Genomic DNA, 57,671 nt, shown 5'->3' on the forward strand with positions numbered 1-57,671 from the left:
GTTGGCGTCGAAACGGCCGGAAAACTCCTCGCCCTGATAGCGCAGGTAGCTTTCGACCTGGAACTCGACGCTGTGGAAGTCGTAGTTGAGTTTGTCGCTTTTCAGCTCTCGGCCGAATTTTTCACCCATCGAATCATCGGACAGATAGGTAATGTGGCCGACCATGCGTGCCAGCATCAGGCCGCGCTTGGGGATCACGCCCTGGTCCTGGAACGAGCCTCCATGGAACTCAGGGTCGGTAAGAATGGCCTGACGCGCCACCTCGTTGAAGGCGATGTTCTGCGCCGACAGCTTGGGTGCCGAGGCAATGTCGACGCAGTGGCGTACGCGCTCGGGGTAGGTCATCGTCCATTGCAGCGCCTGCATGCCACCCAGGCTACCGCCGACGATAGCTGCCCACTGCTGGATGCCCAGGCGGTCGGCCAGCCGTGCCTGGCTGTGCACCCAGTCTTCCACGGTCAATACCGGGAACTCGGCGCCATACGGTTTACCGGTGGCTGGGTTGACACTGCTGGGGCCGGTGCTGCCGTTGCAGCCGCCGAGGTTGTTCAGGCTGACCACGAAGAAGCGGTTGGTATCGATCGGTTTTCCGGGGCCGATGCAGCTGTCCCACCAGCCCGGCTTGCGGTCGGTGGCGGCATGGTAGCCAGCGGCATGGTGGTGGCCGGACAGGGCATGGCAGATCAGCACGGCGTTGCTCGCGCTGGCGTTCAGGGTGCCATAGGTCTCGTAGACCAGTTCGTAACTGGCCAGTGAACGGCCACAGGCCAGTGCCAGCGGTTCATCGAACCGGGCGGTTTGCGGTACTACCAGACCGACGGAATCTTCGGGAAAGACAGTTGACATCGACCCTGCTCACGCTTGACGGAGGCGTAAGTCTAAAGAGCGCTACCCCCAGCGGCAAGCAAAGGCTTGCGACGGGGGGCACGCTGGCTCTGGCGAGCCTCAGATCATTCGCCACAGCTCTTGAGGCATGCCCGCGTAGGCGGCCAGCGGAGGCATGACAAACGACTGGATCACCTGGATCGCCAGGAAGGCGAAGATCGGCGAGATGTCCATGCCGCCCAGGTTTGGCACCAGGCGGCGGAACGGTGCCAGCACTGGCTCGCTGATCTGGTAGGCCAGTTCGGCCGCCGGGTTGTGGCTGTTGGGGGCAACCCAGGAAACGATCACCATGATGATCATCGCCACCCAGAAAATCTTCAGGAACAGCGAGGTGATGCCGATGATCGCCCACATCAGCAGGTGCAGGACGTCGCCGAAGGTACCGTAGGTGACCATCAGCACAAAGCCCATCAGCAAGGCCTGGATGACCACCGCCAGCAGTAGCGACGAGGTATCCAGCCCGCCAACGCTAGGGATGATCCGGCGGATCGGCTTGAGCAACGGTTGGGTGGCACGAACGGCGAACTGGCACAGCGGGTTGTAGAAGTTGGCCTTGACCAGTTGCAGCACGAAGCGCAGCAGGACGATGACCAGGTAAAGGCTGACCAGGGTTTGCACCACGAAAATCGCGGCGCCTGACAGTGCATTCATCTAAAGCTCCTTATTTGCCCAGTTGTTCGGCCAGCTCGGCGGAGCGCGTGGCTGCAGCCTGCAGCGCCTGCTCGACGATGGCTTCGAAGCCGCTGGCCTGGAACGACTTGATCGCCGCTTCCGTGGTGCCGGCGGGCGAAGTGACGCGGCGGCGCAGTTCAGCGGCATCGACATCGCTTGCAACTGCCATGCGCGCGGCGCCCAGGGCCGTCTGCAAGGTCAGTTGGGAGGCCGTTTCGCGTGGCAGGCCGAGTTTTTCGCCTGCCGCGGTCATGGCCTCGATCAGCAGGAAGAAGTATGCCGGGCCACTGCCGGACACAGCTGTCACGGCGTCCAGTTGCTGTTCCTGCTCCAGCCACAGGGCGGTGCCCACGGCCGACAGCAGTTGTTCGGCCTGCTGACGCTGTTCGCCGGACACTTCAGCGGTGGCGTACAGGCCGCTCACGCCTTGGCGCAGCAATGCCGGGGTGTTGGGCATGCAGCGCACCACCGGGCGAGCGCCCACCCAGCTTTGCAGGCTGGCGCACGTGATGCCGGCGGCGATTGAAACGATCAGCTGGCCATCCTGCAGGTTGGGTTGCAGTGCCTGACATACGGTTTTCATGACTTGTGGCTTGACCGCCAGCACGATGACGTCAGCGCCATCGATGGCCTGGGCGTTGTCCTCGAAGGCTTCAATGCCGTGCTCGGCCTGGATGCGACTGCGGGTCTCGGCGCCCGGGTCGCTGGCGCGGATCTGCGAGGCGTCCAGGCCCTGGGCACGCAGACCACCGATCAGGCTGGCGGCCATGTTGCCGGCGCCGATAAAGGCAATACGTGTCTTGCTCATGTCAGGTCCTTGTGGAAAAGAGTGAGTGAAGCATGGAATCAGGTGTTGCCGTAGTCGCGGGCGCCGAACAGGGCCGTGCCAATTCGTACCCACGTCGCGCCCTGGGCGATAGCCGCTTCCAGGTCGTGGCTCATGCCCATGGACAGGGTGTCCAGGCCAAACCCCAGGCCTTCCTGCAACTTGCGCAGGCTGGCGAAGGCGGCCTCCTGGGTGGCGCGGTCTTCGGTGGGTTCCGGGATTGCCATCAGCCCGCGCAGGCGCAGGTTGGGCAGTGCGGCTACGGCTTTGGCCAACGCGGGTAGGTCGGCCGGGGTGCAGCCGGATTTACTGTCTTCGCCGCTGACGTTTACCTGCAGGCAGATGTTCAGCGGCGCCAACCCGGCAGGGCGCTGTTCCGACAGGCGTTGGGCAATTTTCAGGCGGTCCACGGAATGCACCCAGTCGAAATGCTCGGCGATGGCTTTGGTCTTGTTCGACTGAATGGGGCCGATGAAGTGCCAGATCAAGGGCAAGTCGCTGAGGGCCTGCTGCTTTGTCAGTGCTTCCTGTAGGTAATTCTCCCCGAAGTCGCGCACACCGGCGGCATGGATCTCGCGGATAGCGCTGGCGGGCTTGGTCTTGCTCACGGCCAGCAACTGGACGCTGGCCGGATCACGCCCGACTGCCTGGGCAGCACTGGCGATACGGGCGGAAATCGCGGAAAGGTTGTCTGCTAGGGTGGACATGGATCGATGCCGGCAGCTGTAGGGTCTGCGGCATTCTACCTGCTTGAAGGCCTTTGGGGAGTCTCATGGATGTGACCGACCTGTTGGCCCGAGCTGTGGATGCGGGGGCTTCAGACCTGCACCTGGCGACGGGTCAGATTCCGATGCTGCGCCTGGATGGCGAGTTGCAGCGTATGGGCTTGCCGCCCTTGAGCCAAGGGGCCTTGATCGAGGGCATGGCGAGCGTGCTGGATGATGACCAGCGCCGGCAGTGGGCCCAAGGCGATGAAATGGACCTTGCGCTGGAATTGCCTGCGCTTGGGCGCTTTCGGCTGAACCTGTTTCGCCAGTTGAATGGCCCGGCGGTTACCTTTCGGTTGATTCCGGGGCGCATTGCGACGGTGAGTGAGCTGGACCTTGCGGATGTGTTTCTAGCTGTTGCGCAATGCCGGGATGGCTTGATCCTCGTGGGCGGGCCGACCGGCAGTGGCAAGTCCAGTACCCTGGCAACGCTGCTCGACCAGCTGAACCGCGAGCGGGCGCTGCACATCATCACCCTGGAAGACCCTGTCGAGGTCATCCATGCCAGCCAGCGCAGCCTGGTCAACCAACGTGAGATGGGGCGCCATAGTCGCGGCTTTGCTCAGGGGCTGCGCAGTGCGCTGCGCCAGGACCCGGACGTGATCATGATCGGCGAGTTGCGCGACCTTGAAACCATTCGCCTGGCCCTGCGCGCGGCCGAAACCGGGCACCTGGTGCTGGCAACCGTGCATGCGCGTTCGGCGACCAGCAGCATCGACAGGTTGGTGGAGGTTTTTGCTGCCGAGGAAAAGCCGTTGGTGCGGGCGATGCTGGCCGAGTCACTGCGCCTGGTGGTCGCGCAGGTGCTGGTCAGGCGCGTGGGGGGCGGGCGGGTGGCTGCGCGGGAAGTGCTGGTGGCGACGCCGGCGGTGCGTAACCTGGTTCGGGAGGGGCGGTTGGCGCAGTTGTCTTCGGTGATGCAGGGCGGGGCGGCGGAGGGGATGCTGACGATGGAGGGGGCGTTGCGGAGGCTGAGGGAGCGAGGGTTGATCAAAGGCTTGTAGTACCTGCAAAGGCCCTTTCGCGGGCGCGNCCCGCGAAGGGGCCGGTACCGGATAGCGCCGATCAGATTAACGCTTGGCCAGACTCAGCTGTTGCTGCTCTTTCGGCAGCACCCGTTTGGCCACCACGTAGTGCTTCTGCCAGTAAGGCTTGCTCAAGGTGTCGATACTCACCCGCTTGCCACGGCGTGGCGCGTGGATGAAGCGGTCGTTACCCAGGTAGATGGCTACGTGATTGACCCGACGGCTCTTGATGTTGAAGAAGATCAGGTCGCCAGGCTTCAGATCACCCTTGGCCACCTTCACCCCATGGCCCTGGGCCATGGCATTGGAGGTGCGCGGCAGGTCGACGTCGGCGACGTCGTTGAAGGCGTATTTGACCAGCCCGCTGCAGTCAAAGCCTTTTTTCGGGCTGCTGCCGCCCCAAACATAAGGGGTACCGAGCACATTTACCGCACGGCTCAGCACATCGCTGCTTTGCTTCGGCGACATGGCGGCGACATTCGCACCGCGGCTGCTGACGGCATTGCTTGGGCGGGCGCGCAGCGCGGTCTGCTTGGCGGGTGCGTGTTTCACCGACGCGTTGGTCGTGTAGCCGGTGAAACCATTGGGAAGACGTTGCTCACGATTGGTGGCGTGGGCGGCCAGGGGCAATAATAGGCAGAGGGTCAGCCATGTCTTGATCAAAGGCGGCATAGATGAAGCTCTTATGAATAGTTATGTGTTGGGCGCGCAACTTTATAACAGCTTTTTGATCAGTTATTGATCCGTTGGTCGATTGCCTAGGCGCCGTATGTCGGGTAGCGACGAGAAAGTCACATTTTTTTTTAGAAAATTTTCGGATAACCCACGGGGGCTATGAATGAACAGTTATCAACAGGGGGTGCCCTTTCACGACACCCACAGCAAAACCATTGGCTACCTGCTGTGGATTTTCGGCTTCACCGGGTCCCATCGTTTCTATTACGGCAGGCCGATTACCGGGACCATCTGGTTCTTCACCTTCGGCTTGCTGGGCATTGGTTGGTTGATCGACCTGTTCCTGATCCCGTCCATGGACCGTGAAGCCGACCTGAGGTTTCAGTCCGGGCGTATCGACTACAACATTGCCTGGATTCTGCTGACCTTCCTGGGGGTGTTTGGCCTGCACCGGCTGTATCAGGGCAAATGGATCACCGCGATCATCTACTTCTTTACCGGCGGGTTGTTCCTGGTGGGGGTGCTGTATGACTTCTGGACGTTGAACAGCCAGGTGTCCGAAAGGAATGCGGGGCGGGGCTGACGGTAGCGGGGCTGCTTTACAGCCCCTTCACGGGCAATGCTGTCCATATAAAGAAGGCCTTGTCGCACCGCTGCGGCAAGGCCTTCTTCGTTACTGGCGGGTCTGCCGCTGTTGCAGCAACAGGTTGCTGAATCCGGCCCCAGCCAGCTGCTTCTGAGCCCCGGTCAGCTGCTCGCGGTTGCTGAACGGCCCGACCAGTACGCGGTACCAGGTTTCATCCTTGACCGTGCCCGACTCCACCTTCACGGACTGGCCCAGCAGGATGATCTGTGCCCGTACCTTGTCGGCATCGGCCTGCTTGCGGAACGAGCCGGCCTGAAGGAAGTACTGCGTGGTCGCCGCCGGCTTGATCACGGGTGGTGGCGGCGGCGGGGTCTGGCCGAGCAGCGCTGCCTGGGCCCTCGCCGTGTCGATTTTCGCCGCTTCTGCTGGTGTCACCGGGGTTACCGGCTGGGCCGGCACCGGTGGCGTTTTCTCCGGTACGGCTTCCGGCGGCACGATCACCTCAGACTCCGGCAGCAGGGTGTAGAAGTCGTACTTCGGCTTCACCGGCTGTTGCGGGGTAGCTTGCGCGGGCTTGCCGGCTTCGGCCGTTTTCGCCGGTTTCTCCTGCTCGGGCTTGGTGCGCTTGATGTCATCGCCACCGGGTTCGAGCTTCATCAGGAACACGATGAACGCGCCTACGGTCAGGCCGACCGCCAGCCATACCCAGCCGGGGATCGGCTGTTTGGCCGGTGCCGTCTGGCGGCTGGCGCCGCGTTTCGGGGCAGGTTTTTTCTTGGCAGCCAACTTACATGCGCTCCAGGGTTTCCAGGCCGAGCAGTTCCAGACCTTGTTTGAGGGTGCGGCCGGTCAGGGCGGCCAGGCGCAGCCGGCTCTGCTGCTGCGAAGGGGTTTCGGCAGCGAGGATCGGGCAGTTCTCGTAGAAGCTCGAGAACAGGCCGGCCAAGTCGTACAGGTAGCTGCACAATACGTGCGGCGTGCCTTTTTCGGCGACGTTGTTGAGGATTTCGCCAAACTGCGCCAGGCGCGCGGCCAAGTCCTGCTCGTGGGCTGCGTGCAGCACGATTTTGCCGTCGACTTCGTCAAAGCCTTTGCCCAGCTTGCGGAACACGCCGGCTACGCGGGTGTAAGCGTACAGCAGGTAAGGGGCGGTGTTGCCTTCGAAGTTGAGCATCAACTCGAAGTTGAAGCTGTAGTCACTGGTGCGGTGCTTGGACAGGTCGGCGTATTTCACCGCGCCAATGCCCACCACCTCGCCGATGTGGCGCAGTTCGTCGTCGGCCAGGCTCGGGTTCTTTTCCTTGACCAGCGCGTAGGCGCGCTCCTTGGCCTCGGTGAGCAGGTCGATCAGCTTCACGGTGCCGCCGTCACGGGTCTTGAACGGGCGGCCGTCGGCGCCGTTCATGGTGCCGAAGCCCATGTGCTCCATTTGCATCGGGTGGCCGACGAAGCCAGCGCGGCGGGCCACTTCGAACACCTGATTGAAGTGCAGGGCCTGGCGCTGGTCGACGAAGTACAGTGCGCGGTCAGCCTTCAACACATTGCTGCGGTAACGCACGGCAGCCAGGTCGGTGGTGGCGTACAGATAGCCGCCGTCAGCCTTCTGCACGATCACCGGCAGCGGGTCGCCTTCGCTGTTCTTGAACTCGTCGAGGAACACGCATTGGGCGCCCTGGTCTTCGACCAGCAGGCCCTTGGCCTTGAGGTCGGCCACCACGTTGGCCAAGTCGTCGTTGTAGGCGCTTTCGCCCATCACGTCGGCCATGGTCAGTTTGACGTTGAGCAGCTCGTAGGTCTTCTGGCAGTGCGACAGCGAGATGTCCTTGAAGCGTGTCCAAAGGGCCAGGCACTCGGGGTCACCGGCTTGCAGCTTGACCACCAGGCCGCGGGCGCGAGTGGCGAACTCCTCCGATTCATCGAAGCGTTTCTTCGCCGCGCGGTAGAAGTTTTCCAGGTCCGACAGCTCGTCGCTGGTGATCGGGTTTTCCTGCAGGTAGGCCATCAGCATGCCGAACTGGGTACCCCAGTCGCCGACGTGGTTCTGGCGGATGACGTTGTCGCCCAGGAACTCCAGCACGCGCGCAACGCTGTCGCCGATGATGGTCGAGCGCAGGTGGCCGACGTGCATTTCCTTGGCCAGGTTGGGCGCCGACATGTCGATCACCACCTTTTGCGCCGGGCCGGCTTTGCGTGCACCCAGGTGGGCGTCGGCCAGAGCGGCATCCAGGCGGTTGGCCAGGGCATCGGTGTTCTGGAAGAAGTTGAGGAAGCCGGGGCCTGCAATCTCGACCTTGCTGATGTCGGCGCTGGCCGGCAGGGCGTTGATCAGTTTTTCGGCGAGGTCGCGCGGCTTCATGCCGGCCGGCTTGGCCAGCATCATGGCGATGTTGCTGGCGAAGTCGCCGTGGGTCTTGTCCCGGGCGTTTTCCACCTGGATCGCCGGCGACAGCCCTTCAGGCAGCACACCGTCGGTGACGAGTTGGGTGAGGGCTTGCTGGATCAGCTGGCGAATGGTGTCTTTCATGGGGATCTCTTTTCGACCGCAAGCGCGGTGAGCGCCTGGATGCGCAGGTGGAAAAACTGGGCATTATCCGTTGCCGGGAGCAGGTTGCCAACCTTTGGGCGGCAAGCTGGGGGCCACAAGCGGCAAGAAAAAGCGGCATCGCACCCGCCCGGCGCTTGCTTGCCGCTGGTCACTCGCAGCTTGAAGCTCAATACAGGTCTACCGGGTCGACATCCAGCGACCAGCGCACCTGGCGCCCGCTCGGCAACTGTTCCAACACTAGCAACCAGGCGCTGATCAGTCGATGCAACGGCGCCCGGGTATTGGCCTGTATCAACAATTGTGCGCGGAATCGTCCGGCGCGGCGCTCCATGGGCGCCGGTACCGGGCCCAGCAGTTCGATGCCCGGCAGGTGCTGTTCGGCCACCAGGCGCTCGGCGGCGGCACAGGCTTCGTCGAGAAAACTTTCGGCCTGCCCCGGCTTGTGTGCTTCGGCACGCAGCAAGGCCAGGTGCGAGTAGGGCGGCAGCCCGGCGGCTCGGCGTTCGTCCAGGGCCTGTTCGGCGAAGGCGAAGTAGCCTTGCTCGGTTAGCTGGACCAACAGTGGGTGGTCGGCCAGGTGGGTCTGGATGATGACCTTGCCGGGTTCTTCGGCCCGCCCGGCCCGCCCGGCCACCTGTACGATAAGTTGTGCCATGCGCTCGCTGGCGCGGAAGTCACCGGAAAACAGCCCACCATCGGCATCAAGGATGGCCACCAGGGTCACCCGCGGGAAGTGGTGGCCCTTGGCGAGCATCTGGGTGCCGACGAGGATGCTTGGCTGGCCGCGCTGGATGGTGCTGAACAGGTTGTGCATGGCGTCCTTGCGCGCCGTGCTGTCGCGGTCCACGCGCAGGATCGGGTAATCCGGGAACAGCACCTTCAGGCGCTCTTCGGCGCGCTCGGTACCGGCACCGACCGGGCGCAGGTCGACGTGGTTGCATTGCGGGCACTGGTGCGGCAGGCGTTCGTCATAGCCACAGTGGTGGCAGCGCAGCACGCCGGAGCGCTGGTGCACGGTCATGCGCGCATCGCAGCGTGGGCATTCGGACAGCCAGCCGCAATCGTGGCACAGCAAGGTTGGGGCAAAGCCGCGGCGGTTGAGGAACACCAGCACTTGTTGGCCAGCTTCCAGGGTCTGTCGGATAGCCTGCTGCAGCGGGCCACTGATGCCGCTGTCCAGTGGCAGGCTCTTCACATCAAGGCGCAGCATGCGCGGCGGGCGGGCCCCCCCGGCGCGTTGGTTCATACGCAGCAGGCGGTAGCGGCCGGTCAGGGCGTTATGCAGGGTTTCCAGCGACGGTGTGGCGGAGCCGAGCAGGATCGGGATGTTCTCCTGGTGAGCGCGTACCAGTGCCAGGTCGCGGGCGTGGTACCGCAGGCCTTCCTGCTGTTTATAGGAGCCGTCGTGCTCTTCGTCGATGATGATCAGGCCGGGGTTTTTCATCGGCGTGAACAATGCCGAGCGGGTGCCGATGATGATATCGGCCTCGCCGTCCCGTGCCGCCAGCCAGGCATCCAGGCGTTCGCGGTCGTTCACCGCAGAGTGCAGCAGGGCAATGCGCGCGTTGAAGCGTTGCTCGAAGCGGGCCAGGGTTTGCGGGCCGAGGTTGATCTCCGGGATCAGCACCAGCGCCTGCTTGCCGGCTTCCAGGGTTTCGCGGATCAGTTGCAGGTAGACCTCGGTCTTGCCACTGCCGGTGACGCCGGCCAGCAAGAACGCGCCGAAACCGCCAAAGCCCTCGCACACGGCGTCGAAGGCATCGCGTTGCTCTTCGTTGAGGGGGAGTTCCGGCTGTGCCAGCCAGTGCTCATGGCGCAGGGCCGGCAAGTGGCGGCGCGTCTCGATCTGCACCAGATCCTTGGCCAGCAGCAGGTCGAGGCTGTCCTTGTTCAGGTTGAGTTTGGCCAGCAGGCTGTGGGCCACGCCGTGCGGGTGCTGGGCCAGGGTCTTGAGGGCGTCGCGCTGGCGCGGCGCGCGGGCGATGCGCGGGTCCTCCAGGCGGGCGCCAGGGGCTATGTGCCAGAAGCGTTCCTGGCGCATTTCGGCAGCTTCGCCCTGGCGCAGTAGCGTGGGCAGCGCCCAGCTCAGGGTATCGCCCAGGCTGTGCTGGTAGTACTGGGCGGTCCACAGGCACAGCTTGAACAGCGACGCGGGGATGGGGGACACCGGGTCGAGCAGGGCAGTGGCCGGCTTCAGTTTGTCGGCGGGCACTTCGCTCTGCGTGCACACCTCTATCAGCACACCGATCATTTCGCGGCGGCCAAAGGGCACGCGGATGCGCATGCCAGGGGTCAAGGTCTGGCGCGCCATGCTCGCCGGCGCCTTGTAGTCGAACAGGCGCCGCAGCGGAGAGGGCAGGGCAAGGCGCAGGATGACGTCGGACACGCGGAAAGTCTCGGAGGGCGTTACAAGGACTGGCGAGCCTAGCAGACGACGGTCGGTGCAAGCGACATCTTGCGCTGACGGTGTGCTCTGGTATTATTCGCCGCCTAATTACGTGCGGTATTCAACAATTGGTGTTGGGTGGCGGCACGCAGCTCGAGGAAGTGACCATGAAAGAAGGTATCCACCCGAACTACGAAGTAGTTGCAGTCACCTGCAGCTGCGGTAACAAGTTCGAAACTCGTTCGACCCTGGGCAACGTCCTGTCGATCGACGTTTGCAACCTGTGCCACCCGTTCTACACCGGTAAGCAGAAAGTTCTGGACACCGGTGGTCGCGTACAGAAGTTCGCCGATCGCTTCGGCATGTTCGGTGCCAAGAAGTAATCATGCGCAGGGCGAATCCTTCGGGCTTCGCATTGTTGCTGAAGAAGGCGTCCCTTGTGGGCGCCTTTTTTGTGGGCGTTATCTGGCATTTCCCGGTCCTGGCGTTCTGCCCACAGCCGGATAAGCCCCAATGGGTAGCGGTACGACAGGTGGTTGATGGCGACACCTTGCGTCTGGTCGATGGCCGCAGTGTGCGGCTGATCGGTATCAATGCCCCGGAAATAGGCCGCAAGGGGCGTACCAGTGAGCCCTATGCCGAAGCTGCCAGACGGCGATTGCAGGCCTTGGTAAAGGCCAATGACGATCGTGTCGGGCTGGTGCCTGGTGTTGAAGGTAAGGACAAGTACGGTCGCACACTGGCGCACATCTACAGCCGCAATGGCGACAATCTGGAAGCACAATTGCTTAGCGAGGGCTTGGGCTACCGCGTGGCCATTGCCCCTAATGTGCGTTTCAGCGATTGCCAGCAGCTTGCCGAACAAGTAGCGCGCCAGGCTGGCGTTGGCCTGTGGCGGCATTCGCCCGTAGTGGCTGCAAGCGATGTCAGGCAGTCAGGTTTCGCTGTTGTGCGTGGTCGTATCGAAGGCATCGAGCGAAATCGTGGTGGGGTCTGGCTTACCCTGGGCGGTACCCTGGTACTGCAGGTTCCCGCTCGTCTGCAGCGCAACTTCCCCGCCAGCTTCTTCGATAATCTCAAGGGACGCCAGGTCGAAGCGCGCGGCTGGGTGCTGGATCGTTCCCGCAGGGGTGGCCTCAAGCCCGGGCAGCGACGTTGGGTGTTGCCATTGACCGATCCAAGCATGTTGGAGCGCATTTCAGGTTAAAAGATGTAGACATTTCGCTACGAGATTGTACACACTGTTGGTTGTATGCCCCCGTGGGTTGTAGCGTAAAGTCGTAGGCTAAAGGCCTTGACACAAGTGACCGGCCAGTCTTGTGGCTCCCCGGCTCTTTGCGTATCCTCGGCGGTCCGTCAGAACAGTAAATAGCGGAATGCCCACCATGTCAGACCTGAAAACCGCCGCTCTCGAATATCACGCTCAACCTCGTCCGGGGAAACTGAGCGTTGAACTCTCCAAGCCCACTGCCACCGCCCGTGACCTCGCCCTGGCCTACAGCCCAGGTGTTGCAGAGCCGGTGCGCGAAATTGGCCGTGATCCAGAGCTGGCTTACAAATACACCGGCAAAGGCAACCTGGTTGCGGTGATTTCCGATGGCACTGCCATCCTCGGTCTGGGTGACCTCGGCCCACTGGCTTCCAAGCCGGTCATGGAAGGCAAGGGTGTTCTGTTCAAGCGTTTCGCCGGTATCGATGTGTTCGACATCGAAGTCGAGTCGGAAAGCCCGCAAGCGTTCATCGACACCGTTCGCCGCATTTCGATCACCTTCGGTGGCATCAACCTTGAAGACATCAAGGCACCTGAGTGCTTTGAAATCGAACGTACCCTGATCGAACAGTGCGACATCCCGGTGTTCCACGATGACCAGCACGGTACTGCCATCGTAACTGCCGCTGGCATGATCAACGCCCTGGAAATCGCCGGCAAGAAACTGGAAGACGCCAAGATCGTCTGCCTGGGCGCCGGCGCTGCTGCCATTTCCTGCATGAAGCTGCTGGTAAGCATGGGTGCGAAGGTCGAGAACATCTTCATGATCGACCGTAGTGGCGTGATCCACGCTGGCCGTGACGACCTGAACCAGTACAAGGCGCAGTTCGCCCACGCGACCGACAAGCGCACCCTGGCCGACGCCCTTGACGGTGCCGACGTGTTCGTAGGTCTGTCTGGCCCGAACCTGCTGAGCCCGGAAGGCCTGAAGTCGATGGCTGCCAACCCGATCGTGTTCGCCTGCTCGAACCCGGACCCGGAAATCTCGCCAGAGCTGGCGCACGCCACTCGCAACGACGTGATCATGGCGACCGGCCGTTCCGACTACCCGAACCAGGTCAACAACGTACTGGGCTTCCCGTTCATCTTCCGTGGTGCTCTGGACGTTCGCGCCAAGCGTATCAACGAAGAGATGAAGATCGCTGCCGCTATCGCCCTGAAAGACCTGGCCAAGCTGCCAGTGCCGAAGGAAGTTTGCGAAGCCTATGGCGTTGAAGGCCTGGAGTTCGGCCGTGAGTACATCATTCCGAAGCCGCTGGATGCACGCTTGATCACCGTCGTTTCCGATGCTGTGGCCAAGGCTGCCATCGAATCCGGCGTGGCTACCCTGCCATATCCGAAGCACTACCCGCTGACCAGCGTGGATGAAGTGTTCAACGGCTGATTGCCGCAAGCGACATAAAAAAGCCCCGGCTCGCATGAGCCGGGGCTTTTTGTTGGGGCTTGAGAATGTGTCAGGGCTGCAAGGTGTTCGTCAGGGCACTTGTGGCGCCTATCAGATCGAGCGCCGCCCGCGCGGCGCATCGCGACGCCGCTCCCGCATTTGTTGCAACGTGGCCATGTCTGTGAGGCCATGGTTGTCAGCCTTGCTGGCATGACTGGATTTGGAGGTGGGCATTGATGCCGCCCCGCCTGTCTTAAGGCATGCACCCAGGCGGGCAACCATGGCCTGGCAGGTTCGGCACGTTGCAGCAGATGTGGGAGCGGCCTTGCGTCGCGATGCGCCGCGCGGGCGGCGCTCGATTCACGCGCCCACGCAAAACCTGAGTCACGCGCCCTGCCTTAGAACAAATCCATCGGCGTCGCTTCATCGGCTGGCAGCGGGCTGCCCGGTGCCGCGCCATTGCCCAGCTCGTCCACCGACGGCGGCGAATCTTCGGCTTTGAACAGCTCGAAGTAGGCATTCGGGGTGCTCGGCGATGCCGCGCGCCCGCTGACCGGGTCGACGCGCAAGCTGAGAATGCCCTCCGGTTCTGCCGGGGCATGCGCAGGCTTGTCCTTGAGCGCCGCGCCCATGAAGTTCATCCAGATCGGCAGTGCCGCAGTCCCGCCATATTCGCGGCGGCCGAGGGTTTCCGGTTGGTCGAAGCCGACCCAAACGGTAGTCACGTAATCGGCGTTGTAACCGGAGAACCAGGCGTCCTTGGATTCGTTGGTCGTACCCGTCTTGCCCGCCAGGTCGGTGCGGCCCAAGGCCAGCGCCCGGCGGCCGGTGCCGCGCTTGATCACGTCCTGCAGCATGCTGGTGAGGATGTAGGTGGTACGCCCGTCGATGATCTGTTCGGCCACTGCCGGCGCTTGCGGTGCCGCGGCCACCTGGCTCAAGGCAGAAGGTGCTTCGCCCGGCATGGCCGCAGTGCTGATTGGCTGCTCGGGTGCGGCCAGGCCCGCCTGGTCTTGGGCACCTTGCGGTACGCGGGCCGGGTTGGCGGTGAAGAGTGTCTCGCCGCTGCGGCTCTCGATGCGCGCGATCAGGTACGGGGTGATCTTGTACCCACCGTTGGCAAAGGTGCTCCAGCCGGTGGCGATTTCCATCGGGGTCAGGGTGGCGGTGCCCAGGGCCAGCGACAGGTTGCGCGGCAGGTCCTGCTTGTTGAAGCCGAACTTGGCGATGTAGTCGATGGTGCGGTCCACGCCCATGGCTTGCAGCAGGCGGATCGACACCAGGTTACGTGACTTGTACAGCGCCTCACGCATGCGGATAGGGCCGAGGAAGGTGTTGGTATCGTTCTTCGGTCGCCACACTTTATCCACCGACTCGTCAACGAACACGATCGGCGCATCGTTGACCAGGCTGGAAGCGGTGTAGCCGCTGTCCAGCGCGGCGCTGTAGATGAAGGGTTTGAAACTCGAGCCCGGTTGGCGCTTGGCCTGCACGGCGCGGTTGTAGTTGCTCTGTTCGAACGAGAAACCGCCGACCAGGGCGCGGATGGCGCCGTTGTTCGGGTCGAGGGTGACCAGGGCACTCTGCGCAACGGGCACCTGGCTGAACTTCAATGTGCCATCGTCAAGGCGTTGCAGGCGCACCAGGTCACCGACCTGGGCCACGTCGGCCGGCGATTGCGGTGAGCGGCCCTGGGCGTTGTTGTTGATGAACGGGCGCGCCCATTTCATGGTGTCCCAGGCAACCTGCGCCTCTTGGCCGTCACGGGTCAGCACCTTGAGGCCGGTGTGTTCCACCTGGGTGACAATGGCTGGCTCCAGGCCGCCAAGGGTGCGTTGCTTGCCCAGCTCCTGCAGCCACGCTGCCTGGGTGCGGCCCGGGAAGCGTGCTTCAGGGCCACGGTAGCCGTGGCGCTCATCGTAATCGGATAGGCCCTTGAGGACGGCCTTGTTGGCCATTTCCTGCATGTCGCTAGGCACGGTGGTCGTGACGCGGAAGCCTTCGGTGTAGGCGTCACTGCCGTAGCGGCCGACCATTTCCGCGCGGGCCATTTCGGCGATGTACGGGGCATTCACCTCAGGCGTCGGCACGTGATAGCTGGCGTTGAGCGGCTCGGCCAGGGCGGCCTCGTAGCTGGCCTGGTCGATCTTGCCCAGCTTGTACATGCGCCCAAGGATCCAGTCGCGGCGCTCTTTGGCGCGCACCGGGTTGGCCAGCGGGTTGAAGCGCGACGGTGCCTTGGGCAGGCCGGCGATCATCGCCATCTGCGCCAGGCTCACGTCACGGATGGACTTGCCGTAATACACCTGTGCTGCTGCATCGATACCGTAGGCGCGGTTGCCCAGGTAGATCTTGTTCACGTACAGCTCAAGGATTTCGTCCTTGGTCAGCTCACGCTCGATCTGCAGGGCCAGCAGGATTTCGTTGGTCTTGCGTGAGAAGCTGCGTTCGCTGGTGAGGAAGAAGTTCTTCGCCACCTGCATGGTAATGGTGCTGCCGCCGGTCTGGATATGCCCGGTTTTCACCAGCTGGGTCGCGGCGCGCATCAGGCTGCTGGGGTCGACACCGTAGTGGTTGAGGAAATTGTCGTCCTCGGCTGACAGCAACGCCTGAATGAATTGTGGGGGAATTTCCGCGAAGCGGATCGGCGAGCGGCGCATTTCGCCGAATTCGGCAATCAGCTTGCCATCGCTGCTGTACACCCTGAGGGGGATCTGCAACTGGATGCTTCTGAGGGACTCGACCGAGGGCAGGCTGGGACTAAGATACAGAAACGCACCGCTCACACCGAGTACGAGCGCGCAGATGACTGCGACGGAAGACCACCAGAAGAACTTCAGCAGACGTATCAAGGCTTTTCGGTGTCCAGGTTGGGAGTGGATTGCACGCAGGTCCGGTGGACCAAAAAACGCTGGGCATTATAAGCATTTTTCGCCTCTCCGGGTGACCGGCCAGGCTACCCGTCGACTCGATGAGTAGCCCCGGCTCAGTGTTGCCGCGGGGTTGCGACAGGTGGCTGCGCTTGGCAGCTGCAACAGACAGCAAAGGAGTCGCGATGTTTGGACGCTTCGGCAAGGATGCCGGTTCACTGGTGGGGGTGGAAATCACGCCCGACGCCGTTCGGATAATGCAACTGCAGCAGCGCAATCGACGCTGGCGTGTGATGGGATCGGCACAAGAGCTGTTTCAGGCGCCGCTGGCCGATGACTGGGCTGAGGCGCCTGGGGAGGTGGTGGCTGCGCTGCAGCGCACTTACCGGCGCAGCGGCCTCAGGCAACGCCGGGTAGCGCTGGCACTGCCGGCCAGTCAGGTTATCTGCAAGTTGTGCCATCTGCCGGTGGAGCAGAGCGGGGCGCAGTTGGAGGCACAACTGCTTGCCGATGCAGAGCGGCTGTTTCCGTTTCCGCTGGAAGACCTGGCCTTGGATTTTCAGGTCATGGGGGCTTCCCATGACCAGCCAGGTTGCTCAGAGGTAATGGTTGCTGCCTGTCGACAGAGTGCGCTGGCGTCACTCGAATCCGTCGTCGAGGAGGCGGGCTTGCAGTTGGAAGCCGTCGAGGTCGACACCATTGCCTTGTGCCGCATGTTGCCACAGGGTGGCCTTGAGGGAGCAGCGCTGCTGCGTGTCGAAACCCGCAGCGTAACGCTTCATGACTGGCAGCCGGGCAGGGTGTACCAGCGCTGTGAACTGCAAACGACTGGCCCGGATATGAACGGGCAATGGCCAGAGCGCCTGCAGGCTTTACTTGCCAGGCAGAGCCTTCCTGCGGGGTTGTGGGTTGCCAGCAGCTCATCGATCAATCCGGGCTGGCTGCAGGGCCTTGGCAGCCGGCTGAATGTGCGGTGCACGTACCTGCCTGGGCTGGCAGGGCTTGAGCATGTTGATGGGGCGATGCTCCTGGCCTGCGCCTTGGCCTTGGGAGGTTTGCGGCCATGATGCGGCTGAACCTTCTGCCCTGGCGCGAACGGCAGCGTCAGGCGGCGCTGCGTCGCTTTCGAGGCCAGCTGGTGGGTGGTGCACTTTTGGCTTTGTGCGCCGTGATGCTGGTCGATCAGCTGGCCCGCCAACGCGGGCATCAGCAGGTGCTGGCCAATACCCAGCGCCAAGCGACCCTTGATGCACAGGATGAGCAGTTGCAGTCGCTGGCCGAAGTGCGTGCACAGCATGAAGCGCTACTTGCCCGTGCGGTGGCCCTGGAAGGCCTGCGCGCCCATCAGGGTGTATTGGCCGGTGTCTTCGCCGACCTTGAAGGGGCGTTGCCTGAAGGTGTGCAGCTACTTGACCTGAGCCTTGATAGTGGCCGCTTGCAGATGACAGGGGTGGCTGCGTCCGGTGCTGTGGTTGCTCAGTTCATGCGCGACTTGAACCGCTCGAGCGTTTTGCTCGATCTGGAACTCAAACGCATCAAGAGCCTGCCGGACGGCGATGAGTTTCTGCTGACCGCTCGCGTTGCGGCGTTCTGGTCGTGAGTACCGCGCAGATGCTCGCTTGGCTGGCAGTGGTCGAGGGCTCAGGCCGCTTCCGACGGCTGGCGCCAGTGCTGGTGGCTGTTGTGTTGTTCAGCCTGGGCTGCGCGATGCGCCTGCCCGCCCTGTTGCAGCAGCAGGCGCGGGAGGATGCCAGGCATGTCGAGTTGAGCCAGCTGCAGGTAGCCAGTGCATCGCAGTTGGCCGAACTGGAGCGGCTGAAGGCTCTAACGGTGATTGCCGAACAGCGGTTGCAAGCGGCGCACTGGTACCTGGCGGCCGGGGAGAGCATGAGCGACCTGCTTGAGCGTCTGGCAGTGTCGGGGCATGCACACGGCTTGCTTGTCGAGCGACTCGATGTAGGTGAGGGCGAGCAACAGGCCGGATTCAGTAAGGTACCGCTGGTGGTGCAAGTGGTAGGGCGTTACTCGGCCTTGCGGCTGTGGCTGGGCGACTGGTTAGGGCAGGCACGGATTCTGCGCAGCGGTGACATGAGCCTGGCAACCGTTGATCGCCAGCCTGGACTGTTGCGCCTGCAGTTGCGGGTTGATGCCTATCACGCGGCTACGCCCCTGAAGGCACCTGCAATGCTGGCGGACCTGCCGGCAAGGGCCGCAATGGCTGCACCTGAAGTGGACCCGTTTGCGCCGGCTGCTGCGCGAGTGGCCAGTGCCGGGCTGGTCGGCGTGCCGTTGGCGCAGCTGGAAATGGTCGGCAGCCTGGCGCGCGGGGCGGCACGCGAGGCACTGCTGAAGGCGGCTGGCAAGCTCTATCGCGTACGCCCGGGCGACCGGGTAGGGCGTGATCAGGGGGTAGTGATGCATATAGACCAACGTCAGGTCGAAGTGCGTGAGCGGCTGTTCATGGCGGGGGTGTGGCACGAGCGCACGGCGTTCATCACCCTCGCCAAGCGCCAGGGCAAGGAGGCCTCGGACCCGAATGAAAACGTGGATGAAATACCTGCTGGCAACCCTGCTGTCGATCCCGCTGGCTTCGGCGACGCCTTACCAGGGTGAACCCCTGTCGCTGAACTTCCAGGATGTAGAGGTGCGTGCGGTGCTGCAGGTGCTGGCTGACTACGCCGGCGTCAACCTGGTTGCCAGTGATGCGGTACAAGGCAGCGTCACTTTGCGTTTGCAGGACGTGCCGTGGGATCAGGCGCTCGACCTGGTGTTGCGCAGCAAGGGCCTGTCCCGGCGCCAGGAGGGCAATGTGCTCTTGGTGGCGCCTGCGGCCGAGTTTGCCGCGCAATCGGCAGACGCCCGGGTGAGCCAAGTGCTGGACGCGCAGCTGCAGCCATTGCGTCGGGAGCTGCTGCCCATTCACCACGCCAAGGCCGCCGATTTGGCGCAGTTGCTGCTGGCAAGTCTGGAGGGTGGCGGCATCCCCACGGGTAGCCTGAGTGTCGATGAACGCACCAATACGCTGGTGGTGTACCTGCCCGCTGACCGCCTGGCCGAGATGCGCCAGTTGGTGGCGCAGTTGGACGTGCCGGTGCGTCAGGTAGCGATCGAGGCGCGTATCGTTGAGGCCAACGTCGATTATGAGAAAAGCCTGGGGGTACGCTGGGGTGGGCCGCTGTACGGCGAGAAACTGCGGCCCGGCAAGGAGCTGTTCGTCGACCTCGGTCTGGAGCGAGCCGGCAGCAGTATCGGCCTGGGTCTGTTGCGCGGTGACGTGCTGCTGGACCTGGAGCTCAGTGCCATGGAAAAAAGCGGCAACGGCGAGATCATTTCGCAGCCCAAGGTGGTCACGGCTGACAAGGAAACGGCGAGGATCCTCAAGGGTACCGAGGTGCCTTACCAGGAAACCAGCCAAAGCGGCGCTACCTCGGTATCGTTTCGCGAAGCCTCGCTGTCGCTCGAAGTAACACCACAGATCACTCCGGACAACAAGGTGATCATGACCGTCAGGGTGACCAAGGACGAGCCGGATTACGTCAATGCGTTGAACAACGTACCGCCGATCCGCAAGAACGAGGTCAATGCCAAGGTTCGTGTGGCTGACGGCGAAACGATCGTGATCGGTGGCGTCTACTCGACTTCGCAAAACAATGTGGTCGACAAGGTGCCATTTTTCGGCGATCTGCCGTATGTTGGGCGGCTGTTTCGACGCGATGCATTACAAGAGAAAAAATCCGAGCTGCTGGTCTTCCTGACTCCGCGTATCATGAGTGACCAGGCGATTGCTGTGAGTCGTTGATTCTGTGCGAAATTTGATACTTGTGGGGCCCATGGGCGCTGGTAAAAGCACCATCGGACGCCTGTTGGCCAAAGAGCTGCGCCTGCTGTTCAAGGATTCCGACAAGGAAATCGAACTGCGATGCGGCGCAAACATCCCGTGGATATTCGACAAGGAAGGCGAACCGGGTTTCCGTGATCGCGAGCAAGCGATGATTGCCGAGTTGTGCGCGCTCGACGGTGTGGTGCTGGCCACCGGCGGTGGCGCGGTGATGCGCGAAGCCAACCGGCAGGCGCTGCATCAGGGTGGCCGGGTGATCTACCTGCATGCTTCGGTCGAGCAGCAAGTCGGTCGCACCGCGCGCGACCGCAATCGCCCGCTGCTGCGCACGGCCAATCCGGAGGCGACCTTGCGCACCTTGCTGGAAACCCGCGACCCGCTCTACCGCGAGATCGCCGACCTGGTGGTTGAAACCGACGAGCGGCCCCCACGCATGGTGGTGATCGATATTCTCGAGCGCTTGCAGCAGTTGCCGCCCCGTTAACCCGGGACTATTCTCGGCCTCCAGCGCCGAGGCGAGGCTCAACGTTACCGCGCAGGTCGCCGGATGGCGCCGCGCCCAAGTACATTGTGGGGATACATGCAGACACTAAAGGTCGACCTGGGCGAGCGTAGCTACCCGATCTACATTGGCGAAGGCCTGCTGGACCAGCCTGAGCTGCTGGCGCCGCACATTGCGGGTCGGCAGGTAGCCATCGTTTCCAACGAGACCGTCGCGCCGCTGTATCTCGAACGCCTGAGCAAGGCCCTTGGAGCCTACTCGGTACTGCCAGTGGTGTTGCCCGATGGGGAAGCCCACAAGAACTGGGAAACATTGCAGCTGATCTTCGATGGCCTGCTGACAGCTCGGCATGATCGCCGTACTACTGTGGTCGCGCTTGGTGGTGGCGTGATTGGTGACATGGCTGGTTTCGCAGCCGCCTGCTACCAGCGCGGCGTCGACTTCATCCAGGTGCCGACTACCCTGTTGTCCCAGGTCGACTCTTCCGTGGGTGGCAAGACCGGCATCAATCATCCGCTGGGCAAGAACATGGTCGGTGCGTTCTATCAGCCCAACGCGGTGCTGATCGATACCACCAGCCTCAAGACCCTGCCAGCGCGCGAGCTGTCCGCAGGTCTGGCCGAGGTGATCAAGTACGGCCTGATTTGCGACAAGCCGTTCCTCGCCTGGCTCGAAGACAATATGCAGGCACTGCGTGCCCTCGATTCGGCAGCCCTGACCGAGGCCATCCGCCGCTCTTGCGCGGCCAAGGCCGCAGTGGTGGGTGCTGACGAGCGCGAGTCGGGCGTACGGGCCACGCTGAACCTGGGGCATACCTTCGGGCATGCTATCGAAACCCACATGGGCTATGGCGTGTGGCTGCACGGCGAGGCTGTCGCGGCGGGCACAGTGATGGCCCTGGAAATGTCCATGCGCCTTGGCTGGATCGACCAGGCTGAGCGCGATCGTGGAATCCGCCTGTTGCAGGACGCAGGTTTGCCGGTGGTGCCACCACAGGAAATGACCCCGGCGCATTTCATGGAGCACATGGCGGTCGACAAGAAGGTGCTCGACGGTCGTTTGCGTTTGGTGCTGCTGCGCCAAATGGGCGAGGCCGTGGTGACCGACGACTATTCGAAAGAGATTCTTCAGGCCACGCTGTCGGCGGATTACCGCGCGATCGTGGCCCAGCTTTGAGGTTGTGACAGCGCAATGACAAGTTTGCATGCCGATGAGGCCTTTCTCGACCATTACCAGTTGAGCCATGATCCGTTCGCGCCCCGCGTACCTGGCTTCAAGTTCTTCCCGGCCCAGCGCAAACCGGTGCTCGGCCAACTGCACCACCTGGCGCGCTATAGCCAGTTGATGCTGGTGGTCAGCGGCCCGTTGGGCAGCGGCAAGTCGCTACTTCGCCAGGCCCTGGTGGCCAGCACCAACAAGCAGACTGTGCAAAGTGTGGTGGTGTCGGCCCGCAGCGCCAGCGACGCCTCCAGTATGCTCGCGCAGGTCGCGCAGGAGCTGGGTGTGGCCCAGCCCGAGGTGCAGGCGATCCTATCGAAGGTGGTGCAGCTGGCACTGACCGGGCAGGAAGTGTATTTGCTGGTGGACGATGCGGAACAACTCGACGAGTCGGCACTCCAAGCGTTGCTGGAGTTGGCGGCGGGGGTTCCTGAAGGGCGTCCGCACGTGTTTCTGTTCGGTGAGCCATCGCTGATTGCCGGGCTGGATGAGCTCAATGTCGAGGAAGAACGTTTTCACATCATCGAGCTTGCGCCCTACAGTGAAGAAGAAACCCGCGAGTACCTGGAACAGCGCCTGGAAGGGGCTGGTCGGGGCATCGAGGTGTTCAGCCGTGAACAGATCGCCGATATCCATGAAAACTCCGACGGCTGGCCTGGCAACATCAATCAGGTCGCCCGTGACACTTTGATCGAAGCCATGATCGCCAGCCGCTCGACGGCCAAGCGACCAACCATGGGGTTCAAGATGCCTAAAAAACATGTGCTCGCACTGTCCGCTGTGGTCGTGGTTGCCGTTGCGGCCGCGGTATTGATGCCCAAGAAAGGCGACAAGGCCCCTGCCGAAGCGCCGGCTGCCCAGGCCCAGTTGCCACTGGGCGACGGCAAGCAGGGTGCTGCCATCGAGTTCTCTGGCTCGTCCCAGCCAATGCCGCTGCCACTGGTTGGCCAGTCGCAGCCGGTGATGCGCGAGCCGCTGGCCCAAGCCGCAGGCATGGGCGAGGGTGAAGAGGGAGGCCCGGCTGTCGACACCGCGCTGCAGCCTGGCAACCCGCCACCTACCGTGACCACCATCGCTCCGCCACAAGGTGTGCCGGCTGGCCCGGCGCCTGCGCCTGCCCAGCCCGTGCAGTCGGTTGCGCCTGCGCCCAAGCCTGTTGCAACCCAGTCCGCCAAGCCGGTTGCGCCGGCCAAGCCAGCACCGGCGCCGACCCAGGTCGCCGTGGCCAAGCCGGCTGCCAAAGCTGCGGAAAAACCAGCCGCCGCTGGCGCTGGCAACAGTGGCTGGTATGCCGGACAGAAGCCGGGCAATTATGTGGTGCAGATCCTTGGTACCAGCTCCGAGGCGTCGGCCCAGGCTTACGTCAAGGCCCAGGGTGGCGACTATCGCTACTTCAAGAAAAACCTACAGGGCAAGCCTCTGTACGTCGTGACTTACGGCAGTTTCGCCAACCGCGACGCAGCGGTTGCGGCAATCAAGAACTTGCCAGCGAAGGTCCAGGCTGGTAAACCTTGGCCACGTACCGTCGGCAGCGTCCAACAAGAGCTGGCCACGGCCCGCTGATACCTTCCGGGCGGCATCACCCCGCCGCCCAGTAGCTAAGCGAATTCTAGCTTTCGACTAGCCTGCTGCGCCCGAGCGCGGCAGGCTTTTCTGTCCCGGACTGCCGGCCACAAGCCCTTAGTTGCAGTCATGGCTGAAACGCTTCAGACTCGAGCCAAGCTGCTATCACGGCGCATGGCGCAAAAACATTCAAAATTGCGACATAAATTTTCAATGACGAGACATGAAAATTTGTGGGCGTCGCTGTCGCTGTGCAACAATGGTTTTCCATGACCACCGCAAAAAAGCTGGCGTTTGATCGGCGTGGATGGTAAGTGGTTGTTAAAAAAGAGATTTACCTCCGTTGAGAGGTGAACCTGGTGAGAATGTGTCTATGAAAACAGGTCTGTACCATCCCGAAGAATTCAAGGACAACTGTGGTTTTGGCCTGATCGCCCATATGACGGGTGAGCCGAGCCACCACCTTCTGCAAACTGCCATGCAGGCGCTGACATGCATGACCCACCGCGGCGGCATCAATGCCGACGGCAAGACCGGTGACGGTTGCGGTCTGCTCATGCAGAAGCCCGATCAATTCCTGCGTGCCATGGCCCAGGAGCACTTCGCTGTCGAGCTGCCCAAGCAGTACGCCGTCGGCATGGTGTTCTTCAACCAGGACCCGGTCAAAGCCGAAGCTGCCCGCGCCAACATGGACCGCGAGATCCTCGCCGCTGGCCTGAAACTGGTCGGCTGGCGCAAGGTGCCGATCGACACCCGCGTACTCGGCCGCCTGGCCCTGGAGCGCCTGCCGCAGATCGAGCAGGTGTTCATTGGCGGTGAAGGCCTGAGCGACCAGGAATTTGCCATCAAGCTGTTCAGTGCCCGTCGTCGTTCGTCGGTGGCCAACGCCCACGACGCCGACCACTACATCTGCAGCTTCTCCCACAAGACCATCATCTACAAAGGCCTGATGATGCCGCGCGATCTCGCGGCGTTTTATCCAGACCTGGGTGACGAGCGCCTGCAAACCGCGATCTGCGTGTTCCACCAGCGCTTCTCCACCAACACCCTGCCGAAATGGCCGCTGGCGCAGCCGTTCCGCTTCCTCGCCCATAACGGCGAGATCAACACCATCACCGGCAATCGTAACTGGGCCGTTGCTCGTCGCACCAAGTTCGCCAATGACCAGATCCCCGACCTCGAAGAGCTCGGCCCGCTGGTCAACCGCGTCGGTTCCGACTCGTCGAGCATGGACAACATGCTGGAACTGATGGTCACCGGTGGCATCGACCTGTTCCGCGGCGTGCGCATGCTGGTACCGCCAGCGTGGCAGAACGTCGAGACCATGGACGCCGACCTGCGCGCCTTCTACGAATACAACTCCATGCACATGGAGCCGTGGGATGGCCCGGCCGGTATCGTCATGACCGAAGGCCGCCACGCGGTGTGCCTGCTTGACCGCAACGGCCTGCGCCCGGCGCGCTGGGTGACCACCACCAATGGTTACATCACCATTGCCTCGGAAATCGGCGTATGGGGCTATCAGCCTGAGGAAGTGCTGGCCAAGGGCCGTGTCGGCCCGGGCCAGATCCTTGCCGTGGACACCGAAACCGGCCAGATCCTCGACACCGACGCCATCGACAACCGCCTGAAGTCGCGGCACCCGTACAAGCGCTGGTTGCGCCAGCACGCTACGCGTATCCAGGCGACGCTGACCGACGACCAGGGTGTGGCCAGCTACGACGCTGACCAGCTCAAGCAATACATGAAGATGTTCCAGGTCACCTTCGAAGAGCGTGACCAGGTACTGCGCCCGTTGGGTGAGCAGGGCCAGGAAGCCGTTGGCTCGATGGGTGACGACACGCCGATGGCCGTGCTGTCGCAGCGCGTGCGCTCGCCGTACGACTTCTTCCGCCAGCAGTTCGCTCAGGTAACCAACCCGCCGATCGACCCGCTGCGCGAAGCGATCGTGATGTCGCTGGAAATCTGCCTGGGTGCTGAGCGCAACATCTTCCAGGAGTCCCCGGAGCACGCTTCGCGGGTCATTCTCAGCTCGCCGGTCATCTCGCCCGCCAAGTGGCGTTCGCTGATGAACCTGGAGCGCGAAGGCTTCGACCGCCAGCTGATCGACCTCAACTATGAGCAGGGCGTTGGCCTGGAAGCGGCCATCCGCAACATTGCCGACCAGGCCGAAGAGGCTGTGCGTGGGGGCAAGACCCAGCTGGTGCTGAGCGATCGTTATATCGCCCCGGGCAAGCTGCCGGTGCATGCTTCGCTGGCCGTTGGTGCAGTGCACCACCGCCTGACCGAACAGGGCCTGCGCTGCGACAGCAACATCCTGGTTGAAACCGCTACCGCCCGTGATCCGCATCATTTCGCCGTGCTGCTGGGCTTCGGTGCCTCGGCCGTTTACCCGTACCTGGCGTATGAAGTACTGGCTGACCTGATCCGTACCGGTGAAGTGCTGGGCGACCTGGACGAAGTGTTCAAGTACTACCGCAAAGGTATCTCCAAGGGCCTGCTGAAGATCCTGTCGAAGATGGGTATCTCCACCATCGCCTCGTACCGCGGTGCACAGCTGTTCGAAGCCATTGGCCTGGCCGAGGAAGTGGTCGGCCTGAGCTTCAAGGGCGTGTCCAGCCGCATCAAGGGTGCGCGCTTCGAAGACCTGGAGAACGACCAGAAGCTGCTGGCGGCCGAAGCCTGGAGCGCGCGTAAGCCGATCCAGCAAGGTGGCCTGCTGAAGTTCGTCCACGGTGGCGAATACCACGCTTACAACCCGGATGTGGTCAACACCCTGCAAGCCGCCGTGCAGCAGGGTGACTACGCCAAGTTCAAGGAATACACCACGCTGGTGGACCAGCGCCCGGTGTCGATGATTCGTGACTTGCTCAAGGTGAAAGTGGCCGACCAGCCGCTGGCGCTGGAGCAGATCGAGCCGCTGGAGGCGATTCTCAAGCGTTTCGACTCGGCGGGTATCTCGCTGGGTGCACTGTCGCCGGAAGCCCACGAAGCGCTGGCCGAGGCCATGAACCGCCTGGGCGCGCGCTCCAACTCGGGTGAAGGCGGCGAAGACCCGTCGCGCTATGGCACCATCAAGAGCTCGAAGATCAAGCAGGTGGCCACCGGCCGTTTTGGTGTGACCCCGGAGTATCTGGTCAACGCCGAAGTGCTGCAGATCAAGGTTGCCCAGGGCGCCAAGCCGGGTGAGGGCGGCCAGTTGCCGGGCGGAAAGGTCAACGGCCTGATCGCCAAGCTGCGTTATGCGGTACCGGGCGTGACCTTGATCTCGCCACCGCCCCACCATGACATCTACTCGATCGAAGATCTGGCGCAGCTGATCTACGACCTCAAGCAGGTCAACCCACAGGCGCTGGTATCGGTCAAGTTGGTAGCCGAAGCGGGCGTGGGCACCATCGCCGCGGGTGTGGCCAAGGCCTATGCCGACCTGATCACCATCTCCGGTTACGACGGTGGTACCGGTGCTTCGCCGCTGACCTCGATCAAATACGCCGGCGCCCCTTGGGAGCTGGGCCTTGCGGAAACCCACCAGACCCTGCGCGGCAACGACCTGCGTGGCAAGGTGCGGGTGCAGACCGACGGCGGCCTGAAAACCGGCCTGGACGTGATCAAGGCGGCCATTCTCGGCGCCGAAAGCTTCGGCTTTGGTACCGCGCCAATGATTGCCCTGGGCTGCAAGTACCTGCGCATCTGCCACCTGAACAACTGCGCCACCGGCGTGGCCACCCAGAACGACAAGCTGCGCAAGGACCACTACATCGGCACCGTCGACATGGTGATCAACTTCTTCACCTTTGTCGCCGAAGAAACCCGCGAGTGGTTGGCCAAGCTGGGTGTGCGCAGCCTTGGCGAGTTGATCGGCCGTACCGACCTGCTCGAAGTGCTGCCAGGTGACACCGAACGCCAGCAGTACCTGGACCTGTCGCCGCTGCTGGGCAGCTCGCACATTCCGGCGGACAAACCGCAGTTCTGCGAAGTCGACAAGAACCCGCCGTTCGACCTGGGCGAGTTGGCCGAGAAGATGGTTGATATGGCCATGCCGGCCATCCGCGACCAGGCGGGTGGCGAGTTCAGCCTCGACATCTGCAACTGCGACCGCTCCATCGGTGCGCGTGTGTCGGGCGAAATCGCCCGCCTGCATGGCAACCAGGGCATGGCCGCGGCGCCGATCACCTTCCGCTTCAAGGGGACTGCGGGCCAGAGCTTTGGCGTGTGGAACGCCGGTGGCCTGAACCTGCACCTGGAAGGCGACGCCAACGATTACGTCGGCAAAGGCATGACCGGTGGCAAGGTCACCATCGTGCCGCCAGCCGGCAGCCCGTTCGAAACCCAGCACAGCGCCATCGTCGGCAACACCTGCCTGTACGGTGCCACTGGCGGCAAGCTGTTTGCCGCAGGTACTGCGGGCGAGCGCTTCGCTGTGCGTAACTCCGGCGCCCATGCTGTTGTCGAGGGCACTGGCGATCACTGCTGTGAATACATGACCGGCGGCTTTGTCTGCGTTCTGGGCAAGACCGGTTACAACTTCGGTTCTGGCATGACTGGCGGCTTTGCCTACGTGCTCGACATGGACAATAGCTTCGTCGACAAGCTCAACCACGAGTTGGTGGAAATCCAGCGTATCAGTGGCGAAGCGATGGAGGCCTACCGTAGCCACCTGGCGCGTGTCCTTGCCGAGTATGTGGATGAGACCGGCAGCGAGTGGGGGCGTGAGCTCTCGGAGAACCTGGACGACTACGTGCGGCGCTTCTGGCTGGTCAAGCCGAAGGCAGCCAACCTGAAGCAGCTGCTGTCCAGCACCCGTGCCAACCCGCAGTAAAAACAGCTGCAAGTGGCAAGCCTCAAGCTGCACGTAATGGCAGTGAGAGGTTTGCCCGGCTTAAGTGATCGTCTTGCGGCTTGCAGCGTGTAGCTTGCAGCTGCTGTAAAGAGGTTTTGAAAAATGGCTGAACGTCTGAACAACGACTTCCAGTTCATCGAAGTGGGCCGAAAGGACCCGAAAAAAAAGCTGCTGCGCCAGCGCAAGAAGGAGTTCGTGGAAATCTACGAACCGTTCAAGCCGCAGCAGTCCGTGGAGCAGGCGCACCGCTGCCTGGGCTGCGGTAACCCGTATTGCGAGTGGAAGTGCCCGGTACACAACTTCATCCCCAACTGGTTGAAGCTGGTCTCCGAAGGCAACATCCTGGCCGCGGCGGAACTGTCGCACCAGACCAACACCCTGCCGGAAGTATGCGGCCGTGTTTGCCCGCAAGACCGCCTGTGCGAGGGTGCCTGCACCCTGAACGACGGTTTCGGCGCGGTGACCATCGGCTCGGTGGAGAAGTACATCACCGACACCGCCTTCGCCATGGGCTGGCGCCCGGACATGTCCAAGGTCAAGCCCACCGGCAAGCGCGTCGCCATCATCGGCGCAGGCCCGGCTGGCCTGGGCTGCGCCGATGTGCTGGTGCGCGCCGGGGTAACCCCGGTGGTGTTCGACAAAAACCCTGAGATCGGTGGCCTGCTGACTTTCGGTATCCCCGAGTTCAAGCTGGAAAAGACCGTGCTCAGCAACCGCCGTGAAGTGTTCACCGGCATGGGCATCGAGTTCCGCCTGAACACCGAGGTGGGCAAGGACGTGACCATGGAACAGCTGCTCGCCGAGTACGACGCGGTGTTCATGGGCATGGGTACCTACACCTACATGAAGGGCGGCTTCCCGGGTGAAGACCTGCCGGGCGTGCATGACGCACTGGACTTCCTGATCGCCAACGTCAACCGCAACCTGGGCTTCGAGAAGTCGCCGGAAGACTTCGTCGACATGCAGGGCAAGAAAGTGGTGGTGCTGGGTGGTGGTGACACCGCGATGGACTGCAACCGTACCTCGATCCGTCAGGGTGCCAAGGCAGTGACCTGTGCTTATCGTCGTGACGAAGCCAACATGCCGGGTTCGCGCAAAGAGGTGAAGAACGCCAAGGAAGAGGGTGTGAAGTTCCTCTACAACCGCCAGCCCATCGCCATTGTGGGTGAGGACAAGGTCGAAGGCGTCAAAGTGGTCGAGACTCGCCTGGGCGAGCCTGATGCCCGTGGGCGCCGCAGCCCTGAGCCAATCCCGGGCTCCGAAGAGATCCTGCCGGCAGACGCCGTGGTAATCGCCTTCGGCTTCCGCCCGAGCCCGGCGCCGTGGTTTGAGCAGCATGGCATTCAGCTGGACAGCCAGGGCCGTGTGGTTGCCCCGGAGAAGGGCAAGTTCAAGCACCAGACCAGCAACCCGAAAGTGTTTGCCGGTGGCGACATGGTGCGCGGTTCGGACTTGGTGGTGACTGCGATCTTCGAAGGGCGTACGGCCGCCGAGGGTATCCTGGACTACCTCGAAGTCTGATTTTCGGCCTGTTCGCGGGCATGCCCGCTCCCACAGGGTTAAGCGTAGNCATGCCCGCGAAGCTTTTGTATACAAAAACGCTTGATCTGTGGCATCCAATAGACAAAACACATGGTCATGGCCGTGCCTTTTGCGCTGGTGTCTGAGAAAATGCCCGCACTATTTTTCCGGATGCCGACATGACTGCCCTGAAGAACGATCGTTTCCTGCGTGCACTGCTCAAGCAACCCGTAGACGTCACCCCGGTGTGGATGATGCGCCAGGCCGGCCGCTACCTGCCGGAGTACCGCGCCAGCCGCGCCAAGGCCGGTGACTTCATGAGCCTGTGCATGAACCCGCAGTTCGCCTGCGAGGTCACCCTGCAGCCGCTGGACCGCTACCCGCTGGACGCAGCGATCCTGTTCTCGGACATCCTTACCATTCCCGATGCCATGGGCCTGGGCCTGTACTTCGAAACCGGCGAAGGCCCGCGTTTCAAGAAGGTCATCAGCACCCCCGCCGACATCGAAGCGCTGCCAGTCCCGGACCCACAGAAAGACCTCGGCTACGTGATGGATGCGGTCAGCACCATTCGCCGTGAGCTCAATGGCCGTGTGCCGTTGATCGGCTTCTCCGGCAGCCCGTGGACCCTGGCCACCTACATGGTCGAAGGCGGCTCGTCGAAGGACTTCCGCAAGACCAAGGCCATGGCCTACGACAATCCGCAAGCCCTGCACCTGCTGCTGGACAAGCTGGCCCAGTCGGTCACCAGCTACCTTAACGGTCAGATCCTGGCCGGCGCCCAGGCCGTGCAGATCTTCGACACCTGGGGCGGCAACCTGTCGGCGGCGGCCTACCAGGAGTTCTCACTGGCCTACATGCGCAAGATCGTCAGCGGCCTGATCCGCGAGCACGAGGGGCGCAAGGTGCCGGTGATCCTGTTCACCAAGAATGGTGGTTTGTGGCTGGAAAGCATCGCCGACGCAGGTGCCGACGCACTGGGCCTGGACTGGACCTGCGAGATTGGCGACGCCCGCCGCCGCGTGGGGGACAAAGTAGCCTTGCAAGGCAACATGGATCCGACCGTGCTTTACGCCAAGCCCGAGGCCATTCGCAAGGAAGTGGCGCGCATCCTGGCCAGCTACGGCCATGGCACCGGTCATGTGTTCAACCTTGGCCACGGCATTACCCCGGAAGTCGACCCGGAGCATGCCGGCGTATTCATCAATGCCGTGCACGAGCTGTCGGCGCAGTATCACCAGTGAGGTGACACGCGGAAACCATAAGCCCGGTCATGTGCCGGGCTTTTATTTTGCATTAAGTTTTAATTCAGCGATCGTCGTTAATCTGGTCCCATCGAAACCGAAACAGGACCCGATCCTCATGAAAATCCGTTATCTTGCCCTCATCCTCGCCCCCTTGTTCAGCGCTGGCGCATTTGCCGCTGGCTACACCGGCCCTGGCGCCCAGTCGGTAACCACGGTTGCCGCCGCGAACGACGCCGCCGATGACACCCCCGTCGTGCTGCAGGGCTTCGTGACCAAGAAGATCAACAACGACGACAAGTACGAGTTCAAGGACAACACTGGCACCATCACTGTCGAGATCGACGATGAGGACCTGCCGCCGACGCCGTTCAACGACAAGACCAAGGTGAAGCTGACCGGTGAGGTGGAAAAGCACCTGATGAGCCGGGAAGTGGATGTGGATATTGTCGAGATCATCAACTGATCTGATGGCCTCTTCATGGGCACGCCCGCTCCCACAGGTTGTGGGTGCAGGCGTGCCCACGAATGCCTCACACCGTTTTGGGTGGTAACTTGCTCAGGTGCAATGCCACCAGCAATGCCACCGCCAGCAAGCTGCCAATGAACAGCCCAATCCCGTTCCAGCCCCACTGGTGCCAGAACACCCCGCCCGCCGTACCGGCCACGCTGGAGCCAGCGTAGTAGCAGAACAGGTACAGCGACGACGCCTGCCCCTTGGCCTTCAGCGCCCGGCGGCCGATCCAGCTGCTGGCCACCGAGTGCGCACCAAAGAAGCCGAAGGTGAACACCAGCATGCCCACGATCACCATCACCAGCGGACTGGCCAATGTCATCAGCAAGCCACCCGCCATTACCACGATACTGGCCCAGAACACCTTGCGCCGGCCCAGTTTGTCCGCCAGCGCGCCGACCTGTGCCGAACTGTAGATACCCGACAGGTAAACCACCGACAGCAAGCCGACCAGCGCCTGGTTCATGTGGTAGGGCTCGGCCAGCAGGCGGTAGCCGATGTAGTTGAACAGGGTGACGAAGGCGCCCATCAGCAAGAAGGCTTCAAGAAACAGCCAGGGCAGGCCTGCATCTTTGAAGTGCATGACAAAACCGTCCAGCAGGCTGCGTGGGTTCATCGTCTGTGCGCGGAAATTGCGTGATTCCGGCAGCACCTTCCAGAACACCAGCGCGGCCACCAGGGCCAGGCCGCCAATGGTCAGCATCGCCGTGTGCCAGCTGACGAAGTCGATCAGTACGCCAGTGATGAGCCGCCCGCTCATGCCGCCAATCGCGTTGCCGCCGATGTACAGGCCCATGGCCAGGCCAATGTGTTGCGGGTGAATCTCTTCGCTCAGGTAGGTCATCGCCACTGCCGCCAGGCCGCTCAGCGACAGGCCGACCAAGGCGCGGGTGGCCAGTACCAGCTCCCAGCTGGGCATCACTGCGCTGGCCAAGGTGGACAGGGCGGCGCAGACCAGCGCGAACACCATAACGGGTTTGCGCCCGATGCGGTCAGAAATGGGGCCGGTGATCAGCAGGCCGAACGCCAGCATGGCGGTGGACACAGACAGTACCAGGCTGCTCTGCGCCGCGTTGATGGAAAACTCGTTGGATAGCAGAGGCATCATTGGCTGTACGCAGTACAGCAAGGCGAAGGTGGCGAAACCGCCGCTGAACAAGGCCAGCACGGTTTTCATGAAAGCGGGTGTGCCTTTTTCGATCCACATTTCGGTCAGGATGGCAGGTTGTGGCTCAAGGAGGAGGGGGGCTACTGCAGTTTTCACGGGCGGTACCTCTGGCGCAATGAAAAAAGCATATAGCTGGCTAACGATTAGATCCAATATATTGTTCGACCTATTTGAGATGTTTGGCGACTTGTTTGGAGCAGATCATGGAATTGCGTCATCTGCGTTACTTCATTGCTGTGGCCGAAGAGCTGCACTTTGGCCGCGCCGCCCAGCAGCTGGGTATTTCCCAGCCGCCCTTGAGTCAGCAGATCCAGGCTCTGGAGCAGGAGTTGGGGGCCCGGTTGTTCGACCGTACCAATCGTCGTGTCGAACTGAGCGAGGCCGGGCGATTGTTCCTCGAGGAAGCGCGCCAGGTATTGGCACAGGTGGAGAAGGCCGCGGATGTAGCTCGGCGTGCGCAGTTGGGCGAGCTGGGCGAGATGAAAATCGGTTTCACCTCCTCGGCCCCATTCACCTCGAAAATCCCCAAGGCCATTCATGCCTTCCGTCAGCGCTTTCCGGCGGTGCACCTGAACCTCAAGGAAATGAGCAGCCGTGATGTTGCCGAAGGGGTATTCGACGAGACCATCGAGGTGGGGTTGATGCGGCCGATGCCGCTGCCGGAGGGGTTGGTGGCCACCGAGTTGTTCCGAGAACCGTTGGTGGCGGTGATCAATGCTTCGCATCCGCTGGCTGAGGGCACTGAGCAAGGCGTCTACATGGCGGCGTTGGCCCCTGAGCCCTTCGTGTTCTTCCCGCGCAGTTATGGCAGCGGCTTGCATGCACAATTGCTGAGCCTGGCACGGCATGCGGGTTTCAGCCCCCATTTTGCGCAAGAGGCAGGGGAAGCGATGACCATCATCGGCCTGGTCTCGGCGGGGCTGGGGGTGTCGGTGCTGCCGGCGTCGTTCCAGCGCATGCGTATAGAAGGTGTGGTGTACCGCACCTTGCTCGATGAAGAGGCGATGTCGGCGGTGTGGCTGGTGCAGCGTGAGCGCGGCCATTCGGTCATGGCCAAGGCATTTGCCGAGTTGTTGACAGGGCAGGTGGTCGGTCAGGCGTGATGCCGGTCAAATGGCACTGGTCATTGCCCCACTGCCGCCACATACTCGGGCATTCGTTGATACACGGAGGTCAATCATGCGGCGCGTGGTGTTCAATCAGAAAGGTGGCGTGGGCAAGTCGAGCATTGCCTGCAACCTGGCGGCGGTCAGTGCCAATGAAGGCTACCGGACCTTGTTGATCGACCTGGATGCCCAGGCGAACTCGACCCAATACCTCACCGGCCTGACCGGCGAGGACATCCCCATGGGCATCGCCGACTTCTTCAAGCAAAGCCTTTCCAGCGGGCCGTTCAGTAAGAAGAACAAGGTCGATATCTACGAAACCCCATTCGACAACCTGCATGTGGTCACCGCCACTGCCGAGCTGGCCGACCTGCAGCCAAAGCTGGAGGCAAAACACAAGATCAACAAGCTGCGCAAGTTGCTCGACGAGCTGGACGAGGATTACGAGCGTATCTACATCGATACCCCGCCGGCGCTTAATTTCTATGCGGTTTCTGCGCTGATCGCTGCCGATCGCGTGCTGATCCCCTTCGACTGCGACAGCTTTTCGCGCCAGGCCCTGTATGGCCTGCTGGCCGAGATCGAAGACCTCAAGGAAGACCACAACGAAGACCTGGTGGTCGAAGGCATTGTGGTCAACCAGTTCCAGTCACGTGCCAGCCTGCCGCAGCAGATGCTCGACGAGCTGCTGGCCGAAGGGTTACCGGTGCTGCCGGTGTACTTGGGCAGTTCGGTGAAAATGCGCGAATCGCACCACGCCAGCCTGCCGCTGATTCACCTGGAGCCGCGGCACAAGCTGACTCTGCAGTTTGTCGAGTTGCATTCGCTGCTTGAGGAGAATGCTTAAACCCCGTGGTTACGCAGCCACTCCAGCAGGGACTGGAGTGGAAACGCCCCGGCCTGGCGGCTGATTTCGCGGCCGTTCTTGAACAGCAGCAGGCTGGGGATCGAGCGTATGCCCAGTTGCCCTGCGAGGTTACGGTTGGCTTCGCTGTCGAGCTTGGCCAGGCGGCAGCGGCCAGCAAGCTTGCGGGAGGCCTCTTCGAAGGTGGGGGCGAATGACTTGCACGGGCCGCACCAGTCGGCCCAGATGTCGACCAGCAGCGGCAGGTCGCCTTTGATCTGGCTGGCATAGCTGGCTTCGGTGAGCTCGAAAGGGGTGCTCAACAGCACGTCCTGTTTGCAGCGACCGCATTTCGGCGCATCGCCCAGGCGCTCGGCGGGCAGGCGGTTGAGGCCGTTGCAGTGGGGGCAGGGGATTACCAGTGGGTCGGTCATTTCATCTCCGGTGTTGGGTTCACGGTTTCCTTGTGGGAGCGGGCGTGCCCGCGAACACCGGCGAAGCCGGTGCAATCCATCACGTTGCCTGCTTCGCGGGCAAGCCCGCTCCCACAGGATTCGGCGCTAATCAGGAAGAGCAGCTGATTTCCAGGTGCTTGCCCCACTCCGGCGGTCGCTCGGCGTAGGCCTGCATCCCGGGCTGTTCCTCGAACGGCCTGGTCAGGACTTGGTGCAGCCGTCGAACTTCACTGTAATCACCCGCCTCGGCCGCTTCGATGGCTTTCTGCGCCAGGTAGTTGCGCAGCACGTACAGCGGGTTCACCGCATGCATCCGCTCACGGCGGCCTTCGGCATTGCCGGGTTCACGCCTACAGCGGGCCAGGTAGTCTGCGCCCCAGGCATCGAAACCGGCCAGGTCGATAAAGTCATCGCGCGCCACCTTCAGCGCCTCAGCCCCCGGCTGCTCACCCAGTTTGCGGAAGAACAGGCTGTAATCCACGCCACCGCGTTGCATGCACTGCAGCAGGCGCTCGACCAGCGCCATGTCATCATCTTCGGCGGTGGTCAGCCCCAGGCGCCGGCGCATCAGGTCCAGGTAATGGGCCTGGTACAGCGGCAGGAACAGGCCCAACGCTTCCTTCAGTGGCTCAACTTCGATCACGGTGGTCAGTGCCTGGGCCAGCGCGCTGAGGTTCCAGTGGGCGATGGGCACTTGGTTGGCGTAGCTGTAGCGGCCTCGATCGTCGGAGTGGTTGCAGATGAAGTTGGCGTCGAAGTCATCCAGGAACGCATAGGGGCCAAAATCGAAGGTGATGCCGAGGATCGACATGTTATCGGTGTTCATCACGCCGTGGCAGAAGCCATACGCCTGCCAGCGGGCGATCAGTTCGGCATTGCGCTCGACGATGGTGCGGAACATGGCCAGGTAAGGCTGCTCGGCGTCACGGCATTCGGGATAGTGCTGTTCCAGCACGTGGTCGATCAACACGCGCTGCTGCTCGGGTTGCTTGGTGTAGTAGAAGTACTCGAAATGACCGAAACGCACGTGGCTCTGCGCCAGGCGCGTCAGCATGGCCGCGCTTTCACGGGTTTCGCGCCACACCGGGGTGCTGGAACCGATCACGCACAGTGCCCGGCTGGTAGCGATACCCAGGGCGTGCAGGGCTTCGGAGGCGAGGAACTCGCGAATCGACGAGCGCAGCACGGCGCGGCCGTCACCCATGCGGGAGTAGGGTGTCTGGCCGGCGCCCTTGAGGTGCAGGTCCCAGTGTTCGCCTACGTCGTTGAGCACTTCGGCCAGTAGCAAGCCACGGCCGTCGCCCAGACGTGGGTTGTACGAGCCGAACTGGTGGCCGGAATAAACCATCGCCCGAGGGTCGGCCTCTTCCCACAGTTTGTGGCCGCTGAACAGTTCGGCGAACACCGGCAGCTCGGCCTGGGCGGGGTCGAGGTCGAGCAAGGCCATGGCCGACTCGCTCGCTACCACCAGGCGCGGGTCTGCAATGGGCTCGGGCAGCACCTGGGTGGAGAACGCATCGCCCAGGCGGGCGAAGCGGTTGTCGAAGGTGAGTTGGTCGAGGGCTTTCACGGGACTGCTCCTTGGAATCGGTGCCAATGGGGCCGCTTGGCGGCCCCTCGCGGGTGAACCCGCCCCCACAGCGGCCAGCGCCCGATGTAGGAGCGGGTTTACCCGCGAACGAGGGCAAAGCCCTCGCAGCCATCTTGCACAGAATAAAGCATTCGAGCCCATTCAGGCCGAAGCAGTGCCATCCAATTTCGGCTGTTCCATCGGAATCAATTGCTGTTTGCTGCCCTTGGCGTCCATCAGGAATACCTCTACCTGGCGTACCGAGATCTTGATGTTGTGGGCCTTGAACTCGCGGTTGATGTAGCGGTTGATCTCGTCCAGCGTCGGGTTGCGGTCGCCCAGGTCGCGCACGTGCATGCGCAGTTCGTGGTCCAGCGAGCTCTCGCCGAAGTTGAGGAAGTACACGATCGGTTCCGGATCCTTGAGCACACGTGGGTTCTCATGCGCGCCCTTGAGCAGCAGGTCGCGCACCAGGTCGAGGTCTGAGCCATAGTCGATGCCCAGCTTCAGCGTCACCCGGGTGACCGTATCGGTCAGCGACCAGTTGATCAGTTGGCCAGTGATGAAGGTCTTGTTGGGGACGATGATGTCCTTGCGGTCGAAGTCGGTGATGGTGGTGGCACGGATGCGGATCTTGCTTACCGTGCCCGACAGGTTGCCGATGGTGATGGTGTCGCCAATCCGTACCGGGCGCTCGAACAGGATCATGATGCCGGAGATGAAGTTGGCGAAGATTTCCTGCATGCCGAAGCCCAGCCCTACTGACAGCGCAGCCACCAGCCATTGCAGCTTGTCCCAGCTCACCCCCAGGGTCGACAGGGTGCTGACGATGCCGATGCCGACGATGGTGTACGACAACAGCGTGGTGGTGGCGTAGGCACTGCCCTGGGCCAGGTTCAGGCGAGACAGCACCAGTACTTCCAGCAAGCCTGGCAAGTTGCCGGCCAGGGCGAAGGTGATGCCGACGATCACCAGCGCGCCGAGCAGGTCGCCGAGGCTGATCGGTACCATGCTGGCGGCGGCGCCGGTGCCGCTGGTGTATTCGTAGAGGACGAAATTGTTGAGGTAGGCGAACACCGAGATCAGGTCGGCCCATACCCAATACAGGCCGGCGATGAAGCCGCCGAGCAGGGCCAGGCGGATCAGGCGCAGCGACTGCTGGTTGACCTGTTCGATATCCAGCGTTGGCTCTTCGGTGATGACTTCGCCATCCAGCCCTTCCTTGGCTGCCGCACGTTTGGTCAACGCACGCTGGTAGGCCAGGCGTCGTGCAGCCACCGACAGGCCGCGCACGAAGGCAGCCTCGATCACCAGCCAGAACAGCAGCAGGTACAGGGTGTAGATGAGTCGGTCGGTAAGCTTCAGTGCCGTGTAGTAGTAGCCGAAGCACACGGCGACGAACAGGGCGATGGGCAGGGCGGTGAACGCTACCCCCACCGCCCTGCGGAACAGCGAGGTGTCACGGTGTGCCGGGCTGCTGAGCAGCAGGCGGCTGAGCAGCCAGGCCATCAGCGCATAGCAGGTCAGCACCACGCCGATGCCCAACACGTCGTCTGCCAATGCCGAAGGCTGGTGCTCGGCCACCGCCACCACGCCGACCAGTGCCAGCACCACGGTGCCCAGGCGGCGAACCCAGCCGCGCAGGAACTCGACCTGCGGTTTGTGCCAGCGGAAGTGGACTTCCGCCACGCCACCGGGTGCGAGGATACGGTAGGCGGTATAGAACACCAGCCAGGCCTGGGCCAGCTGCCAGAGTGCGGCGCCCAGGTTGGCATTCTGCCCGCGGGCGTCGATCTGCAGGGCGTAGCTGCACAGCGCCAGACCAAGGCTGACCGGCATCGCCAGCAGAATGTTGATTAGGATTGCCTGGGGCGTGTGCCATTGGCTGTCACGGCGGAAGTGGCCGATATCCTGGTGCACTTTGCCTAATCGTTGGTAAAGGTATTTGCGCCGCCACAACAGCGCGCCGATCACCAACAGCAGCGGCAGGAACAGCAACGGGCGCTGGCTCAGGCCATCGGCCAGCTCTTTCAGGCTGGAGCCCCACGGCAGGTTGGCGACCTGGTCGGCCAGGCGCTCCGGCACGTATTGCAGCCAGTCCCAATCCAGCGGCTTGTTGCTGGGGATCCAGAACATTTGCTCGTCGAGGGTGGTGCGCAGGCTCTGCGCGGTGCCCAGCAGCTGCTTCTGGTTGAGCTGCAGGGTGATCGATTCGTTGAGCAGCGCCGACAGCTCGCGGTTCAGCCGCTCCAACAGGTCGCTGCGGGTGATGGCCACTTCCAACAGGGCCTTGCGCAGCTGCGGGGTCACATCTTCCTGCGGTTGCGCCGCCAGCAGCTTGTCGACGTAGGTGACCGGGCTGCTCATCTGCTCGCGCTGCTGGTTGACTTCGAACTGGTACAGGCGGGTGTCGGCGATCTGGTCGGCCAGGTCGCGGTCGACCTTCAGGTGCGGCAGGGTCTGTTTCTGCTTGTAGAGAATCTTCGACAGCAGCAGGCTTCCCTTGAGCACGTTGATCTGCTCGTCAAGCGCCTGGTCGGCCTGGGTCAGGCTGTCGAGTTGCTGTTTGGTGCGCAGGTTCTGCTGGGTCAGTTCGTTAAGGCGGTCGGTGCTCTTGAGCAGGTAGTCGGAAAGCTTGAGGTTGATCGCGCTTTCAGTGGCCAGCAGGCTGCTGCCGCCGGCCTTCTGAGCCTCAATCGACTGCTGGGTGACGGCTTCCTGGGACTGGGCCAGGCGTTTGGCGTTGATCAGCGTCTGCAGGTCCTGGATTTCCTGCTCCAGGCGCGCAGCGCGCTCGACCAGCAGGTCGTGACGCGCATTGCCGAGGTCTTGCAGCAGGCTGTTGCCGGCCAGTTCCTGGCGGCGCAGCAGGGTCAGCGCGTTGAGCGAGGCCAACTCGGCGTTGAGCTGGTTGCGCTGGTCGGCATTGATGGCTTTGCCACCGTCCTTGCCGGTTTTGAGGATGTTGTTGATCTGCTGGGTGCGGGTCTGGCTGCTGCTGATCTCGGCCTGGGCGCGCTCGGGGCGGGTTTGCGAGTTGATGATCAGGCTGTTGGCTTCAGACAACGCCTTTTGCAGCTCGCCCTGCAGCGTGTTGCGTTCGCTGAGCATCTGTTCAAGCTGTGGCACGGTGAGGTTGGCGTAGCGCTGTGCCACCGGTTGTGCCTTGGTTTCCTTGAGCCTGGCCAACTCCTTCTGGCTGTCGCTGGTCTCCTTGGGGGCGCTGCTCAGCTGCTGCTTGAGTGCAGCCAGTTTCTTTTCGTTGTCTTCCTTGGCAGCAAGCAGGCTCAACGTTTGTTCAAGCACCTGCTGCAGCGCCTTCTGGTCTGCCTCGGGCAGCTTGCGCTCGGCGATCTTGTCGAGGCTGTTCTGGACACTGGCGGTGGTCGGGGCTTCTGCCGCGCTAGCCGCAAAAGAAAGGGACAGGCACAACCCGAGCAGGGCTGTGCGAAGGTACACGCGCAGGGACATAGGCAGACTACTTGTGGATCCGGCTGAAACGAAGTTTAGAGGAACAATCCTGGTCCGGGTCGCGTTCCTTCGGGGAATCTGACGCCTACTTTCTGGATCTTGTTCCCGTCCATGGTTGCCACGGTCCAGATCGTGCCATGCCATTCGACCTGGTCCCCTACTACTGGAGCGCCTCCGACCTTCTGTCGGATGAACTGCGCCAACGGCATTTTTGCGTCGAGGCCATCGAGCTTCAGGCCATACAACGCTGCCACCGCCCCCAGTTCGGCATCGCCTTCGAGCACGAAGTCGCCGAAGAAACGCAGGTCCAGGCCACGCTGTGGCGCCTGGCTGAACAATTTGCCGAGGGCCGGCAGGTTGTGCTCGTGGCCGATCACGCAGAGCATGTCGCCCACTTCCAGCACGGTGCTGCCCGACGGGTGCAGCAGTTGCTCGCCACGGAACAGCGCGGCAATCCGTGTGCCTTCGGGCATTTTCAGCTCGCGCAGGGCGGCACCAATGCACCACTTTTCGGCGCCCAGGCGGTAGACGAACATCTCCCACTCGCTGGTGATGTGCACCTCAAGGGCGGAGCGGGAAATCGGCGCCGGGTCTGGCGGTACGGTCACTTTCAGCAGTTTGGCCATCCACGGCAGGCTGGTGCCCTGCACCAGCAGTGACACCAGCACGATGAAGAACGCCAGGTTGAAGAACAGCTGGGCGTCTGGCAGGCCCGCCATCAGCGGGAACACCGCCAGAATGATCGGTACCGCGCCGCGCAGGCCGACCCACGAAATGAAGCCCTTTTCGCGGCCGTGAAAAGCCTTGAACGGCAGCAGGGCCGCGACCACCGACAGTGGCCGCGCCACCAGGATCATCCACAGCGCCAGGCCCAGTGCCGGCAGGGCGATAGGCAGCAGGTCGTGCGGCGTGACCAGCAACCCCAGCACCAGGAACATGCCGATCTGCGCCAGCCAGGCCATGCCGTCGAGCATGTGCAGGATGCCGTGGCGGCTGCGGATAGGCTTGTTGCCCAGCACCAGGCCGCACAGGTAAACAGCGAGAAAGCCGCTACCATGCAGGGCGTTGGTCAGCGAGAACATTACCAGGCCGCCGGCCACTACCAGAATGGGGTACAGGCCGCCGGCCAGATTGATACGGTTTACCAGTTGCAACATCAGCCAGCCGCCGCCCAGGCCCAGCAGCGTGCCGATACCGAACTCACGCAGCAAGTGGCCCAGCAGGCTCCAGTGCAGGCCGGTCTCGCCGCTGGCGATCATGTCGATCAAGGTGACAGTGAGGAACACCGCCATCGGGTCGTTGCTGCCCGACTCGATCTCGAGGGTAGCGGAAACCCGCTCGTTCAGGCCTTTGCCGCCGAGCAGCGAGAACACTGCAGCGGCGTCGGTGGAGCCGACAATAGCACCGATCAGCAAGCCCTGAATCAGGCTCAGGTTGAACAGCCAGGCGGCGATCAGGCCGGTGAGGGCGGTGGTGATCATCACCCCGACCGTGGCCAGCGACAGCGCCGGCCACAGCGCCACGCGGAAGCTTGCCACCCGCGTACGCAGGCCACCGTCAAGCAGGATGACGGCCAGTGCCAGGTTGCCCACCAGGTAGGCGGTTGGGTAATTGTTGAAGATGATGCCGCCACCATCGACACCGGCGAGCATGCCGACGGCGAGGATGATGACCAGAATAGGGATGCCCAGGCGCGACGATAGCGAGCTGACCAGGATACTTGCACCCACCAGCAATGCGCCGATCAGGAACAGGCTGTTGATGGTGCTTGCATCCAAAGGCAGGTACTCCGAGACAGCGGGGAAGGGACGTGGTAGCGCATTTTCCAGCAAAAGCTAGCAGGTCGCGTGCCAATCGATTCTAACCTGAGGCCGACGCAGGCTGTAAAGCGATACCGCATCGTCGCTGCGGCTTGCGGCTGTAATGGTTTGCCCACTGTCAGGCAGCCAAGTGACATGAATGTCAAAGAAACCATTTCTCTCGCCCAGGTGGCCCAGCGCCTGCTCGGGCAATTTCCTGATTTGCACAGTTTGGCGCGCCAGGCGGCGGGCCATGTGCTTCGCCGCCAACTGGGGTACTGGCTGGATCCGGACGGCCTTTATTGGCACGAGTTCCAGTCGGCGGCCAGCAGTGCGTTGAGCTTCACCGGCTGGCGCCACAGTGGGCCGCCACGACGCTCTTTGAGCTTTACCGAACTGGTCATCCAGCGATTCAGCCCGCAGCAGCAGGCCAGTGCTGACGAGTTGAGTATTTATGGTGGCTTCTACAGGGTGGATGCCAGCCACGCAGTTTACGACGAACGCAACGAAGTGCGGCTCGACCCTCAGCAAGTACTGACGGCGTTCTGGCGGTTGGACTTTGCAGGGCGCTACACCGAGGCGCTGAGCACGTTTCGGTCACGGCATGGCGAAGACTATTGTGTCCTGGCCCGCGCCCGCTTCATTGCTGCTGTGGGCCAATCTGGGTTGAGCGAACCTGAGCGCCAGGAACTAATGGGGGTGACGCTCGCTGCACCCGCACTGCCGACTACCGTAAAAGCCTTGCGACTGGCCCGGGAAGGGAGTGCTCAATCTGGGTGGAACGCGCTTGTCATCGGCGGTATCAGCGCCAAGCTGATGTTCTTGCGCAAGCTGAAGACTGGCAGGTTGTGCCTCTACCTTGCCGATGTTCAGGCTGTGGTGCAGGTGTTCGACGATCGTCATGCGTTTCAGGAGTGGATGGCTGACCAGGCCGCCACGACGGTGGGGCGAGAGCGGCTGGTCAGGCTGTTCGTCGGGGACGGGGTACTGGCGCAGTCGCTACGCCCGCGACTACGCAATTACTTCAAGTTGCTCGCACAGTCGCGAGGTGACACCGCCATCTTGGGGCAGTCCATTGAAGGGGACCTGTTCGTTCGTCTACGTGATGCGGTGATGGATGATCTGACCCGCGACGCTCACGAACGGCTCACCACCAATGCCCAGCTGCGAAAGGCGGAGTGGCTGGCGGGCGTGCAAGCGGCGAGCTTCGTGCTAGCACCGATGGCGCCGTTTGGCTGGCCAGTGATATTGGCATCGCTCGGTCTGGGCACCGCCAGCCTGGCGCTGCATCTGGACAGGGCAATCAATGGCAAGCAGGCCTGGCGCACGGCGGCATGGTGGTCAGTACTGACGGATATCCTGTTCATCCTGCTTGATATAGCCATGCTGCGAGCCAGCGAGCTGTTTACCGATGGCCACGTCCCCCCGCGGGTGGCTGGCCAGGCGCAAGCCTCTGCCGCCAAGGTCGACTGGGGGCTTTACATGGCCCCGGCGGCGGATGAATTGCTGGCGGTGTCGGATCAGACGCTGGCCCGCCAGCAAGCTCTGTTGGGCGCGGTACCGTGGGCTGATCTCGATGCCTTGGGCCCCAATGGCGAGTATCTGGATGCCTTCAGTGAACCCTACCCCGTCTTTCGCGATGAGCACGGCTTTGGCTCGCCCGCCATTGCCGAGTACACCAGCTCGCCGGAGCGCTACAACAACCTGTGGCGGGGTATGCCGCTAGAGGGCACGCGCGCCGCGCATATCCAGCGCAGCCATGCGCTTGCTCACGCACTTGGGCAAATCGGCGTGACTAATCAAGTGAGGCTGTATCGGGCTGCCTCCAGCCTGCGGGGCACGGGTTTTCAGGCAGTTGGTGAGGGCGCCATTGAAGTGGGTGACGTGCTGGTGACCACCGACTTCACGTCATTCACTGAAAACCCCTATGCCCTCTGGGAGGTTTTCAACGACCCGCAGGCTCAAATCAGTGGCAGGGATGTTTTTGATGAAAACGCGTTGGTTTATGTGTTGGAGCCGGGCGAGGATATGCAGGCGACGCCTATCGGGCCCTTTTCAAGGCGACCGGATGAGGCGGAGTCTTTGATGATGCCCGGGCGCTACCTGCAAGTGGAAAAGGTGACGGCCGTTCAAGGGCACAATTATCGCTTTACCGAGGTGTGCCTGAAGGCACTGGCGCAGGCGCCAAGCGGGAAGGCAGTGCGTGATATGCGCACAGGCACGCTGTTCGATCGCCAGGCACTGGCGATGCGGCTGGGCACGGAGGATGATTCGTTGATGCGCACATTCTTTGCGCTGCCCTCCTGAGCGCACGTGAAAGGGGCCGCTGAGCGGCCCCTGATCAAGGCCTCAGCCCTGCTTCACTTCACGCATCGGCTTGCCTTTCACTGGCGCATCGCCCGCCACGTAGTACTTGGCGGTGCTGCGCGGCAGTGGCTTGCGGCCACGGATCTTGTCCGAAATCTTCTCGGCGATCATGATCGTGGTGGCGTTGAGGTTGCCGGTGATGATCAGCGGCATGATCGAGGCATCGACCACGCGCAGGCCCTTCATGCCGTGCACACGGCCTTCGCCGTCGACCACCGCCATGTCGTCGGTGCCCATCTTGCACGAGCAGGACGGGTGGAAGGCAGTTTCGGCGTGCTCGCGGATGAACTTGTCCAGTTCTTCGTCGGTTTGCACGTGGGCGCCCGGGCTGATTTCGCGGCCACGGTACGGGTCCAGCGCCGGCTGGGCCATGATTTCACGGGTCAGGCGAATGCCGTCACGGAATTCCTGCCAGTCCTGCTCGGTGGACATGTAGTTGAACAGAATGCTCGGGTGCTGGCGCGGGTCTTTCGACTTGGCCTGGATGCGGCCACGGGCAGGCGAGCGCATGGAGCCCATGTGCGCCTGGAAGCCATGTTCCTTCACGCCATTGGAGCCGTTGTAGTTAATCGCAACCGGCAGGAAGTGGTACTGGATGTTCGGCCACTTGAACTCAGGGCGGGTACGAATGAAACCACCGGCCTCGAACTGGTTGCTGGCGCCGATGCCGGTGCCATTGAACAACCACTCGGCACCGATGGCCGGCTGGTTCCACCACAGCAGCGATGGGTACAGCGATACCGGCTGGGTGCAGGCGTACTGCAGGTACAGTTCCAGGTGGTCCTGAAGGTTTTCACCAACGCCCGGAAGGTCGTGCACAACCGGGATGTCGAGGCTTTCCAGCAGGGCGCGCGGGCCGACGCCGGAGCGCTGCAGCAGCTGCGGCGAAGCGATGGCGCCAGAGCTGACGATCACTTCCTTGCGGGCGCGGGCTTCCACGCGTTCTTCGCTGTCGCCGACCAGGTAGGTTACGCCTACGGCGCGCTTGCCGTCGAACAGCACGCGGTCGGTCAGGGCGTGGGTGACGATGGTCAGGTTCGGGCGTTTCTTGGCCTGGTCCAGGTAGCCACGGGCGGTGCTGGAGCGGCGGCCGTTCTTGGTCACCGAACGGTCCATCGGGCCGAAGCCTTCCTGTTGGTAGCCGTTGAGGTCTTCGGTACGCGGGTAACCGGCTTGCACACCCGCTTCAACCATGGCGTGGAACAGCGGGTTGTTGCCAGCCTTTGGCGTGGCGACACTGACCGGGCCGTCACCACCGTGGTAGTCGTTAGGGCCGATATCACGGGTTTCGGCTTTGCGGAAGTACGGCAGGCAGTCGAGGTAGGTCCAGTCTTCCAGGCCTGGCAGTTCTGCCCAGCCGTCGAAGTCCATGGCGTTGCCGCGGATGTAGCACATGCCGTTGATCAGCGACGAGCCACCCAGGCCCTTGCCACGGCCACATTCCATACGGCGGCCGTCCATGTAAGGTTCCGGGTCGGTCTCGTAGGCCCAGTTGTAGCGGCGGCCTTGCAGCGGGAAGGCCAGGGCGGCTGGCATCTGGGTGCGGAAGTCGAAGCGGTAGTCGGGGCCACCGGCTTCCAGCAGCAATACGGTGACGCCGGCGTCTTCGGTCAGGCGGGTCGCCAGGGTGTTACCGGCCGAGCCGGCACCGACGATGATGTAATCGAATTCTTGGGACATGAAAGTGCCCTCGTGTTGGCGGTGATCGGGGAGCGGGTACGCCCGTGCGCGGTGGCACGGGCGAGGCTAGACAGGGTTCAGAAAACCGAGTTGTAGCCGCCCAGCTCGACCTGGACCGACTTGATGCGAGTGTATTGAGCCAGCGAGCTGACGCCGTTTTCACGGCCGACGCCCGACTGCTTGTAGCCACCTACCGGCATTTCGGCCGGCGATTCACCCCAGGCGTTGATCCAGCAGATACCGGCTTCGAGCTTGTGGATGATGCGGTGGGCGCGGGTGATGTCGTTGGTGCAGACGCCGGCGGCCAGGCCGTAGTCGGTGTCGTTGGCACGGCGGATCACTTCTTCTTCGGTTTCGTAGGTGAGGATGCTCATCACCGGGCCGAAGATCTCTTCCTTGACGATGGTCATGTCGTCGGTGCAGTCGGTGAACACGGTCGGCGCAACGAAGGCACCTTTGGCGAAGTCACCGGCAGTCAGGCGCTCGCCACCGCACAGCACGCGGGCACCTTCTTCCTTGCCCTTGGCGATGTAGCCCAGCACGCTTTCCATGTGCTGGAAGCTGACCAGCGGGCCGAAGTTGGTGTTTTCGTCTTCCGGGTTGCCAACGCGGATGCGGGCAACGCGCTCGGCGATCTTGGCTTCGAAGGCCGCCTTCATTTCAGCCGGGATGAACACGCGGGTGCCGTTGGTGCACACCTGGCCCGAGCTGTAGAAGTTGGCCATCATGGCGATATCAGCGGCCTTGTCCAGGTCGGCGTCGGCGCAGATGATCAATGGCGACTTGCCGCCCAGTTCCATGGTCACTTCCTTCAGCGAAGAGCTGGAGGCGCTGGCCATGACTTTCTTGCCGGTGGTGGTACCGCCGGTGAAAGACACTTTTTCGATGCGCGGGTGCTCGGTCAGCCAGGTGCCGACTTCGCGGCCGCTGCCGGTCAGAACGTTGAACACGCCGTTTGGCAGGCCGGCTTCGGTGTAGATCTCGGCCAGTTTCAGGGTGGTCAACGAGGTGACTTCCGACGGTTTGAAGATCATCGCGTTGCCAGCGGCCAGGGCCGGGGCAGATTTCCACAGGGCGATCTGGATCGGGTAGTTCCAGGCACCGATACCCACGGTTACGCCCAGCGGCTCGCGGCGGGTGTAAACGAAGGACGATTCGCGCAGCGGGATCTGCTCGCCTTCGATGGCCGGTACCAGGCCTGCGTAGTACTCCAGCACGTCGGCACCGGTGACGATGTCGACGTAGCGGGTTTCGGAGTACGACTTGCCGGTGTCCAGGGTTTCCAGCATGGCCAGTTCGTCGTTGCGCTCGCGCAGGATGTCGACGGCGCGGCGCAGGATGCGCGAACGCTGCATGGCAGTCATCGCAGCCCAGACTTTCTGGCCACGCTCGGCGCTTTCGACGGCTTTCTCGACGTCAGCCTCGGTAGCACGTTGCACGTGGGCGAGGACTTCGCCGGTAGCCGGGTTGATGGCTTCGAACGTGGCATCGCTGCCAGCGTCGACGTAAGCGCCATCAATGTAGAGTTTTTGCGTTCCGAAACGGGCCATAGTGTCCTCGCAAGTGCAGTGTGTGGTTTGGCTTGCGCGTCACGCTCCTGCCGGGTTGGCAAGTGCCGTGCGCGCTTGTTCAGCGGCCTGGTCGTTGGTGCCCAGGGTGTGCTGCTTAGCCAGTTGTAGATCCATGTATTCGTAAGCAATCCGTATTGCCTGATCGGTGTCGAATGCATCACCCGACAGGGCGCCACGCAGCCACAGACCGTCGATCAGGGCTGCCAGGCCGCGGGCTGCCTTGCGCGCATGGTAGAGCGGCAGGGCGCGGCGGAACTGGCAGCACAGGTTGGAATACAAGCGGTGGTCGTTGATCCGCTGCAACCTGTGCAAATCGGGCTGGTGCATGCTGGAAGCCCAGAAGGCCAACCAGGTTTTCATTGCCGGGCCGTTTACCTGGCTGGCATCGAAGTTGCCCTCGATGATCACTTTCAGGTGGGCGCGCGGGCTGTCGTCTTTCAGGGCCTGGCGACGTGCTCTGACGCCTTCGTTGAGCATGCTCATGATGTAACCCATCGTCGCTGCGATCAGGCCGTTCTTGTCCCGAAAGTAGTGACTGATGATGCCGTTCGACACACCGGCCAAACGGGCAATCAGCGCAATGCTGGCGTCCCCCAGTCCGACCTGATCGACCGCCTGCAATGTGGCTTCGATCAACTGCTGGCGCCGGATGGGTTGCATACCGACCTTGGGCATCTTGCTATCTCCTCAGGCCTGCGAGCAGACGACAGGCGGCTGACTCGGCGAAGGCCAGTCTATTTTGTTTTGATTGAACGTTCAATCAATAAAGAATAAGCTCTGCGACAATTTGTGCCATTGACAGTTTTTCAGGCGGTCGAGACGGCACGGATTGACACCCCAGGAAATCGCGTAACCCCCGGAATACAAGGTGTTGACGGGCATGAGCGATGCGAAATGCAGATTCTGCCGTACGGCCATTGGCCCTGCGACAGGCCCTTGGAGCGGGCGGGGTGATCTGTGACGAATGCGCGCACCTCCGTTGAGGCGTGGCATTTTCAGCAGGCCACCTGTCTGTTTTTGGCAACGTATCGATTCGGGATCACGGTTTCCAGGGTTCTTTTATAACACCTGATGCAGTGGGGATATTCCACCAATTGCTCGGGAAAGACTGATTAGCCTCCACAGCCGCACTGCCCGGAGCATTCGTGCAATGAGTTCTGCCTCACTTACCAAGCCCCCCGCCGAGAGGGTACGGGTCAACCGCGTGGTGTTCTTCACCTCCGCGCTGATGATCCTTGTTCTGACTGCCTTGCTGATCGCTGTACCCGAAACCGCCGGCCAGGTGCTGGGCGTGGCCCAGAAGTGGCTGACGCGCACCTTTGGCTGGTACTACATGCTGGTCATCTGCGGATACCTGCTGTTCGTCGTCTACCTGGCTTTCTCCGACTACGGCAGCCTCAAGCTGGGTGGCAAGGACGACCAGCCTGACTTCAGCTACGGCGCCTGGGCCGGCATGCTGTTCTCGTCCGGTATCGGTATTTCGCTGCTGTACTTCGGCGCCTCCGAGCCCCTGGACCACTACTTCAACCCACCGGAGGGCACCCCGGCCAGCCTCGAGGCCGCGCGCCAGGGTCTGCAGCTGACCTTCCTGCACTGGGGCCTGCACGGCTGGGCGATCTATGCCCTGGTGGGCCTGGCGGTGGGTTACTTTGCCTACCGCCACAACCAGCCGCTGGCACTGCGCTCGGCGCTGTACCCGCTGGTGGGCGAGCGTTGGGTCAAGGGCGCTGCCGGCAACGCTGTCGACATCTTCGGCATGTTCGTCACCCTGCTGGGCCTGGTGACCAACCTGGGCATCGGCGCGATGCAGGTGTCGTCCGGGCTGGAATACCTGTTCGGCATGGACCACAGCAAGACCAACCTGCTGGTGGTGATCCTGGTCATGGCTGGCGTGGCTACCGTGGCAGCGGTATCGGGTGTGGAAAACGGTATTCGCCGCCTGTCCAACCTGAACATCATGCTGTTCAGCGGCCTGTTGATCTTCGTGCTGCTGGGCGGCGAAACCCTGCACCTACTCAACGGCTTCGTGCAGAACGTCGGCGACTACCTGAACGGCATCGTGCTGAAAACCTTCGACCTCTATGTGTATGAAGGCGAAGCCGGCAAGTCGGAGCGCTGGCTGGGCCTGTGGACCGTGTTCTACTGGGCCTGGTGGATCTCCTGGGGCCCATTCGTCGGCATGTTCATTGCGCGTATTTCCAAGGGCCGCACCGTGCGCCAACTGGTGATGGGTGTGCTGCTGATCCCGCTGGGCTTCACCCTGGCCTGGCTGTCGATCTTCGGCAACACCGCACTGGACCTGGTGATCAACCAGGGCGCCGTGGAGCTGGGCAAGACTGCGCTGGAACAGCCATCGATGTCGATCTACCAGCTGCTGGAATACTTCCCGGCAGCCAAGATCGTCATTGGTGTGGCAGTGTTCGTCGGTTTCGTGCTGTTCCTCACACCGGCCGACTCCGGCGCGGTGATGATGGCCAACCTGTCGTGCACAGGCGGCAAGGTCGACGAGGATGCCCCGCACTGGATGGTGGTGTTCTGGTCCGTGGTGATCACCCTGGTCACGATCGGCCTGCTGTTTGCCGGTAACTTCGAAGCCATGCAGACCATGGTCGTGCTGGCGGGCCTGCCATTCTCGGTGGTGCTGGTGCTGTTCATGTTCGGCCTGTACAAGGCCATGAAGCAGGACGTGGTGATCGAGCAGGAGCGCGCCGAACTGGCCGCCCGTGGCCGTCGCGGCTTTAGCGAGCGCCTGACCCAGCTGGAACTGCAGCCGACCCAGGCCGTGGTGCAGCGTTTCATGGACAAGCAGGTCAGCCCGGCGTTGAAAGAAGCCGCTGCACAGCTGCAGACGCAGGGCTTCGAGGTGGAAACCCGCGTTGGCCAGTCGCGCAACCTGATGGGCTTGCGGGTGATGATGGAAGAAGGCAACCCTTTCGTCTACGAAGTGAGCCTTGACGGCTATATGGCCGCGTCGAGCGAGGCGCCGGTCGAGGGTGAGCCTGAACTGCGCCAGCGCTTCTACCGCGCCGAGGTCTACCTGCATGACGGCAGTCAGGAGTACGACCTGATGGGCTTTGCCCCAGACCAGATCGTGCGTGATGTGCTCGATCAGTTCGAGAGCCATCGCCAGGTGCTTGGCCGCGTCTATAGCTGACTTCCCGGCAGGCCGCCGCACTGCCAGGTGTCGCGGCTTGCCAGCAGCAATATGTAGCACCTCATTCGATAACATCTCCAGGACGCTTTGTGGTTCATTCCACAACGAGTCCTGGTCATGCCCGCCACTCACGCGCACAACCTCAATCACGCAGTCGCCGCCCAGTTCGCCAGCCGTCCTGCATTCCGGCAGGTCGCAGGTGAACAGATCATGAAGGTGATCCTGGAGCACTATCCTCTGGTTGGCGTGCATCGCCCTGAAATGACCTCGGCTGCACCGCTGTACCTGATGTCCATGCAGCCGGATGGTGTCTGGCACCCTCAGCCGCTGGTGGATGTTGTGCTGCAGGCCCTGCTTGAGGCTAAACCACTGGACCTCACCCCAGCGGGTGACTACCGCCTTAGCCTGAACCCGCCCAGGCGCTTTTTCGCCATCGAGTCGAGCTTCGAAACTGCTGAGGGCGATTTGATCGAGCCCGCGCGCCTGACCGATGGCCTCAACGCGTTGCTGCCGATGCTGCTTTGGCACTTCCAGCAAGCGCAGATCGACTATTGGAACGGCGACGCCACGATCGACCGGGACCTGTGGTTGCAGCAGTTGTTGCGCGCCAACCTGCTCGACGGCCTGAAGGACGAAGCGCTGGACGACGAACAACGCAAGCTGCTGCGTGACCTGATGATGGGCAACCGTACCGGGCTCGATGTGCAGCTGGTGCGGGTGGCGTTACGTGAGGGTAAAGACACGTTCCATGAGCTGTTGCCCGGTTTGCTGATTACCGCCTCCAGTGAAGTTCGCGAACTGACACTCTGGTGTTCTCCCGAAGGCTTGGTCCGCAGTTTCGACGCCCAGGCTGCGTTCGGCTCGGCGTTGCAAATGCAGATGGCGGGACGTTACCGGTTTGATGAGTTGAGCTGGCAAGGCCTGACTGTGGAGGGCGACGCTTTCGCCCTGTACAGCGCCTTGTTGCTGGAAATCTTGCTCGAGCGCGTGGCCCGCCTGCGCTGGAGTGCGATCGACAGCGTCGACCAACTGGAGCATTACTGCCATTTGGCCTGCGACCCCGCGTCCTTTTTTGCCGAGTTCAGTGACTATGGCTCCGGTGGGCTGGGCTTGGCGCTCCCCAAGGGCCTGTCGCGAGCCGATACGGATAGCCAGACCGCCTACCTACAAGCCATGCTCGACTTGTCGCTACTGCAACAGCGCACCCCAGCCCAGGGCATTCAGGACGGTCTGCCGGACTTGCACACCTATGCGGCGACGCGCCTGCGCGAGGAGATGCTGCATGACCACCCGGTGGACGCCAATTACTTTCCTGATGACCTTATCCTCACTGTCGAGCGCTTTGTCAGTGACGGTCACGGGCTGGGCTTCGGCCAGAAGACCGGCGACAAGAAGCTGACTTTGACGCAGTTGGCGATCGGCCGCCTGGATGCCACCGCAGGAGGGGTGGTGACACACATCGCGCACCGTGAAAACCAGCTGATCATGAAGTGGATGACCATTGATTACGTCCGTGAGCTGGTACAGCGAGTCGACATCGGCGGCAGTTATCCACGTCATGTACAGTCGATGATCGATCGCTCGGCGAGCCGGGCCGAACACATCTCGGCATTTGCCATACGCTGGCGTATCACACTGATGTTCGATGCTGCGCGGGCGCGTGCCGTCAAACGGCTCGACAAGTTCGCTTACGGCGCCCTGGCAGAATTCTGCCGTAGCGGCCAAGAAGGTGCAGCCGCTGTGCGGATTGCACCGCTTGCGTTCAAACGCTCGCCGACATCAGAGAGGGTCGACGTGGCGCATGGTTTCTACGTGATCGAAATCATCGAGTTGGGTGTTCATCTGTTGTACTGCCCGCTGTACACCGAAAAGGCGCTGATTCAGTTCGGCAGCGCTCAGGCACTGTTGGATGCGATCAGCCGCCCGGGGGCGTTGCAGGACAGTGTGCTGCTGTGGATCGAGCAAGCTCAGCGCGCGGTCTACGATAATGGCGGCTTCCGGGAGCCGCACCTGCCCCAATGGCTGCTCGACCCTTACACCCTCCCGGAGAAACCGCAGCCTGTTCAGTTGGCGCTGCAATTCTGGGCGCGGGACGTGGATCGGCAGATGTTCGAAGCCAAGGGCCGGATGTTGCTGGAGCTGGCGGATCGCAGCGCCATGAGCAACAGCGAGGTGCGCTGGCGGCTGGTCACGGCATTTTCCTGGGAACTGCTGAATGTTGTGTTTCCGGTGTTACCGGGGCCGCTCACCTCGGTTGCCTGGCTCTATATCGGCATGCGCAGCTTGATCAACGATGTGCATGGCCTGGCCAGTTCACATTTCGACGAGCGCATCCAGGCGATGGTCGATGTGCTGAACAACACCTTGCTGGCGCTGATACACCTGCAGACGCCGAAGCTGGCAGCCCCGCCCGTCTCTGGCGACCTGCCGCCATCGCTGCTCCAGGGGCCAGCTGCAGGCGATGGGATCGAGCTGGCGAACCTTTCCACCGCGACGCGGGAGCCCAGCGTCTCGGTCGACAGCCTGCAGGCGATGGCCAACACCCACCTCGACTTTTCCTGGCGTGGGGCTGGGGGGCTCAACGGCCTGTCGAGTGCCCAGCGCGGCCAAATGCGGGCGTTGGCGGCCAGCGTTTCGCTGGAGGGGCGTAAACCGCAGACGCAGGGCGTGGCTGCGGGGCTGGTGCGGATTGGGGATGATTTCTATGTGTCTCTGGACGGTAATGTCTACCGAGTCAGCCTTGATAACGCAGCGTTTCGCATCATCGGTTCGGACGGCACGGTTGGGCCCTACCTGATGCGCGACGGCGATGTCTGGCACCTCAATAATTCGCGCTTGCACGGTGGCAATGATCGCTCCGGCGAGTTGGCCCGCGAGCGACTGCGCAAGAAGCTTAGCGGGCCGATCGCCAAGGCTCAGGCCGAGATAGAGCGGCTTATCTTGACCGCGGAGGCTGCCACGAAGGATTTCAACGCGTTGAGCGAGCAGATTGTCGGTTTGCGTGATCCGGTTAAAAAAGTCGAGGATCGGTTGCAAAAGGCGCCACCCACCGACCCAGACGAACGTGCGCAATTCGAGCAGGCTACCGCGTTGTTCAAGCTCAAGTTCCAGCAGTTGCAAGAGCAGACGAATACGTTGCGCAACCAGCGCCTGCCCTTGAACGAGAGATTGTTCCTTGATTATCTCGAGGCCGAACGCAACATTACCTACGTGCTTGACAAGTCGAGCGCCTCGACGCACGTCGGCAGCGTGAGAGATCAACGGATACTCTTGGGCCAGGTCCGCAAGAACCTGATCAGCTTTGGCATGTTCTTCATTGATGAGCTCCTGGCCTTGGGAGGGTTCAGGGAATACGACCAACTCACCAATGCGCTCAATGACGCACCGCCAGAGAAACAGGCCGAGTTGTATGTCAGGTTCCGGACGATGTTGGAGAAGTTGCTTGAAGAGCAGCCCAGGATCATCAATGTCTCCAGCCAGCTGGATCGCCTGTTGGCCATCACCGATATCGACATGCAAGTGCCTTACATCAATTCCACTCTGACCGTCTCGAGCATTATCGCGAGCCGTAAGACGACCACGATCAACATCCGTTTTTTCCAGGCCATGGGCCTGGTCGAGCTGGCCCTGCAGTGGCACAAAGGCACGCCTACCCAGCACTACATGATCTTCCGCCATGCGCTCGCCAGTCAGCGTCTGCGGGTGGCCGCACAAACGCATCATCTGCTGATGTTCTGTGACTTGCCTGTCGCCGAACGAATCGAGGTGCTGCAAAGTGCGTGGGACGAATACCTCGCGGCGATTCTCAACGCCGAACGGATCAAGACACTCGGCAGCAAGCTCATCGATGTCCAGCGCCTTGAGGCCTACAAGCAACAGATGGTGGAACTGAAAACCATAGCCGGTGAGGCGTTGGTCGAGGCCATGCGCGAGCAGGCGGACGGGCAGGTCCGTGGCACACGTCGTGCGGTTTATTCACGAAAGAGCCTGCAGGTGGCCCATACGCGGGCTGGTCAGATAGTCATTGGCAGCGAATCGGTGGTCGAGGGGCAGGCTGTGCTGCAAGTTGTAGCGGCTTTCAACAAGAGCGCGCTGCATCGCTTCCAGAAACAGGGAAACACCTGGGTTGAAGAGGTAGCCGCGGGCGAACCGGAACAGCCATCGCGGACTTCTACGCCGGAGTCCGAAAGGAACAACCGGGAGCTGGCCGAGGCCATGCTGGCACAGAACGAAAATGTCATCGCTCAAGCCAGAGCCCTGGTTGCCAAGGATGCTGACGACATGGGCCTGATGTCGATGCTGGACGGCCAGATCAACGAAGTGGCCGAGCTGCGTGAACAGCTCAGCGATGCCAACGCCGAGCACGCGCTGCTGGCGGGCATGGACGATGCGCTGATTCAGTTGCGTCAGGCCCGCCGCGACTGTTTGGTAGCGCTTTACAGCAAGACGCGCTATCCAGGTTCCAGAGGGCTCAATTTTCTCCATCAACAGGGGCTGCTCGCCGTGGAATATGTCGGGCCTCGGCAGGTGGTTTCCGATGGCTATCTGGACGAGTACCGGATCAGCCTGTTGCGTGCGCCCGGTGAGAGTCGAGGTAAACCCTTGTGGGCCGCGCATTTCCATTTTGCCGACTCGCAGGCGGCGCCGACGGCGTTTGGCAAAGGCCATCTCAAGCTGTGGAGCCAGCGCAAGATGGGGTATCGCGAGCAAATGAAGGCGGCGAGCGAGGGGCAGGTACTGAGCATTTATCGGGGTAACCTGACCTATGCACAGGCCAAGGATGTCATTCCGTTCAACCTCTGAACATTCGCCCGGGTGGCCCAGCGCCGCGATCAGCGAATGTTAGCGGTTGCTGTAACGGCCATGTTTGCCGTGTGCAGGCATGGCCTGGTTGCCACGTGTGGCGATCATCTGTTGCAGCGTGACCAGTTCGATCCCCAATTGCTTGAGCCGTGGAATTTGACTTTCCAGTACCGCTAGTGTCTGCGGGTAGGGGTGGCCGATCAATACGGCCGAGCCTTGCTTGCGGGCCAGTGCAATACCCTGTTGCAGCTGAGCGTCGATGGCTTCCGGCGTGCGCACGTCATCCAGAAATACATCCCGTGACACATGCGCGACATCGTGTGCTTGAGCCTCGGCTGCGGCGACCGTGGCGGCACTGGTGCGGCTGTCGACAAAGAACAGATGGCGCCGCTGCAGCTCGCCCATCAACCACGCCATGGGTTCACGCTGTGCGGTCATGCGGCTGCCCATGTGGTTGTTGATGCCGGCGGCGTAGGGCACCTTGACCAATGCTGCGTCCAGGCGCCGCGCCAGTTCTTCGATGGCGATGCCCGGGTGCCAGGCATAGGGCCCGGTGGCCGGGTCCATGGGCATGTGCAGGATCACCGTCTTGCCGGCCTTGTGCGCCTGGCGGGCAAAGTCGGTGGCATGCGGGGTGTCGGGCATGATCGCCATGGTCACCGGCCCGGGCAGGGCCAGGGTACGGCTGTCACGCTCGGGGCTCTGGCCCAGGTCGTCGATGATGATGCTCATGTAGGCCTTGTTGGCCGGCGCCGCTTGCGCGATTCCGGCCATCAGGCAAAACAACAGACACAGCAGATAACGCATAGGGTGGATCAGTCGCCCTTGGTGATGTTCAGGCCCTTGAGCAGGCTCAGTGCCTGGCTCAGCTGGAAGTCGTCATCCTGCGGGCGCTCCTTGCGCTTGCTGCTGCCGGTCGGGCGGTCGGCGCCGCCGTTGCCGTTGCCCAGGTGGCCCTGCAGGTCGGCTTCCTTGAAGTTTTCAGTGTCGGCTTCGGCGGTGAGCTTGGCCGGGCGCACCTCGATGTCCGGGACAATGCCCTGAGCCTGGATCGAGCGGCCGTTGGGGGTGTAGTACAGCGCAGTGGTGAGCTTCAGGGCGCGGTCGTTGGCCAGTGGCAGCACGGTCTGCACCGAGCCTTTGCCGAAACTGTCGGTGCCCATCAGCACGGCGCGCTTCTGGTCCTGCAGGGCGCCGGCGACAATTTCCGATGCCGATGCACTGCCACCGTTGATCAGTACCACCAGCGGCACGCCTGCGCTGGCATCGGCCGGGTCGGCCGAGAAACGCAGCTCGGAGTTGGCGATGCGGCCCTTGGTGTAGACGATCAGACCTTTGGTCAGGAAGTGGTCGGCCACTTCCACTGCCGACTGCAACACGCCGCCTGGGTTGTTGCGCAGGTCCAGCACCACCCCGCGCAGCTTCTTGCCGTTGTCCTTGCGCAGCTTGGCCAGGGCCTTGCCCACTTCGTCACCGGTCTTGACCTGGAACTGGGTGATACGGATGTAGCCGTAATCGTTCTCCAGCAGCTGGCTCTTCACGCTCTTGACCTGAATGACTGCACGGGTCAGGTTCACGTCGAACGGGTTGCCGCCGTCGCGTACCAAGGTCAGGGTGATTTTCTCGCCGACCTTGCCGCGCATCTTGTCGACCGCCTCGGTCATGGTCTGGCCGCGGGTCGGGGCGCCGTTGATCTTGACGATCAAGTCACCAGCCTGCACGCCGGCCCGCGAGGCTGGGGTGTCGTCGATTGGCGAAACCACCTTGATGAAGCCGTCTTCCTGGCCTACTTCAATACCCAGCCCGCCGAACTCGCCGCTGGTGCTTTCCTGCAGCTCCTGGAAGTCCTCGGGGCCAAGGTAGGCCGAATGCGGGTCAAGGTTGCTGAGCATGCCCTTGATGGCGTTTTCCAGCAGGGTCTTGTCGTCTACGGGTTCGACGTAGGCGGCCTTGATGCGGTCCAGGACCTCGGCGAAGGTGCGCAGTTCTTCCAGCGGCAGTGGCGCCTTGGCGGTCACCTCGGTGGCTGGCACTGCGGCGGCCTTGGCCGGCTCTGCGGCGGTGGCCAGGGGCGCGCCGACCGCCAGGGCGATGGACAGGGCCAGCTGGGTGAGACGAGGCGAGTGCAGCATGTCGAACGAACTCCTGATCCTGTAAGCGCTCCCTGGGGAGCATCGGCGCAGCACTCAGGCTGCGCCGTAGAAATGTGACTAGGCTTTGTACGAAAAGCCTTGATACTTGTTCATGCTGCGTTGAAAACAGCCTCGGAATGCTCATGTACTCCAGTACAGTCGGGCGCGACCCCGGCCGTTCCTCGGCTGTTTTCGCCTTGCCTGACCTGCGTCTCAAGACTTTTCGTACAGAGCCTAGCCCCGGCACCACTGCGAAGGGTCGGCAGGCCGGCCTTGCTGGCGGATAGCGAAATACAAGCCTGCCGCGTCCTGGCCACCGCTGTCGCCAACGGTGGAAATGGCTTCACCGGCCTTGACGATATCACCGGCATTCTTGAGCAGGCTCTGGTTGTGGCCGTACAGGCTCAGGTAACCGTTGCC

At 62.4% G+C, this 57,671-nt stretch carries 42 protein-coding genes and 1 pseudogene (2 of these 43 cut by a window edge); 22 read left to right on the forward strand and 21 right to left on the reverse strand.

All coding sequences use genetic code 11. From position 1 onward, the window contains the following. The 4 genes from metX to ACTJJN_RS00280 form a co-directional block, all read right to left on the reverse strand. Window positions 1-846, reverse strand: partial view of a homoserine O-succinyltransferase MetX gene (gene metX, locus ACTJJN_RS00265; RefSeq protein ID WP_003249108.1) — the 5' portion only. The gene continues 294 nt to the left of window position 1, outside the view; only the first 846 of its 1,140 coding nucleotides appear in the window; it begins with the start codon at window positions 844-846; the stop codon falls past the left edge of the window. Window positions 847-945: 99 nt separating this feature from the next. Then, window positions 946-1,536 carry a YggT family protein gene (locus tag ACTJJN_RS00270; protein WP_088512578.1) on the reverse strand — a complete coding sequence of 197 codons (591 nt, stop codon included), beginning with the start codon at window positions 1,534-1,536 and terminating at the stop codon, window positions 946-948. Window positions 1,537-1,546: 10 nt separating this feature from the next. Then, a complete protein-coding gene (proC, locus tag ACTJJN_RS00275; RefSeq protein ID WP_004575483.1) occupies window positions 1,547-2,365 on the reverse strand; it encodes a pyrroline-5-carboxylate reductase in 819 nt (272 codons plus the stop codon). A gap of 38 nt (window positions 2,366-2,403) precedes the next feature. After that, a complete protein-coding gene (locus ACTJJN_RS00280) occupies window positions 2,404-3,090 on the reverse strand; it encodes a YggS family pyridoxal phosphate-dependent enzyme (protein ID WP_004575484.1) in 687 nt (228 codons plus the stop codon). Window positions 3,091-3,155: 65 nt separating this feature from the next. Between ACTJJN_RS00280 and ACTJJN_RS00285 the strand changes: the two genes are divergently transcribed. Beyond that, window positions 3,156-4,154 (forward strand): type IV pilus twitching motility protein PilT, encoded by a 999-nt coding sequence (locus ACTJJN_RS00285; RefSeq protein WP_088512577.1) that lies wholly within the window; start codon window positions 3,156-3,158, stop codon window positions 4,152-4,154. Window positions 4,155-4,220: 66 nt separating this feature from the next. On the opposite strand, the gene ACTJJN_RS00290 is transcribed toward ACTJJN_RS00285, so the two are convergent. Continuing rightward, window positions 4,221-4,847 carry a C40 family peptidase gene (locus ACTJJN_RS00290; RefSeq protein WP_012053957.1) on the reverse strand — a complete coding sequence of 209 codons (627 nt, stop codon included), beginning with the start codon at window positions 4,845-4,847 and terminating at the stop codon, window positions 4,221-4,223. A gap of 166 nt (window positions 4,848-5,013) precedes the next feature. Between ACTJJN_RS00290 and ACTJJN_RS00295 the strand changes: the two genes are divergently transcribed. Continuing rightward, window positions 5,014-5,433, forward strand: coding sequence for an NINE protein (locus tag ACTJJN_RS00295; RefSeq protein ID WP_003249120.1), 420 nt, complete (start codon window positions 5,014-5,016; stop codon window positions 5,431-5,433). Window positions 5,434-5,523: 90 nt separating this feature from the next. Here the strand turns inward: ACTJJN_RS00295 and ACTJJN_RS00300 are convergent, their stop codons facing one another. From ACTJJN_RS00300 to ACTJJN_RS00310, 3 genes are all read right to left on the reverse strand, one after another. Continuing rightward, on the reverse strand, window positions 5,524-6,222 hold the full coding sequence (locus ACTJJN_RS00300; protein WP_003249122.1) for an SPOR domain-containing protein: 699 nt from the start codon (window positions 6,220-6,222) through the stop codon (window positions 5,524-5,526). 1 nt (window position 6,223) lies between these two features. After that, on the reverse strand, window positions 6,224-7,960 hold the full coding sequence (gene argS / locus ACTJJN_RS00305; RefSeq protein ID WP_003249124.1) for an arginine--tRNA ligase: 1,737 nt from the start codon (window positions 7,958-7,960) through the stop codon (window positions 6,224-6,226). Between the two features lie 187 nt (window positions 7,961-8,147). Beyond that, window positions 8,148-10,367, reverse strand: a complete 2,220-nt coding sequence (locus ACTJJN_RS00310) for a primosomal protein N' (RefSeq protein ID WP_088512576.1) — start codon at window positions 10,365-10,367, stop codon at window positions 8,148-8,150. Between the two features lie 167 nt (window positions 10,368-10,534). Here ACTJJN_RS00310 and rpmE point away from each other — a divergent pair, with 167 nt between their 5' ends. From rpmE to ACTJJN_RS00325, 3 genes are all read left to right on the forward strand, one after another. Continuing rightward, window positions 10,535-10,750: a 50S ribosomal protein L31 gene (gene rpmE, locus ACTJJN_RS00315; RefSeq protein WP_003249127.1), complete on the forward strand. Its 216-nt coding sequence runs from the start codon at window positions 10,535-10,537 to the stop codon at window positions 10,748-10,750. A gap of 2 nt (window positions 10,751-10,752) precedes the next feature. Next, window positions 10,753-11,574 carry a thermonuclease family protein gene (locus tag ACTJJN_RS00320; protein ID WP_012053955.1) on the forward strand — a complete coding sequence of 274 codons (822 nt, stop codon included), beginning with the start codon at window positions 10,753-10,755 and terminating at the stop codon, window positions 11,572-11,574. Window positions 11,575-11,752: 178 nt separating this feature from the next. After that, window positions 11,753-13,021, forward strand: coding sequence for a malic enzyme-like NAD(P)-binding protein (locus ACTJJN_RS00325; RefSeq protein ID WP_003249133.1), 1,269 nt, complete (start codon window positions 11,753-11,755; stop codon window positions 13,019-13,021). Between the two features lie 111 nt (window positions 13,022-13,132). Here the strand turns inward: ACTJJN_RS00325 and ACTJJN_RS00330 are convergent, their stop codons facing one another. Together ACTJJN_RS00330 and ACTJJN_RS00335 are read right to left on the reverse strand one after the other, a co-directional pair. Beyond that, a complete protein-coding gene (locus tag ACTJJN_RS00330; protein ID WP_256596076.1) occupies window positions 13,133-13,255 on the reverse strand; it encodes a hypothetical protein in 123 nt (40 codons plus the stop codon). A gap of 164 nt (window positions 13,256-13,419) precedes the next feature. After that, window positions 13,420-15,870 (reverse strand): penicillin-binding protein 1A, encoded by a 2,451-nt coding sequence (locus ACTJJN_RS00335; protein ID WP_371919700.1) that lies wholly within the window; start codon window positions 15,868-15,870, stop codon window positions 13,420-13,422. A gap of 206 nt (window positions 15,871-16,076) precedes the next feature. Between ACTJJN_RS00335 and pilM the strand changes: the two genes are divergently transcribed. From pilM to ACTJJN_RS00390, 11 genes are all read left to right on the forward strand, one after another. Continuing rightward, on the forward strand, window positions 16,077-16,958 hold the full coding sequence (gene pilM / locus ACTJJN_RS00340) for a type IV pilus biogenesis protein PilM (RefSeq protein ID WP_440780726.1): 882 nt from the start codon (window positions 16,077-16,079) through the stop codon (window positions 16,956-16,958). Then, on the forward strand, window positions 16,955-17,491 hold the full coding sequence (locus ACTJJN_RS00345; RefSeq protein WP_012053951.1) for a PilN domain-containing protein: 537 nt from the start codon (window positions 16,955-16,957) through the stop codon (window positions 17,489-17,491). Before pilM ends, ACTJJN_RS00345 begins: the two co-directional genes overlap by 4 nt. An 11-nt stretch (window positions 17,492-17,502) precedes the next feature. Then, window positions 17,503-18,504, forward strand: a complete 1,002-nt coding sequence (locus ACTJJN_RS00350; protein WP_012053950.1) for a pilus assembly protein PilP — start codon at window positions 17,503-17,505, stop codon at window positions 18,502-18,504. Continuing rightward, complete coding sequence (locus ACTJJN_RS00355; protein WP_012053949.1) at window positions 18,428-19,690, forward strand: type IV pilus secretin PilQ; 1,263 nt, start codon at window positions 18,428-18,430, stop codon at window positions 19,688-19,690. The genes ACTJJN_RS00350 and ACTJJN_RS00355 overlap by 77 nt, the downstream gene beginning before the upstream one ends. A 4-nt stretch (window positions 19,691-19,694) precedes the next feature. Then, entirely contained in the window at window positions 19,695-20,213 is a 519-nt protein-coding gene (gene aroK / locus ACTJJN_RS00360) for a shikimate kinase AroK (protein ID WP_010955625.1), read from the forward strand. Window positions 20,214-20,309: 96 nt separating this feature from the next. Further along, window positions 20,310-21,407, forward strand: a complete 1,098-nt coding sequence (aroB, locus tag ACTJJN_RS00365) for a 3-dehydroquinate synthase (protein ID WP_003249149.1) — start codon at window positions 20,310-20,312, stop codon at window positions 21,405-21,407. 15 nt (window positions 21,408-21,422) lie between these two features. After that, window positions 21,423-23,012 carry an SPOR domain-containing protein gene (locus ACTJJN_RS00370; RefSeq protein ID WP_318077543.1) on the forward strand — a complete coding sequence of 530 codons (1,590 nt, stop codon included), beginning with the start codon at window positions 21,423-21,425 and terminating at the stop codon, window positions 23,010-23,012. Between the two features lie 373 nt (window positions 23,013-23,385). Continuing rightward, a complete protein-coding gene (gene gltB / locus ACTJJN_RS00375; protein WP_088512574.1) occupies window positions 23,386-27,831 on the forward strand; it encodes a glutamate synthase large subunit in 4,446 nt (1,481 codons plus the stop codon). 123 nt (window positions 27,832-27,954) lie between these two features. Further along, complete coding sequence (locus tag ACTJJN_RS00380; protein ID WP_003249156.1) at window positions 27,955-29,373, forward strand: FAD-dependent oxidoreductase; 1,419 nt, start codon at window positions 27,955-27,957, stop codon at window positions 29,371-29,373. 179 nt (window positions 29,374-29,552) lie between these two features. Continuing rightward, window positions 29,553-30,617 carry a uroporphyrinogen decarboxylase gene (hemE, locus tag ACTJJN_RS00385; RefSeq protein ID WP_003249158.1) on the forward strand — a complete coding sequence of 355 codons (1,065 nt, stop codon included), beginning with the start codon at window positions 29,553-29,555 and terminating at the stop codon, window positions 30,615-30,617. Between the two features lie 118 nt (window positions 30,618-30,735). Beyond that, a complete protein-coding gene (locus tag ACTJJN_RS00390) occupies window positions 30,736-31,083 on the forward strand; it encodes a YgiW/YdeI family stress tolerance OB fold protein (RefSeq protein ID WP_003249161.1) in 348 nt (115 codons plus the stop codon). 67 nt (window positions 31,084-31,150) lie between these two features. Here ACTJJN_RS00390 and ACTJJN_RS00395 read toward each other — a convergent pair whose 3' ends face one another. Further along, window positions 31,151-32,338: an MFS transporter gene (locus ACTJJN_RS00395; RefSeq protein ID WP_227743112.1), complete on the reverse strand. Its 1,188-nt coding sequence runs from the start codon at window positions 32,336-32,338 to the stop codon at window positions 31,151-31,153. A gap of 164 nt (window positions 32,339-32,502) precedes the next feature. On the opposite strand from ACTJJN_RS00395, the gene ACTJJN_RS00400 reads away from it, so the two are divergent. Both ACTJJN_RS00400 and ACTJJN_RS00405 read left to right on the forward strand, forming a co-directional pair. Then, window positions 32,503-33,402 carry a LysR family transcriptional regulator gene (locus ACTJJN_RS00400; protein WP_012053946.1) on the forward strand — a complete coding sequence of 300 codons (900 nt, stop codon included), beginning with the start codon at window positions 32,503-32,505 and terminating at the stop codon, window positions 33,400-33,402. A 76-nt stretch (window positions 33,403-33,478) separates the two neighbouring features. After that, window positions 33,479-34,252, forward strand: coding sequence for a ParA family protein (locus tag ACTJJN_RS00405; protein ID WP_003249168.1), 774 nt, complete (start codon window positions 33,479-33,481; stop codon window positions 34,250-34,252). On the opposite strand, the gene trxC is transcribed toward ACTJJN_RS00405, so the two are convergent. The 4 genes from trxC to ACTJJN_RS00425 form a co-directional block, all read right to left on the reverse strand. Beyond that, on the reverse strand, window positions 34,249-34,683 hold the full coding sequence (gene trxC / locus ACTJJN_RS00410; protein ID WP_012053944.1) for a thioredoxin TrxC: 435 nt from the start codon (window positions 34,681-34,683) through the stop codon (window positions 34,249-34,251). The two genes, ACTJJN_RS00405 and trxC, sit on opposite strands and share 4 nt — an antisense overlap. A 130-nt stretch (window positions 34,684-34,813) precedes the next feature. Further along, a complete protein-coding gene (selO, locus tag ACTJJN_RS00415; protein ID WP_440780729.1) occupies window positions 34,814-36,274 on the reverse strand; it encodes a protein adenylyltransferase SelO in 1,461 nt (486 codons plus the stop codon). A 162-nt stretch (window positions 36,275-36,436) separates the two neighbouring features. Then, window positions 36,437-39,745: a mechanosensitive channel MscK gene (gene mscK / locus ACTJJN_RS00420; RefSeq protein WP_012053942.1), complete on the reverse strand. Its 3,309-nt coding sequence runs from the start codon at window positions 39,743-39,745 to the stop codon at window positions 36,437-36,439. Window positions 39,746-39,780: 35 nt separating this feature from the next. Next, window positions 39,781-41,523, reverse strand: a complete 1,743-nt coding sequence (locus ACTJJN_RS00425; RefSeq protein WP_088512568.1) for a potassium/proton antiporter — start codon at window positions 41,521-41,523, stop codon at window positions 39,781-39,783. 177 nt (window positions 41,524-41,700) lie between these two features. On the opposite strand from ACTJJN_RS00425, the gene ACTJJN_RS00430 reads away from it, so the two are divergent. Beyond that, on the forward strand, window positions 41,701-43,851 hold the full coding sequence (locus ACTJJN_RS00430; protein ID WP_440780731.1) for a dermonecrotic toxin domain-containing protein: 2,151 nt from the start codon (window positions 41,701-41,703) through the stop codon (window positions 43,849-43,851). Window positions 43,852-43,893: 42 nt separating this feature from the next. Here the strand turns inward: ACTJJN_RS00430 and betA are convergent, their stop codons facing one another. From betA to betI, 3 genes are all read right to left on the reverse strand, one after another. Further along, window positions 43,894-45,591: a choline dehydrogenase gene (betA, locus tag ACTJJN_RS00435; protein WP_012053940.1), complete on the reverse strand. Its 1,698-nt coding sequence runs from the start codon at window positions 45,589-45,591 to the stop codon at window positions 43,894-43,896. Between the two features lie 77 nt (window positions 45,592-45,668). Then, on the reverse strand, window positions 45,669-47,141 hold the full coding sequence (gene betB, locus ACTJJN_RS00440; protein ID WP_003249182.1) for a betaine-aldehyde dehydrogenase: 1,473 nt from the start codon (window positions 47,139-47,141) through the stop codon (window positions 45,669-45,671). A 39-nt stretch (window positions 47,142-47,180) separates the two neighbouring features. After that, complete coding sequence (betI, locus tag ACTJJN_RS00445) at window positions 47,181-47,837, reverse strand: transcriptional regulator BetI (protein ID WP_003249185.1); 657 nt, start codon at window positions 47,835-47,837, stop codon at window positions 47,181-47,183. A gap of 532 nt (window positions 47,838-48,369) precedes the next feature. Here betI and ACTJJN_RS00450 point away from each other — a divergent pair. The 3 genes and pseudogenes from ACTJJN_RS00450 (at window position 48,370) to ACTJJN_RS00460 (ending at window position 55,119) form a co-directional block, all read left to right on the forward strand. After that, window positions 48,370-49,904 (forward strand): annotated as a pseudogene (locus ACTJJN_RS00450) (BCCT family transporter). Beyond that, on the forward strand, window positions 49,852-50,316 hold the full coding sequence (locus tag ACTJJN_RS00455; RefSeq protein WP_173881252.1) for a hypothetical protein: 465 nt from the start codon (window positions 49,852-49,854) through the stop codon (window positions 50,314-50,316). The pseudogene ACTJJN_RS00450 and the gene ACTJJN_RS00455 overlap by 53 nt, the downstream one beginning before the upstream one ends. Window positions 50,317-50,433: 117 nt before the next feature. Continuing rightward, window positions 50,434-55,119, forward strand: a complete 4,686-nt coding sequence (locus tag ACTJJN_RS00460; RefSeq protein WP_088512566.1) for a dermonecrotic toxin domain-containing protein — start codon at window positions 50,434-50,436, stop codon at window positions 55,117-55,119. A gap of 39 nt (window positions 55,120-55,158) precedes the next feature. Here the strand turns inward: ACTJJN_RS00460 and ACTJJN_RS00465 are convergent, their stop codons facing one another. The 3 genes from ACTJJN_RS00465 to ACTJJN_RS00475 all read right to left on the reverse strand — a co-directional run. Continuing rightward, entirely contained in the window at window positions 55,159-55,926 is a 768-nt protein-coding gene (locus ACTJJN_RS00465; RefSeq protein WP_003249191.1) for a divergent polysaccharide deacetylase family protein, read from the reverse strand. A gap of 8 nt (window positions 55,927-55,934) precedes the next feature. Beyond that, window positions 55,935-57,251 (reverse strand): S41 family peptidase, encoded by a 1,317-nt coding sequence (locus ACTJJN_RS00470; protein WP_004576741.1) that lies wholly within the window; start codon window positions 57,249-57,251, stop codon window positions 55,935-55,937. Between the two features lie 234 nt (window positions 57,252-57,485). Beyond that, on the reverse strand, window positions 57,486-57,671 hold the final stretch of the coding sequence (locus ACTJJN_RS00475; RefSeq protein WP_012053937.1) for a murein hydrolase activator EnvC family protein. The gene runs 1,131 nt beyond the window's last position; only the last 186 of its 1,317 coding nucleotides appear in the window; its start codon lies beyond the right edge, outside the window; its stop codon occupies window positions 57,486-57,488.

It is taken from the genome of Pseudomonas sp. 22515 (genome assembly GCF_052044625.1).
Classification (GTDB): Bacteria; Pseudomonadota; Gammaproteobacteria; order Pseudomonadales; family Pseudomonadaceae; genus Aquipseudomonas; species Aquipseudomonas alloputida.

Excerpts from the sequence above, each read along its gene's own strand:
- ACTJJN_RS00295 (WP_003249120.1), top strand. The coding sequence starts at position 5,014 with ATGAACAGTTATCAACAGGGGGTGCCCTTTCACGACACCCACAGCAAA.
- pilM (WP_440780726.1), top strand. The coding sequence starts at position 16,077 with ATGTTTGGACGCTTCGGCAAGGATGCCGGTTCACTGGTGGGGGTGGAA.
- ACTJJN_RS00405 (WP_003249168.1), top strand. The coding sequence starts at position 33,479 with ATGCGGCGCGTGGTGTTCAATCAGAAAGGTGGCGTGGGCAAGTCGAGC.
- ACTJJN_RS00395 (WP_227743112.1), bottom strand. The coding sequence starts at position 32,338 with ATGTGGATCGAAAAAGGCACACCCGCTTTCATGAAAACCGTGCTGGCC.
- gltB (WP_088512574.1), top strand. The coding sequence starts at position 23,386 with ATGAAAACAGGTCTGTACCATCCCGAAGAATTCAAGGACAACTGTGGT.
- ACTJJN_RS00345 (WP_012053951.1), top strand. The coding sequence starts at position 16,955 with ATGATGCGGCTGAACCTTCTGCCCTGGCGCGAACGGCAGCGTCAGGCG.
- ACTJJN_RS00320 (WP_012053955.1), top strand. The coding sequence starts at position 10,753 with ATGCGCAGGGCGAATCCTTCGGGCTTCGCATTGTTGCTGAAGAAGGCG.
- ACTJJN_RS00330 (WP_256596076.1), bottom strand. The coding sequence starts at position 13,255 with ATGCCCACCTCCAAATCCAGTCATGCCAGCAAGGCTGACAACCATGGC.
- ACTJJN_RS00355 (WP_012053949.1), top strand. The coding sequence starts at position 18,428 with ATGAAAACGTGGATGAAATACCTGCTGGCAACCCTGCTGTCGATCCCG.
- ACTJJN_RS00380 (WP_003249156.1), top strand. The coding sequence starts at position 27,955 with ATGGCTGAACGTCTGAACAACGACTTCCAGTTCATCGAAGTGGGCCGA.
- ACTJJN_RS00465 (WP_003249191.1), bottom strand. The coding sequence starts at position 55,926 with ATGCGTTATCTGCTGTGTCTGTTGTTTTGCCTGATGGCCGGAATCGCG.
- ACTJJN_RS00270 (WP_088512578.1), bottom strand. The coding sequence starts at position 1,536 with ATGAATGCACTGTCAGGCGCCGCGATTTTCGTGGTGCAAACCCTGGTC.
- ACTJJN_RS00430 (WP_440780731.1), top strand. The coding sequence starts at position 41,701 with ATGAATGTCAAAGAAACCATTTCTCTCGCCCAGGTGGCCCAGCGCCTG.
- ACTJJN_RS00285 (WP_088512577.1), top strand. The coding sequence starts at position 3,156 with ATGGATGTGACCGACCTGTTGGCCCGAGCTGTGGATGCGGGGGCTTCA.
- ACTJJN_RS00280 (WP_004575484.1), bottom strand. The coding sequence starts at position 3,090 with ATGTCCACCCTAGCAGACAACCTTTCCGCGATTTCCGCCCGTATCGCC.
- ACTJJN_RS00370 (WP_318077543.1), top strand. The coding sequence starts at position 21,423 with ATGACAAGTTTGCATGCCGATGAGGCCTTTCTCGACCATTACCAGTTG.
- ACTJJN_RS00350 (WP_012053950.1), top strand. The coding sequence starts at position 17,503 with ATGCTCGCTTGGCTGGCAGTGGTCGAGGGCTCAGGCCGCTTCCGACGG.
- argS (WP_003249124.1), bottom strand. The coding sequence starts at position 7,960 with ATGAAAGACACCATTCGCCAGCTGATCCAGCAAGCCCTCACCCAACTC.
- betA (WP_012053940.1), bottom strand. The coding sequence starts at position 45,591 with ATGTCCCAAGAATTCGATTACATCATCGTCGGTGCCGGCTCGGCCGGT.
- trxC (WP_012053944.1), bottom strand. The coding sequence starts at position 34,683 with ATGACCGACCCACTGGTAATCCCCTGCCCCCACTGCAACGGCCTCAAC.
- ACTJJN_RS00400 (WP_012053946.1), top strand. The coding sequence starts at position 32,503 with ATGGAATTGCGTCATCTGCGTTACTTCATTGCTGTGGCCGAAGAGCTG.
- ACTJJN_RS00460 (WP_088512566.1), top strand. The coding sequence starts at position 50,434 with ATGCCCGCCACTCACGCGCACAACCTCAATCACGCAGTCGCCGCCCAG.
- rpmE (WP_003249127.1), top strand. The coding sequence starts at position 10,535 with ATGAAAGAAGGTATCCACCCGAACTACGAAGTAGTTGCAGTCACCTGC.
- hemE (WP_003249158.1), top strand. The coding sequence starts at position 29,553 with ATGACTGCCCTGAAGAACGATCGTTTCCTGCGTGCACTGCTCAAGCAA.
- aroB (WP_003249149.1), top strand. The coding sequence starts at position 20,310 with ATGCAGACACTAAAGGTCGACCTGGGCGAGCGTAGCTACCCGATCTAC.
- betI (WP_003249185.1), bottom strand. The coding sequence starts at position 47,837 with ATGCCCAAGGTCGGTATGCAACCCATCCGGCGCCAGCAGTTGATCGAA.
- ACTJJN_RS00325 (WP_003249133.1), top strand. The coding sequence starts at position 11,753 with ATGTCAGACCTGAAAACCGCCGCTCTCGAATATCACGCTCAACCTCGT.
- ACTJJN_RS00470 (WP_004576741.1), bottom strand. The coding sequence starts at position 57,251 with ATGCTGCACTCGCCTCGTCTCACCCAGCTGGCCCTGTCCATCGCCCTG.
- mscK (WP_012053942.1), bottom strand. The coding sequence starts at position 39,745 with ATGTCCCTGCGCGTGTACCTTCGCACAGCCCTGCTCGGGTTGTGCCTG.
- ACTJJN_RS00390 (WP_003249161.1), top strand. The coding sequence starts at position 30,736 with ATGAAAATCCGTTATCTTGCCCTCATCCTCGCCCCCTTGTTCAGCGCT.
- proC (WP_004575483.1), bottom strand. The coding sequence starts at position 2,365 with ATGAGCAAGACACGTATTGCCTTTATCGGCGCCGGCAACATGGCCGCC.
- betB (WP_003249182.1), bottom strand. The coding sequence starts at position 47,141 with ATGGCCCGTTTCGGAACGCAAAAACTCTACATTGATGGCGCTTACGTC.
- ACTJJN_RS00290 (WP_012053957.1), bottom strand. The coding sequence starts at position 4,847 with ATGCCGCCTTTGATCAAGACATGGCTGACCCTCTGCCTATTATTGCCC.